The sequence below is a fragment of the Streptomyces roseirectus genome, assembly GCF_014489635.1.
GTDB lineage: Bacteria > Actinomycetota > Actinomycetes > Streptomycetales > Streptomycetaceae > Streptomyces > Streptomyces roseirectus.
In genome coordinates, this window is record NZ_CP060828.1 from 742770 (window position 1) to 799047 (window position 56278).

Here is a 56278-nt window from a genome sequence, read left to right on the forward strand (position 1 = left end):
CGAGCCGGTTGGCCTCGGCGTGCAGACGTCCGGCGGTCCACTCCTCGCCGTCGGGGGCGACGAGGACGGTACGGTCGGGGTGTTCGGTGGCCTGGGCCCAGAATCCGCTGGTCATCGGGGGCCGCTCCTTCCGGCGATCCGGTTCATCCGGTCCACGGCCCTCTCGAAGCCGCGGGTGAGGTCGTCGACGACCGCCTGGACGCTACGGACCTCGTTCATCCGCCCGACGATCTGCCCGACGGGGGTGCCGAGCAGCGGCTCGACCTCGTACTTCTGGATCCGCGACAGCGCCTCGGCGACCAAGAGGCCCTGCAACGGCATGGGCAGGGTGCCGGGACCGGCCGGGTCGTCCCACGCGTCGGTCCACTCGGTGCGCAACTGGCGGGCCGGTTTCCCGGTGAGGGCACGGGAGCGGACGGTGTCCCCGGACCCGGCGGCGAGGAGTTTGCGGGTGACGGCCGCCGAGTGCAGGTCCGCCTCGGCCGTGGTGAGCCACAGCGAGCCGAGCCAGGCGCCCTGCGCGCCGAGCGCGAGCGCGGCGGCGACCTGCGCGCCGCTGCCGATCCCGCCGGCGGCGAGCACCGGCAGCGGATCGACGGCCTCGACGACCTCCGGGGTCAGCACCATCGAGGCGATCTCCCCGGTGTGCCCGCCGGCCTCGTAGCCCTGCGCGACGACGATGTCGATGCCCGCGTCCCGGTGCTTGCGCGCGTGCCGGGCGCTCCCGGCGAGCGCGGCGACCTTGACGCCCTTGCCGTGCGCGCGGTCGACGACGTCGGCGGGGGGCGAGCCCAGCGCGTTGGCGAGGAGCCCGATCGGGTAGTCGAAGGCGACGTCGAGCTGGGTGCGGGCGACCTGTTCCATCCAGCCGGTGATGCGCCAGCCGGACGCCTCACCCTCGGCGAGTTCGGGCACACCGTGTTTGGCGAGGGTGTCCCGCACGAACTGGCGGTGCCCCTCGGGGATCATCGCCTCGACGTCGGCCTCGGTGACGCCTTCCACCTTCTTCGCCGGCATGACGACGTCCAGGCCGTACGGGCGGCCGTCCGCGTGCGCGTCGAGCCAGTCCAGGTCGCGTTTGAGGTCGTCGGGGGCGGTGTAGCGGACCGCGCCGAGCACGCCGAACCCGCCGGCCCGGCTGATCGCCGCGGCGACGGCGGGGAACGGCGTGAAGCCGAAGAGGGCGTGCTCGACTCCCAGTTGGTTGCTCAGCTCCGTCTGCATGTCGCGCAGGATGCCGCAGACGGTCGTCCGAGGGAAGAGGTTTTCTGACTGGGCGTCAGATCTGGTGTTCCAGGGCCGCCATGGCCGCGTTGTGGCCCGGCACGCCGCTCACCCCTCCCCCGCGGATCGCGCCCGCGCCGCACAGGTAGACGTTCGCGTGCGGGGTTTCCACGCCCCAACGGCCGCTGCCTTCCTGGGAGTAGGGCCAGGACAGGGCGCGGTGGAAGATGTTGCCGCCGGGCAGGCGCAGGTCGGACTCCAGGTCGAGGGGGGTCTTCGCCTCGATGCAGGGGCGGCCGTCGGCGTCCTCGGCGAGGCAGTCGGCGAGCGGCTCGGCGAGGTGGGCGTCGAGTTGGGCGAGGGTGCGGGTGACAAGTTCCGCGCGGGTGGCGTCGTTGTCGTCGCGGAACAGGCGGGCCGGGGTGTGGAGGCCGAAGAGGGTGAGGGTGTGATGGCCCGTCAGGTCGGGGCCGAGGATGCTCGGGTCGGTCAGGGAGTGGCAGTAGATCTCCGAGGGCGGGGCGGTGGGGAGGCGTCCGGCCGCCGACTCGGCGTGGGCGGTGGCGAGTTGGGCGTATCCCTCGGCGATGTGGAAGGTACCGGCGAACGCCTCCCTCGGGTCGACCGAGGTGTCCTTCAGCCTCGGGAGCCTCTTCAGGAGCATGTTCACCTTGAGTTGGGCCCCCTCGGCGGGCTCCGGCGGCGTTGCGCCGGTCAGTTGGGCCAGGGCCTGCGGGGAGGCGTTCACGAGGACGTGGCGCGCGGTGACGGTTGCATCGCCGTCGGCCGTGCGGTAACTCACCTCCGCCGTACGGCCGTCGCTGTCGATGCCGGTGACCTCGTGGCCGGTGGCCAGAACGGCGCCGGCCTCGCGGGCCGCCGTCGCGAGGGCGTCGGTCAGGGCGCCCATGCCGCCGACGGGGACGTCCCAGGCGCCGGTGCCGCCGCCGATGACGTGGTACAGGAAGCAGCGGTTCTGGGCGAGGTCCGGGTCATGGGCGCCGGCGAACGTGCCGATCAGCGCGTCTGTCAGGACGACGCCGCGCACGAGGTCGTCGTCGAACCGCTCCTCGATCGCCGCCCCGATCGGCTCCTCGAACAGCGCGCGCCACGCCTCCTCGTCGTCCACCCTGCGCCTCAACTCCTCGCGGGTGGGCAAGGGTTCGGTGAGGGTCGGGAAGACCCGGCGGGCGACGTCGCCCGTCATCCCGTAGAACCTCTCCCACGCCTCGAACTCCCGGTCCGAGCCCGTGAGTCGCGCGAAGGCGTCCCGGGTGCGGTGTGCTCCGCCGCCGACCAGCAGGCCCGTCGGTTTTCCGTGCCGCTCAACCGGGGTGTACGACGAGATGTCCCTCGACCTGACCCGGAAGTTCAGCCCCAGCTCCCGGACGATCTTCCCGGGCAGCAGGCTGACCAGGTACGAGTACCGTGACAACCGCGCGTCCACCCCGGCGAACGGCCGCGTCGACACCGCCGCGCCACCCGTCCGGTCCAGCCGCTCCAGCACGAGCACCGACCGCCCCGCGCGGGCCAGGTAGGCGGCGGCGACCAGTCCGTTGTGACCACCGCCGACGATGACGGCGTCGTACGCGTGGGAAGCTTTGTGTGCAGGCATGGTTCTTGGTAGCACGGGCGGGGGTGCGGTGGCGTGTTCGCACGCGAGAAGCCGACCGCGGAGCGTGACGCGCGGCTCGATCCGTACCGCCGGGCGGCGGCGCGCATGCTGCTCGACGGACGTGAGGCCGGGCTGCTGGTCACACGGGTGGTGACCTGGTGGGAGATCGCCGGGCCGCCGTGGCGCCGTCGCGCGGAGAACGTGCGGGAGGTGGCCGAGTGGATGGTGTGGCGCATCGGCTCCACCGGCATCCCACCCGAGGACGGCCTGGTGGGGCACGAGGACGTGGACGAGGAACTCGCCGACTGGTCCGCCGGCGTCTTCCGGCTGTACGACGACGTGTACGCGCTGGAGTGGCTGCCGCCCGAGGAGGCGGAGGCCGCGCATCGCGAGCACGGGTGGGACGCGGGTGAGGGGTAGGGGGGTGCGGGGGGCTGAGGGCGAGGTCAGGTCAGGTCAGGTCAGGGGGAGGCTCGGCGCGGGGCGGAGCCGGCGGCAGCCGTAGGTGTCCCCGGAGGGCGGGCGCCGGGCGCCTGCCGCCGGCTCCATCCCACCGGTTCCATCCCGCCGGGGCTCCCTCTCCCGGGTGCCCATCGGGGCGGCTGTCTCCTGCTGACGTGTGCTCCGCCGCGCGTCTGCCGGCCGGCGCCCGCCGCCGGCGATCTGCCCCGGTGCTTGCCGTCGGCCTCCGGCCCTGCCGGGTGCCTCCCCCGGCGCACGTCCGCCTGACCGGGCGTCGTCCGCCGCCGGTCTCCGCCCGGCCCGCGACTCCTGCACGGCTCGCCACCCGGCCGAACGCCTCGTCGGATGCCCGCCGCGCCTGCTGCCGAGCCCTGACGCCGCCCCGCTGCAACCGAGGCCCGCTGCCGAACCCTAGCGCCGAAGCCCGCGCCGAGCTCAGCCGCCAGCCCCGCTACCGAACCCTGCCGGCAAACCCCACTGCCGAGCGCCGCCACCGAGGCCCGCGCCGAGACCTCTGCCGTCAAGTCCCGCTACCGAGCCCTGGCGTCGAGGCCCGCGCCAAACCCTGCCGGCAAACCCCACTGCCGAGCGCCGCCGCCGGGGCCTGCGCCGAGCCCTGCCGTCGAGTCCCGTTGTCGAGCGCTGCCGTCGAAAACCGGCGCTCCCCCCTACGCTCCCCTCCGCCCTAACACCGTCGGTTCCGTCGGCCTGCCGCCCAGACGCCGTAGGCACTGGGCCTCGTCCTCGCGGGCGGTGAGGGTGTCGGGGTGGTCGGGGCCGAGGAGGTGGGTGCGGGTCGAGGTGAGGGCGCGGTAGTGGGGCAGTGCTTCGGGCCACCGGTTGAGCCAGCCGAGACAGACGGCGATCTCGCGGCGGCTGGTGAGGGTGTCCTCGTGGTCGTCGCCGAGGACGCGGGCGCGCAGGGTGTGGACGTCGCGGGCCTCGGCCAGGGCTTCGTCCCAACGGCCGAGGCGGCCCAGGTTGACGCCGAGGCCGTGGCGGGCGCGGAGGGTGTCGGGGTGGGTGGGGCCGTGGATACGGGTGCGGTCGTCCACCAGTGCGCGGTAGAGGGCCAGAGCCTCCTCGCCGCGGTCCAGGCGGCCCAGGCTGATGCCGGTCTCGTGGCGGGCGGCGAGGGTGTCGGGGTGGTCGGGGCCCAGCACGCGGGCGCGGGCCTCGGCCACCTCGCGGAACGTCTGGAGCGCTTCCGGCCAGCGGGCCAACTGGCCCAGCACGCACGCCACTTCGTACCGGGTGAGCAGGGTGTCCGGATGCTCGGGGCCAAGCACGCGGGCGCGGGCCGCCGCCACCTCGCGGGCCATCCGGTACGACTCCGTCAGCCGGCCCAGCCTGCCGAGGTTGAAGGCGAGGTTGTGGCGGCAGCGCAGGGTGTCGGGATGGTCGGCGCCCATCGCGCGCTCACGGGCCGCGAGGACGGCCGTGTAGGTGTGGTGCGCGTCCAGGTGACGTCCCAACTGGCCCAGCGCGTACGCGGTTTCCTGTCGTGCGGCGAGCGTGTCCGGGTGGTCGTCGCCGAGGGTGCGCGCGCGAACCGTCGCCACGTCCTGGTACTCACGCAGGGCGTCCTGCGCGCGGCCCGTCCGGCTGAGGGTGAACGCGATCTCGTACCGACTCGCGAGGGTGTCGGCGTGCTCGGGGCCCAGCAGGTGGGCGCGTTCGGCGGCGACCGCGCGGTGAATCTCCCCGGCCTCCGGCCAGCGGCCCAGGCCGCCCAGCTTCAACGCCGCGTTGTGGCGGCGCGCGAGGGAGGCCAACTTCTCGGGCGACGGGGGGCGTTGGGGGCTGGGGCCCGGGACGAGGCCCAGGGCCGGGCGGTTGGTCCAGGTGCCGGAGAGGGGCGTGTCCGGGGGTGGTGTGCGGGGGCCGGTGGCCTTGGGGCCGTGGGTCATGCCACGGGTCCAGAGGGGGAGGCGGGGGTCGGGCGGGGGCGAGGAGGTGTTCGGGGGCCGGTGTGCCGTGTCGGAGACGTCCGGCTCGGGTGGACGGGGTGCCGTATCGGGGACGTCCCGCCCGGGTGGGCGGGGTGCCACCTCGGAGACGTCCCGCTCCGGCGGGCAAGGTGCCGTATCGGCGAAGTACCGTTCCGGGAGCGGGGGTTGGGAGGCTTCCCGCTCCGCGGGCCGACCTGAAGAGACCTCGCTTCCCTCCACCGGCCACCCCGAAGAGACCGCGCCGCCCTCCGCCGACCGCCCCTGGGAAACCACACCCCCCTCCACCGGCCTCGCCGTCACCACCGTCGGCACATACCCCGGCGCCGTGCGCCCCAGTGCGATGCGGCGGACGATCTCCGCGGCGTCGCCCGGCCGCCCTGCCGGCTGCTTCGCGAGGAGGTCGAGGATGACGTGGTCGAGGTAGCGGGGGAGTTCGGGGCGGTGGGAGGCGGGCGGGCGGGGCGGGGTGTCGCGGTGGGCGATGAGGACGGCCCAGGGGTCGTCCATCGCGAACGGCGGTGCGCCGGTGGCGAGTTCGTACAGGACGCAGCCGAGGGAGTAGAGGTCGCTGCGCAGGTCGACCTCGCCGCCGCCGATCTGTTCCGGCGACATGTAGTGCGGGGTGCCCATGGCGACGCCCGTGCCGGTGAGACGGGAGGTGACGCCCGTGCCGTCCCCGAGGCGGGCGATGCCGAAGTCGCAGATCTTCACGGTGCCGTCGGCGAGGCGGAGGACGTTCGCCGGTTTCAGGTCACGGTGGACGATGCCCCGCCGGTGCGTGTACGCGAGGGCCGCGGCGACCTGGTCCGCGATGTCGACGACGTCCTCGACGGGCAGCGGGCGATGGCCGGTCGCCGTCAGGAGCTGGCAGAGGTTGCGGCCGTCCAGGAACTCCATCACCAGGTACAGCACGCCGTCCGACTCGCCGAAGTCGTGGACGACGGTGACGCCCCGGTGCTGCAGGCCCGCTGCCACGCGGGCCTCGCGGCGGAAGCGTTCGCGCAGGACTCGGGTGAAGCCGGGGTCGTGGTGCGGGCCGGGGTGTTTCAGACATTTCACGGCGACCTGGCGGCCGAGGGATTCGTCCGTCGCCCGCCACACCTCGCCCATCCCGCCGCGTCCGATGAGCTCCAGCAGCCGGTAACGGCCCTGGATCAGCCTCGACTCCGCCATCTCGCCCCGCCGCCCCCGTCGTTGCTCTTCCGGCGGATCCAGTATGACGAGTCATCGCCCCGCTTTGTACGGTGCGGGGCGGGCGTCCTCGCCCAGTCTGCCCACCGCCCGCAGGATGTGTTTGGGCGGGAGCTGCCACCGCGCACGTGCGGGAATGCCGCGCAACAGCCGCCCTGCTGCCCGCAGTTCACGGGTCACGGCCGCTCCGCCCGGTGCTCTTCTGCCGTACAGCTCGTGGGCGTACGGGGGCAGAGCGGCGTACGCCAGATGCGCCACGCTCCGCCACAGCACCTCACGCGCCGGTACGAGCAGGGGGTGCGCCGGGGGACGCAGCAGGAACTCGTCGACGTCCCGGGCCTCGTCGGTGAGGGCGAGTTGTGGCCGGATCTCCTTGAAGTAGGCCGCCATCTCGGCCCTGTTGACCGGCACGGTCGCCGGGTCGAGGCCCACGAGCCTCGCGCTTGCCCGGTGTTCGGCTATGTACCGGTCCGCCGCGCTCCGGGTCAGTGGGTATCCGGAGCGCCAGAGCACGTTCAGGTAGGAGTCGATCTCCGCGCAGTGCACCCACAGCAGCAGTTCCGGTTCGTCCACGGGGTACCGCTCGCCGGTCGCCGGGTCCAGCGCTGTCAGCGTCCGGTGGATCTTGCGGACCCGCGCGCCCGCCTTCTCGGCGGCCTCCGTCGTCCCGTACGTCGTCGTCCCCACGAAGTGCGCGGTGCGCCGCAGCCGGCCCCACGCGTCCTGCCGGAAGTCCGAGTTCTGCGTCACTCCGCGCACCGCCCTCGGGTGCAGCGCCTGGAGCCACAGCGCCCTGATGCCAGCGACCCACATCATGGGGTCGCCGTGCATCTGCCACGTCACGGACCTGGGGCCGAACAAGCCTTCGTCTCGCGTCATGGGTTCCAGTGTGACCGCCGCACACTCACGCACGGCCGCCCGGGTCGCCTCGGCCGACGGCCAGAGAGCGGCCAGGTCGGGGCGGAGCCGGACGTCCGCGACGAAGAAGGGGTTCGCCCCCTGACGGTCGAGCGGGCGAACGTGACACCCTGGGACGCCAGTTCGCCCAGGTAGGCGTCCAGGCCGGGCAGCTCCCGTTCCCGCCCACACGTCCGGCACCGAGGGTGCGCACCGCGTGCGCGTACTCCCGTGTGGTGACCGGTTCCGGCCGGGGCCAGGGCGGACCGCTCCAGTCGGTCAGGGCGCGCCTGATCGAGCGCGCCCGCGCCAGCGCGCTCGATGGAGAGCCGAGGACGCGGGGAACTGTGCCGGATCCACGCCCCGCAGGGCAGCGACCGGCTCCTCCTTGCGCAGGACCGCGACACAGCGTTCCCGTGCCCCTCCTCGTCGACGATCCGCAGCGCCATGGCGACGATCCGGTCCGGCGGGACCGGCGGACGGCCGGCGGCGCGGCGTACCGACTGATCCATCTCCTCGCTCAAGAGCACCGTGGTCGTCACACGCGGGGGCTTCCTGCCGACACGACCTCTTGACATGACTTCTTATCGGTAACAGTGTAGCCATTATGAGTACCTGGTCTGAACCCCAGCCCGATTCCCGGTTCGTCGAGGTGGACGGCCTGCGGATCCACTACAAGCGCGCTGGGCACGGTCCGGCACTCGTGCTGCTGCACGGCAGTGCCTCGTCCCTGCAGCACTTCGACCGCGCGGCGGATCTGCTGTCGGATGCGTTCGACGTCATCCGCCCCGACCTTCCGGCGTTCGGACTGACGGGCCCGCGCAAGGACCGCGACTACCGCGTCCCGGCGTACGCCGCGACGGTGGCGGGCTTCGCGGAGGCGCTGGGCGTGCCGCGCTACGCGTTGGCCGGCAACTCCCTGGGCGGCAACATCGCCTGGAACGTCGCACTGGATCATCCGGAGCGGCTGACCGGCCTGGTACTGGTCAACGCCACCGGCTATCCGGAGAAGACGGTGCCCGCGGGGATGCGCCTGACCCGCAACCCGCTGCTGCGGCCTCTGCTGCGGCGGGTGATGCCGCGCGGGGCCATCGAGCGCAGCCTGCGTGAGAACGTCGGGCCGCATTCGCAGATCGTGGACGACGCCATGGTGGACCGCGCCCATCAGCTCATGAGCCGTCCCGGTAACCGCTCGGCCTTCGTCGACTTCTGCAACACCGACCAGCCGGACCGCAGCGCGCAGCTCCCCCGCATCACGGTACCCACGCTGGTGCTGCGCAGCGCGAGCATCGACGGCCAGCACTTCGCCCGCGACATCCCCGGCGCCCAGGAGCTCGTCCACCCCCACGGCGGACATCTGCTACCGGAGGAGGAACCGCAGTGGGTCGCGGACGCGATCGCCAAGTTCCTCGGCTCCTGCGCCGACACCCCCACGTACTGAGGGCAAGGAGGCCCGTTCCATGAAGTACTTCGTCGCCTCGGGCGAGGACCGCAAGCTCACCGCCGATTCGCGGGGGGCGCTGCGCGGCAGTTTCATCGAGCTGTCCGACGGCGTCACCCACTACGAGCTGGCGGGGCCCGAGGACGGGGACGTGGTCCTGATGGCGGGCGGTCTGACCATCCCGCTGTTCTACTGGGACGGCCTCGTCAGCGAGCTGCACGCCCGCGGGCTGCGCACGCTGACCTGCAGCGCCTACGGCCGCGGCTACTCCGACCGGGTCCAGGCGCGATACGACGAGACGCTGTTCACGCGGCAGCTGGCCGAGCTGACGGACCGGCTCGGCCTGACGGCGCGGCCCCTGCACCTGGTCGGCACCTCCATGGGCGCGCTGGTCAGCATGACGTACGCCGCCCAGTACCGATCGTCGGTGTCCACGCTCACCATCGTCGGCCCCGCCGGTCTCGCGAAACCGCAGTTGACCTCCCCCAACCGGCTGCTGCGCAGCGACCTGCTGGCCGGAGTGGTCGCCCGCCGACGCGGCCTTCAGCTGCTCCAGGGCCACCTCGGGCACAACGTCCGCGACCCCGAGCTCGGCGCGAAGCTGACCGAGATGGTCCTCGACGCCTTCCGCTTCGAGGGCTCGCTGTACGCGGTCTTCGACACCTTGCAGCACCTGCCTGTCGCCGGCCGTGACGACCTCTTCCGGCGGACGGGGACCCTCGGCATTCCGACGCTGCTGCTGTGGGGCGACGAGGACGTCGTCACGCCGCTGACGCAGTTCGACACGGCGCGCGTCCTACTGAAGCCTCAGAAACATCATGTAATTAACAAATGCGGACATATGGCCCCCTTCGAACGGCCTCGTGACGTCGCCGATCAGCTCGTCCCGTTCGTGTCCGCACGCACCGAAAGGCTCGACTCATGAACAGCCCGCAGGCCATCGACGTACTGATCATCGGTGCCGGCCCCTCGGGCTCCGCCCTGGCGATCGACCTCGTACGCCGCGGACTCGACGTCCGGATCGTCGACAGGTCCCCCCAGGCTTTCGACGGCTCGCGCGCCAAGGGCATCCAGCCCCGCAGCCTCGAAATCCTCGAAGACCTCGGCGCTCTCGACGACGTGCTGGCCGGCGGCGACCTCTATCCCAAGCTCGGGATCCACGCGGGACCCATCGGTGTGCCGTGGAAGATGTTCCCCCACAAGGAGGCGACCCCGGACGTCCCGTACCCGAACACCTGGCTGATCCCGCAGTTCCGCACGGACCGCGCCCTGCACGCCCGGCTCGGTGAGCTCGGCCGCGAGGTCGAGTTCGGCAAGGAACTGACCGAGCTGACGCAGGACGAGGACACGGTGGTCGCCAAGGTCGTGGGCGCGGACGGGGTCGAGGAGATCGTCGCCCGCTATGCCGTGGGGGCCGACGGCGGCTCCAGCGTGGTGCGCAAGCAGCTCGACATCGGTTTCGCCGGGACGACGGACGACGCCGACCGCGTGCTGATCGTGGACGCCTCCGTGAGTGGCCTGGCCCGCAACCGGTGGCACATGTGGCCCGGCCTCGGCGGCAAGCTGATCGGCGCCTGCCCGCTCCCCGGCAGCGACATGTTCCAGTGGATGATCCGGCTCACGCCCGACGAGGAGCCGCCCCAGGAGATCGGCGCCATCGTCGACCGGATCCACTCCCACACCCGCAACCGGCACATCCAGCTGCACGAGATCCACTGGACGTCCGTGTTCCGGCCCAACATCCGTCTCGCGCAGCACTACGGCCGCGGACGGGTCTTCCTCGTCGGCGACGCCGCGCACGTCCACACCCCGGCCGGCGCCCAGGGCCTGAACACCGGTATGCAGGACGGCTACAACCTCGGCTGGAAGCTCGGCCAGGTCCTCGCCGGAGCCGACCCGGCCCTGCTGGACACCTACGAGGCCGAGCGGCAGCCGATCGCCGCCGGGGTCCTGGGCCTGTCCACGGAGAAATGGGGCGGCCTCGCCAAGCTCGACCCCTCCAGCATGAAGCGCGGCAAGGACGAGCAGCAGCTCGCCCTGACCTACTACGGCGGCCCACTCGCCCCCGCCGGCAGCGGCGGCACCAGCACACTGCACGTGGGCGACCGCGCCCCGGATGCCCGACTGCTCGGCGCCGACGGCGCCGAGACCCGCCTGTTCGATCTCTTGAAGGGACCGCACTTCACCGCCATCGCCTACGGCCCCGGTGCCGCCCGGGACCTCGAACTCCTCGACTGGCCGACGGCGGGCGCCCGGCTGAAGCGACTCACCGGCGGATCGGCCGCGGGCGACGGCCGCACCTTCTCCGACCCGAAGAACACGCTGCGGAGTGCCTACGGCCTGACCGGCGACACGCTGCTGCTGATCCGTCCCGACGGCTACATCGGACACATCGCCACTCGGGATTTCCTCACCACCACACAAACCGCCGTGCGGGCAATGACGCCGCAGGCAAGGAGCCGCACCATGTCCCAGCCGAGCCACACCCACCCCGGTTCGGGGGCCACTGAATGAGCCGCGTACTGCTGCGCGGAGCGCAGGTCATCACGATGACGCCCCACCGGCCGGACGCCGAGCATGTCGACATCCTCGTCGACGGCGAGACCATCGCCGCCGTCGGCGAAACCATCGAGGCGCCCGACGCCGAGGTCGTCGACTTCTCCGGCCGCGTCATCATCCCCGGCCTGGTCAACGCCCATCTGCACACCTGGCAGACCGCGCTGCGCTCCGCGGGCGCCGACTGGACGCTGATGGAGTACCTCACCCACCTGCACGGCGAGTGCGTCGGGCAGTACACCCCGGCCGACATGCACATCAGCAATCTCGCCGGCGCCCTGAACCAGATCAACTGCGGTACCACCACCCTCGGCGACTGGTGTCACAACGCCCTGTCGCCCGAGCACGCCGACGCGGCCGTCGAGGGACTGGTCCAAGCCGGGATCCGCGCCGTCTTCCTGCACGGCACGCCCTACCGCTCGCCGGACACACCCCACCCGCTCGCCGAGATCGACCGGCTGCTCGACGGCCCCGTCCGCGACCACGCCCTCCTCACCCTGGGCATGGCCCTCCAGGGGCCGCAGTACTCCTCCGCCGAGACCGCGCTGGCCGACTTCCGGGCCGGCGCGGAACGCGGCCTCGTCGTCTCGATGCACCAGAGCGGCGGCGAACCCTCACCCGGCTGGGAAGCCGTGCGCGACGCCGGGCTGTTCAGCCCCCTGACCAACGTCGTGCACGGAGCCGACCTGCCCGACGACTGGATCAAGACCCTCGTCGATGCGGGCGTCACCTTCACCACCACCCCGGAGAACGAACTGGGCCAGGGACACGGCACACCCATCACCGGATCCCTGCTGAGCCTGGGCGCGGCACCCTCCCTGGGCACCGACATCGACACCGTCGTACCCGGCAGGATCCTCACCGCCGCCCGGATCGCCCTGGCCCACCAGCGCAGCCTGGACCACGCCCACCACCGGCAGACGACCGGCATGTACGCCGACACACCGTCCGTCACCGGCAAACAGGCGCTTGCCTGGGCCACGGTCGAAGGAGCGAAGGCACTGGGCCTGGCGGACAAGGTGGGCCGGATCGAGGCGGGCATGCAGGCCGACCTGGTCGCCGTCGACGCCCGGGCGCTCAACCTGTGGCCGGCGCACGACCCCATCGCCACGGTCCTGCACGCCGACATCGCCAACATCGAAGCCGTGATGGTCGCCGGCACCTGGCGCAAACGCGATCACGTCCTGCTCGCATCCGGCCTCGACGAGATCAAGGACCAGCTGCGCGACTCCGGAGAGCGGCTGCTGCGCGGCATCAGGCCCGCGGGCTCTCCCGGCTGACGCACCGCGACGGCCCCCACGCGTGAACCGTGCGCCGACGCGCGCGACACCCCGTCCTCGTCGGCGCGATGGCCACGCCCTCAGAGCCGCACACCGCGGCCTCGTTCCCCCAGCGAGAAGGTCCCGTGACCAGCCCCAGGCGGCCCTGGCACATCAAAAAGCCGCTGCGGACCGCACGATGGCGTTCACGGCCACCCCTTCCGCTGTAGACGTCGATGGGCGTCAGGGGGAGATCCGTGCTACTCGGGCCGGCTGGGGCAGACCCGAGCCGAGCAGGTCGCGGTGGACGGCAGTGACGAAGGGATAGGCGTCACGGTAGGCGTACTACGGCGCCAGCCCGTGGTACGCCACCTCGACTCGTACACCGGCATCCGCAAGCTGCGAGATCAACGGCCCGTGCTGGGGCCAGATGTGGCCGAAGCAGGCGCCGCCGTGCAGATCGACAACCGCTCGCTCCGCCCGGCGCCCGCGCGGACTGACGGTGCGGCGTTCGAGACCGTCGATGCCACGCGATCTACGTCGTGCCGCTGTACCGGTTCGGCGGGCGGACGAGGTGGCTCCGTCGATGCGGCCACGGGGTCCGGATCCCTGCGTTTAAGAGTCAACCGCAAGAACGCGGCGAGTACGTGCGTCTGGGGACTGTTCATGTATGGCTCTCCTTCTTGGCGCCGCGATGCCGTCCGCTTCGCAGAGGGGTTGTCACGTCTGCGGAACCGGTCTGACCAGCCTTGCTTCGTAGGCGAAAGCCACCGCCTGGACGCGGGTCCGGGCACCGATCTTGGCGAGGATGCGGCTGACGTGTGACTTGACCGTGGTTTCGGCCAGATGCAGGTCTTCGGCGATCTCTCTGTTGCTCCGACCCGATGCGACGTGGGCGAGAACCTCACGCTCGCGTACGGTGAGGTGGTGGAGTCGGCCGCAGTCGTCGTGGTCCTGCTCCAGGACGGGACTTCGCAGGCGGTGGGCGAAGGTGTCGAGGAGTTTGCGGGTCAGACTCGGCGCGATGACCGCGTCGCCTCTGGCCACCGCGTGGACCGCGGCGACCAGTTCCTCGGGGCGGGCGTCTTTGAGGAGAAAGCCACTGGCTCCGGCGCGCAGCGCCTTGTAGACGCGTTGCTCGAGATCGAAGGTGGTCAGTACCAGGACCCGTGAACGACTGCCGGAATCAACAAGGCGCCGTGTGGCCTCCGTGCCGTCCATGCCGGGCATGTCCACGTCCATCAGAACGATGTCGGGCTGGAGTGCAGAGGCCATACGGACCGCCTCGCGGCCGTTGTCGGCCTCGCCGACGACGGTCAGTCCAGGTTGCCGTTCGAGGATCATGCGCACGGCAAGGCGTTGCGGGGACTCGTCGTCGACGATCAGCAGGGTGGTCATGGTGCCGGTTCTTTCGTGGGGGGGGTGGGGGCCGGCGGTACGGGTGTGTACGGCGCTCCCCGAGTAGGCCCTACTCGTGTGCGATGTGTGCGCGGTGTTCGGCGAGTACGTCCAGTCCGAAGTCGGAGGTCAGGTCACGCCACACCGAGTGGGCGTGGTTGGCGTGCCGCTGGGTGTTGTCGTACTCGATGAGGACGCGAGGGTCCTGAACCCGGTAGTAGTGCGGTTCCCCGGCGTCCGTGCTGCCCGCCCAGCCGAAATGCACCGCGTCGAGGACGGCGTCGGAGGCGTAGTGGGTGTCGTAGGCGTCCGCGAGGAACTCGGGTGCCCGTCCGGTGTAGAGCGTGACGAGCCGGCGCAACAGGTGCCGCTGCTCGTTGTCCAGGTCGCGACCGCTGATGCCTTGGGGGGGAATCGTGATGGCCACGCGCGCGTGATCGTTCTCGGTGTATCCGCTGCCCGCTTCCGCCCGGCGGTCGATGTCGTCGACGAGCCGGTCCAGCTCGGGGTCGGCGAACCGGCCGCGCCACAGGTCCTGCATGTGCATCATCGTGTCGCCGTGTCCGACGCGTGGACGGTTGCCGGAGACGATGTCCGAGACGGCGGACGGGTGGAGCAGAGCGCTTCGGAGTTGGTCCGGGTCCAGACTGCGGACCAGTCGACGGGCCGTCTCCTCGGGGCCTTGCAGGGGCCGCAGGGTGCCTCCGACCAGCTCGGTCGTGGCCGGGTCGGCACCGATGAAGCAGGGGGTCGTGGAGACGAGCCGACCGGCGACGACGAGGTTGTTCAGGGAGATGTGGTGGCCGCCGAACCGCCACGCCCAGACCCGGTCACCGGGGCGGCCGAAGATCCTCAGCCAGTACAGGCCGGGGTCCCGTCCGCGCTGCCGACCCCAGTGGACCCGCCACCCTTCCAGCTGGTCCAGGACGTTCTCCAGTCCCATCACGGTGGTGACCGTGGCGTAGCCCGGGACGGACAGTCCGGTGGCCACCAGCCGCATGGCCAGGCTCTGTTGGCGGGCGTTCTGGTCCCGGACGGCGAGTCCGCCGTGTTCGGTGGGGGTGTAGAACCAGCGCAGCCGCTCGGCCTCCGCGTCCGGGTGGAGCGGGGAGTCGTAGGCGGCGAGCGGGAGTTGGTCCGCGCTCAGGCTGCCCAGCCAGGCGGTGGCGGCCTCGGCCATGGCGTCCGCCGCCTTCTCCCGTCCGGCTGCCAGGGCGTCCTCCCGGTCACCGGTCACGGGTGGGCTCCGGGTCCTCGGAGATGTCGAGCATGACCTTGATGGCGTTGCCCCGGCGCTCGGCGTAGGTGTCGAACGCCTCGGCGACGTCGGGCAGCCCGAAATGGTGGGTGACCAGGTCCGCGGTGCGCAGCCGGCCCCGGGCGGCCAGGCCCACGGCGCGGGCCACCGAACCGGTGCCCTCGCCGCGGACCGTCCGGATCGAGATGCCGTTCATCACGGCGTGGTTGAGATCGGCCCGCACGGGCTCTTCGAAGAAGCCGACGAGGACGACCGTCCCGGACCGTTTGGCCATGCGCAGCGCGTCGTCCACCGCGCTCGGGGCGCCGGAGCACTCCAGGACGATGTCGGCGCCGATCCCGTCGGTCGCCTCCCGGACCGCCGCCACCGCGTCCTCCTCGCGGGAGTTGACGACCAGGTCCGCGCCGAAGGACTTGCCGAGGGCGAGCCTGGCTTCCCGCGTGCCGGCCAGGGCTACGGTCCTGGCCCCGAGTTCACGTGCGACCTGTACCGCGAGCAGACCTATCGGTCCGGGGCCGATCACCGCGACCGTGGATCCGACGAGCAGGGTGTCGAGCACGTCGAAGGCGTGCATCACGGTGCCCACGGTGGTGAGGACGACCGCGGCGTCGAAGTCCACGGTGTCCGGCAACCGGTGGAGGGTCGCCACGTGGTTGAGCGCGTATTCCGCGAAGCCCCCGTCGACGGTCATCCCCTGCACGCGGTGCCCGGTGTGGCGCAGACCGTAGTTGAGGCAGTCCGTGTAGGCCCCGGCCAGGCAGTTGGCGCAGCGCGTGCAGCCGCGGTGGGCTTCCGTCACCACCCGGTCGCCGACCCGGAACTCGTCCACGGCGCTGCCCACCGCGGCGACGACGCCGGCGTACTCGTGGCCGGGTACGAACTCGCCCGCGGCCGGGCCGCCGTCCTTGAAGAAGTGCCGACTGCGGATCTTCAGGTCCGTCCCGCACAGGGACGCCCTGCGGACGTGTACCAGAACGTCTTCCGGTCCCACCCGCGGCACGGGCAGCGTCGTGACGGCGAGGGTGCCGGGCTCACCCAGCACCGCGGCCCGCATGGTTTCCGGCAAGGACATAGGGGCCTCCAGTTACGGCCATGAACATGCGTCGGGAATCGACGGACCGAAACGGCCCTTTTCCCCACCTCATCTTGCACGCCGGAAACGCCTGTTTCCTCTTCGCGGCGCATAGGAATTCCTTATGCGTGTCGCGAGAGATTCCTATTGGAGAGCCATCACGACCTCGTGGCAGTGTCATTCGGAAACAAGGAGTGAAGCTGTGGATCTGGGAATTTCGGGCAAGACCGCGCTCGTGCTGGGCGGAGGTGGGGGTCTCGGCGGCGCGATCGCCCAGGCTCTCGCCGCGGAGGGCGCCGCCGTCGCCGTCGCGGACATCAGCCCACAGGCCGCGGAGAGCACCGCCGAGGCGGTAGCCGATGCGGGCGGGAAAGCCCTCCCCCTGGAATGGGACCTCGCCGATCTGGCCGCGATCGACCAGCACATCGCGGCAGTCGAAGGGGCGCTCGGTTCCGTGGACATCCTGGTCAACAACACGGGAGGGCCGCCGCCCTCGCCGGTCGCGGGGCAGGACCCCGAACTCTGGCTGAAGCACTTCCAGTCCATGGTGCTGTCCGTCATCGCGATCACGGACAGGGTCGTGCCGCTGATGCGCGGCCGCGGCTGGGGCAGGATCATCACCAGCGCCAGCTCGGGGGTGATCGCCCCCATCCCCAACCTGGGGCTGTCGAACGCCTTGCGGGGCAGCCTGCTCGGCTGGTCCAAGACGCTGGCCCGGGAAGTCGCGGCCGAGGGTGTCACCTGCAACGTGGTCGTTCCGGGACGGATCGGCACCCAGCGGACCAAGTTCCTCGACCAGGCCAAGGCCGACCGGGAGGGCAAGTCCGTCGCGGAGACGTCCGCCGAGAGCGTCGCGTCGATCCCTGTGGGCCGCTACGGCGAGCCGCGGGAGTACGCCGCCGCCGTCGCCTTCCTCGCAAGCGTCCATGCCTCTTACATCACAGGCTCGGTCATGCGCGTCGACGGCGGACTCGTCGCCAGCCTCTGAAAAAGACATCGGAATTCTGAGGAGGCAGAACAATGGCACCCCTGGACCGCGACACCCATGGTGTTTTCGCCATCGCACCAACGCCCTTCGACGAGGAAGGCGCCATCGATTTCGACTCGCTCAGCCGACTCGTCGACTTCTACGGAGGCTCCGGCGTCACCGGACTGACCCTCCTGGGTCAGATGGGCGAAGCACCCAAGCTGTCCCACGAGGAGAGCGTGCGCATCGTCCAGCACGTCCTCAAGCGCACCGATCTGCCGATCATCGTGGGCGTCTCCGCACCCGGCTACGCCGCCATGCGGACCCTCACGGTCGACGTCATGTCAGCCGGCGCCCACGGCGTCATGATCGCCCCGCCGAACACGCTGCGTACCGACGACCAGATCGTGAGCTACTACGAGGGAGCGGCGGGCGCCATCGGCGCGGACGTGCCGTTCGTGATCCAGGACTATCCGCTGTCGTTCTCCGTCGTCATGTCCCCCGCCGTCATCGCCCGCATCGCGAACACCGCGCCAGGGTGCGTGATGCTCAAGCACGAGGACTGGCCGGGCCTGGAGAAGATCAGCGCGCTCCGGCGACTCGAAGCCGATGGAGCGATGCCCCGTCTGTCGATCCTGTGCGGAAACGGCGGCCTCTTCCTGGACTTCGAGACCGAACGCGGAGCCGACGGAGCGATGACGGGCTACTGCGTTCCCGAACTCCTCGTCGACGTGGTGCGCCACACCGCCGCCGGCGACCGTGACGCCGCCCATGACGTCTTCGACGCCCACCTGCCCCTGCTGCGCTACGAACAGCAGCCGGGCATCGGCCTGGCCGTGCGCAAGTACGTCATGAAACGCCGCGGAATCCTGACCTCCGACACCCAGCGCGAGCCCGGGGCCGTGCTGTCGGCGCGAGCCCGCAGCGAGGTCGACTACCTGCTGTCCCGGCTCACCCGCAAGGACGACAGGGTCGCGCTCACGGCATGACGCGCAGATGACACCCCTCGGCGCAGCAGTACGGCACCACGTAACTTGATCCCATGCAGCTACGTCAGCTGGAGTACTTCCTCGCGGTCTGGGAGGCGGGCTCCTTCAGCGGAGCGGCTGCGCGGCTCTATGTCACGCAGCCTTCACTGTCCCAGCAGATCGGCGCCCTGGAGAAGGAACTGGGCGCGGTCCTGCTGGAGCGCGGCCGGCAAGGGGTGACGCTGACTCCCGCGGGCCGCGTCTTCCTGCCCCGTGCTCAGGACGTCGTCCGTGCGGTTCAGGACGCGCAGGACTCGGTGCGCGAGGTGGTGGAGGGCCGTCAGGGCGACGTCCACGTCCTGACCGTGCGGTCCGTCGCCTCGGGGATCCTGCCGCCGTCCGCGGCGCGCTGGCACTCGACGTACCCCTCCACCGTGCTGAGACTGCACGACTACTCCCACCGCCGGGACCTCGAAGAGGCCATGCGCGGCGGCCAGGGCGACATCGCGGTCGGTCCACGGCCCGACCCGTGGGAGGGGCCCGTCGTCTCCCTGGGATACGAGGAGATGGTGGTGACCGGCTCGGCCGAACACCCGGCGGGGACAGCGGCTGATCCGGCCGAACTGGCCGCCGCCGACTGGGTGCTCTACGAGCAGGAACAGGGCATGAGCGAGGTGGTGGACCGCCTGGCAGGGCACCTCGGGTTCACGCCGCGCGCCGTCGCGCGCACGGGCCAGGTCTCCGCAGCGCTCCTGTTCGCGGTCGAGGGGATCGGTGTGACGGTGACACCGGAGAACGCGGTGCCGCTGCGCTGGTCGAGGCACGCCCGGCGGATCGGGCCCGGCTGTTTCCGGGAGCTGGTGGTGTTCAGCAGGAAGCTCCCCTCCCAGCTGGCCGAGCGATACCGGGACATGCTCACCACTTTGGAGTTGCCGCTGACCGCGGAGCGGGATCTGCCCGAAGGAGCACTCCGCTTCTGAGCTTGACTCTGACGGGGAGCTTGGGGGGCCAGGTCAACCGCCCAGGGTTCGCCAGGATTTCAGCCGAGGTGAATCGCGCTGGTCAAGGTAGTGCTGAAGGCGGTCGGCCAGCAGGTCGCCCCCACCCCGACATGCGGGTCGCGGCCGCGAGGGCGTAGTCGAACTGGTAGACGTGGGTGGTGTTGCCGCCGGCCGTGTGGTGGTCGGCGTGCTGCTGGTGTGCCTCCTGGGCGGCCTGTCGGCCGACCTGGGCGGTGAGCACGTCCAAAGCGGCGTCGGTGGTGAGGTTCTGGACGCGGGGATCGAGACGAAGAAGGCCGTCGCCGCGTCGCGGACGGTGCCGATCAGCGGCGGCTTGCCCTCCAGGGCGCCGTCGGTGAGGGCCTGTTGCCGGGTACGGGACATGCCGGGGGCGCCGAGGACCGGGTACATCGGCGGAGCCGCGTCGCCCGGGGCCGCGAGCTGGGCAACGAGGCGGCCGTAGGCGTCCAGTAACTGCTCGGCCGGCAGGGCCCGCAAAGCCGTGGCGGCATCGGGGCCGTTCGGGATACCCAGCAGGAGCAGGTGAACATGCCCTGGGTGATGGATCCGTCCGTCGCGGGGTCGAGCGCGAGCGACAGGGCCGAGTACGTTCCGGCGGACTGCCCGCCGACGGTGACCGTGCGCGGGTCGCCGCCGAAGGAAGCGCTGCTGTCCTGCACCCAGGACAGCACGGTGGCCTGGTCCTGGGGGCCGAGGTCGGCCACGCCGATCTCGGGCAGGTAGAGGTCCCAGCCCGGCTCGGCATCCGCACCGAAGCCCTCCTGTGGATCACCGTCACACCCGGCGGGCTGGAGGAGACCGGCCCCCAGCGCTGTATCACTTCCTCAGCGACACCATCGGCGCCCTCGAACACATCACCACCCTTGAAGTCGGCCTCATCCTGACCGGAGTGAAGAGGGCCGGCCTGGCCCGCCCCGGCAGCCTCTGAGCTCGACACCGCGAACTCACCCCGAAGCCGAGCCTCATAACGGTTACTCCGTTTCCGTTATTGCGTGAGGCCGAGCCGCTGCGTCGATCGACCAAATCGCCCGTCTGGGCGCCGAGCGATGCGCCCGGCCGGCAACTCGACCGCGCCCGACACATCCCAAAGCGGTCTCGTGACGACCCGCCCGCCATCAGACCCTCGCCTGCGCCATCGCCCTGATCTTCGGGGGGGGGATCGGAGTGCTCAGTACACTCGCCTTGCCGAAGGCACGCGAGCCGGCAGGAGCCGCCGCTCTCGAGGGGGCCGGGCTTCTCCTGCTGCTCGCCGGAGCTGTGGTCGTACACCTGCGCAAGGGCGACCCTGTTGCCAAATTCACGCCCGCGCGGTGACTCGCCCCGCCTGGTCAGGCGTCGTCGCGCAGGTGGGCGAGCCCGCTGAGCATGAGTTCGAGTCCGAAGGAGAACTCCTCCTCGATCGGAACGGGCAGCGAACCGGCGACGGTGACCGTTGCCGGGAACAAGGCCGGATCGGCGCCCTGGAAGACGGCGGACAGGTGCGCCTCATCGAGTTGACCACCGCTGCCGTGACCGTTGATCTGTATGGCGAATCCGAGGACGTAGCGGGCGAGGGTGGCATAGGCGTGCGCGGCCTGTCGCGGCGGGAAACCGCTGTCGAGCAGCGCCGCGACGCAGTGCTCCCGCAGCGCCATGGCGCTCGGCCCCAGGGGAATCTCCTCGACCATCAGGCGCGCCGCGTTCCGGTGCCGGGCCAGGGCCTCGAACATGCTGTGCGCGACCGTACGCAGCGCCTGCCGCCAGCCCATCGCGAGGAGTTCGTCGCCCTTCAGTTCCACGGCGCCGAACATGCGGTCCACGACATGGGCGACCAGCGCTGCCCGGTTGTCGAAATGCCGGTACAGCGTCGCCGTGCCCGAGCCCAGGCGCTGGGCCAGCGTCCGCATCGAGAGAGCGTCGGCCCCTTCGTCGTCCACGATCTGCAGTGCGGTGGAGACGATGCGCTCCAGCGGCACGGGCGGACGCCCCGGGCGCCGAGCCGATGCCGGGGTCGCTCGCACAGGACCAGTTGCTGCCACTGAACGTCCACCTCCTCGGCCAGCACCATAACAGCAACACCGTATCCAATATGAAAATCGCCGGTTAGGTACGGAGCGAAGGCGCCCCCTTCGATCAGCCCGTCGACGACCGCTCATCGGGGAATCCGGCACCGGCCGATCCCACTGAGCGGTGTGCATCATGAAATCGCAGGTCACGGGTCTGGGGTGAGTGGCTGTTCGGGGCTCGCGCCGGTCGGCGGACGATGTCTGTGCCGTAGATCATCGGGACGGTCCGGTTCCGGCGCACGCAGCGGTGACGACGCCCGGCCACAGCCACTCATACCGCCTACGACGGCGACTGATCTGTACGCGACTGCGGCCAGTGCCGCCATCCCTCTTCTGCGCCGACTGAAAATCCTCGTCACACCTGGTGTGACCACAGCCGCTGCTGAACTTGATTGAGTGATGTCGGGGCCGTTCGTCTGACGGTGGCGGGTCGTCTCCGGTAGCCCTGGACCGTGAGATACGCGCAGGGCGGCGGGTTGACCGACGCTGGGAGGGCCGCCCGGGAGCGGGTGCGGTTGCAGGCCGTGGAGCGTTTCGAGGGCGGGCACGTCGGCAGTGGCGCGAGCGCGGTGACACCGGGGTCCTGTCGAAGGGATCGCCCGGGCGGCCGAGGCTCGGCGAGAAGCAGATCGCCCGGCTGGAACGGGAGTTGGAACGCGGGCCGCTGGTCCACGGCTGGGAGGATCAGCGGTGGACGCCGGCCCGGGTGAAGACGCTGATCGGACGTCTGTTCCATGTCTCCCGCACGGTCGAGGGCACCTGGCGGCTGCTGAAGAGGCATGGCTGGTCGTGGCAGCAGCCGACCCGGCGGGCGATCGAGCGCGACGACGCGGCGGTAGAACTGTGGAAGAAGGTGGGGGTGCCCCCGCTTGCGGGGGAGTCTGGCCGCGGGTAAAGGCACCGCGGCGGGTCGCGGCGCCTGGATCGTCTTCGAGGACGAGGCCGGGCAGTCGATGACGCCGCCGCGCGCCAGGACGTGGGGCCGTATCGGACAGACACCTGTCGTCCGTGGCCGTGGCTCCGGCCGGGTCTCCATGGCGGGCATGGCCTGCTACAGGACGGGTGAACGGTCCCGGCTGATCTACGCGATCCGCGAATACCGGGGCCGCAAGGGCGAGCCGAAGGGCTTCACCTGGCGCGACTTCCGGGACCTGATCGTCCGCGCCCGCATCCAGCTCGGCGGACCGATCGTTCTGGTCTGGGACAACGCCCGCATTCACCTCGTGCCGCCGCTCAAGGCGTTCTTCGAGGCCAACGCGCACTGGCTGACCGTCTTCCAGCTGCCCGTTCACGCGCCGCACCTCAACCCGCAGGAGAGCATCTGGTCGCTGGTCAAGTCGTCGACGGCTGCCTCGCCGGCACCACTCTTACCTTGGACGGCTGACCGACATCACTCAATCAAGTTCAGTAGCGTCGGTGGTCACACCTGGCTACCTCCGCACGCGAGGCATCCCCAGACCGATCCAGGTGATGATCTCGCGTTGGATCTCGTTGTTGCCGCCGCCGAAGGTGAAGATGACGGCGGAGCGGTAGCCGCGTTCGAGTTCGCCGTGGAGGACCGCTCCGGCCGAGCCCTCCTGGAGGGCGCCGGGGGCGGCGACGATCTCCAGGAGCCAGGCGTAGGCGTCGCGGCGGGCCTCGGAGCCGTAGACCTTGACGGCGGAGGCGTCCTGGGGGGTGAGGGTGTTGTTCTGGACGGCTTGGACCATCTGCCAGTTGAGGAGCCTGAGGGCTTCCAGTCTGACGTGGGTCTGGGCGAGGCGGCGGCGGACCCAGGGGAGGTCGAGGACCCGGCGTCCGTCGGTCAGCTTGGTCTCCCCGGCCCAGCGCCGGACGTCCTGGAGGGCGCGGATCGCCATCGTGCCGTGGGCGGCGAGGGTGACGCGTTCGTGGTTGAGCTGGTTGGTGATCAGCCGCCAGCCCTCGTTCTCGGCGCCGACGCGGTGGGTGACGGGGACGCGGACGTTCTCGTAGTAGCTCGCGGTCGTGTCGTGGGAGGCGAGGGTGCGGATGACCGTGCAGGAGTAGCCGGGGTCCGCCGTCGGGACCAGCAGCATGGTGATGCCCTTGTGCGGCGGGGCGTCCGGGTCGGTGCGGGTGGCGAGCCAGATCCAGTCGGCGGTGTCGCCGTTCGTCGTCCAGATCTTCTGCCCGTTGACGACGTACTCGTCGCCGTCCCGCACGGCCCGCGTCGTCAGCGCGGCGAGGTCGGTGCCCGCGCCCGGCTCGCTGTAGCCGATCGCGAAGTCGATCTCGCCGGACAGGACGCGCGGCAGGAAGTACGCCTTCTGCTCGTCGGTGCCGTAGCGCATGAGGGTCGGGCCGACGGTGTTCAGCGCCATCAGCGGGAGGGGGACGCCGGCCTGCGCGGCCTCGTCGAAGAACACGAACTGCTCGACGGGGGTCAGGCCCCGTCCGCCGTACTCCTTCGGCCAGCCGACGCCGAGCCAGCCGTCCGCGCCCAGTCGCCTGATCGTCTCCCGGTAGAACCGTTTCGCGCCGACCGGGTCGGCGTGCCGCGCGTACGCGTGGTCCGGCACCAACTCCGCGAAGTACTCCCGTAGTTCCGCCCGCAGCCGCAACTGCTCCGGAGTCTGGTCGAGGTGCACGGCGCCTCCCGATGGCCGGTGTCCTGACGGCGCACACGGTAGAACCTGTTGCAGAAATTGGGAATGGCAGGCCGCGTTGTCAGTGCCGGTCGGCACACTGGGAGGCATGACGGGGTGGCTGGAGAGAACGCGGGGGTCGGTGAGAGGCATGGGGCGAGAGGGCGCGCGGGAGGTGTTGCGGGTGTGGGCCGGTGCTGTGTATGACTCGCCGGTCCGCCCCGTCCACGAAAGGCATGCCGTATGACTCACCGGGTTCTGCTGCTCGCGCCCGCTCTCAGCGCCTCGCATCGGGAGGCCCGGTTCGACGACGGGTCCGGGCTGGATCCGGCCGGGGTGCGGGCGGCCCGGGAGGCGGCGAGCGGGGTGCCGGGGGCCGAGCAGGTGTGGTGTTCGCCGAGTGCTCGATGCCGGGAGACGGCTCGGGTGCTCGGGCTCGACGCGGTGGAGGTGGCCGCGTGGGGCGGGCTCGATGTGGGGCGGTGGCGGGGGGAGACCCTGGCGGACGTGGGGGCCCGCGAGCCGGAGGCGGTGGCGGCGTGGCTGGCGGATCCCGGCGCCGCTCCGCACGGCGGGGAGTCCGTGCGGGCACTGTGCGACCGGGTCGAGAGGTGGCTGCGGGAGTGCGCGGACCTGTCCGGGCGCACCGTCGCGGTGGTCGAGCCCGAGGTGGTGCGGGCGGTGGTGGTGCGGGTGCTCGGGGCGCCGGAGGGGGCGTTCTGGCGGGTGGATGTGGCGCCGTTGGCGGGGGTGGAGATCAGCGGGAGGGGTGGGCGGTGGAATCTGCGGGTGGGGTGAGGGCGGCGGGGGCGAGGGGGCGTGACGCGGGGTGACGAGAGGGCGGCGGACTGGTGACGGGAGGTGGCGAGGGGCAGGTGGCGTGCTGGTGAAGGCGCTGGGTGACGAGGAAGTCGGTGACGGGCTGGTGAGGGGGTCGGTGCGGAGTAGTGGGCGGGTCGGTGGCGGGGCGATGAGGAGCCCCGCGAGAACACTCCCTCCGGACATCTCACCGCTCCGGGCCACCCCTCCGGCCTGCCCCCTCCCGGCCACCCGCTCCAGCTGACCACTCTCCGCCTTCCTCTCCAGCCGGCCGATCTCCACCGCCCGCTCCAGTAGGCCGTTCTCCGCTCCCCCACTCCAGCCGTCCACCCCCCGCCCCCGGAGGGTTCGGCTCCCCTTGTGGGGGTATTCGCCTGATATGAGTACCGCATCCGTCATGCTGGCCGCGCCGAGCGGCCTGCTCAGCCTGGCGTTGTTCGCGGTCGGCGTGGCACTCGTGGCCATGCTGTGCGGCGCGTTCTGGCTGGGCGCCCGGATCAAGATGCGCGAGCCCCCGTGCCCGCGCCCCGACGAACAGCCGCACCTTCCGCCGGAGGGCGCGGTGCACGAGATCCTGGAGAACAGGGAACCGGAGGAGGTGCCGAAGGTGGGGAAGAAGGGCCACGCCCTCACCCCCTACGAACTCACGAACATGCAGACCCGGCACAGCGACTCCAAGAAACGCCGCAGGTGGAGCCCGGGGTCCAGCGGGTCCTTCGGTGGCGGCGGCCTGGGCGCGCACTGAGCCGCACCACCCGCGTACGCAACGCGACACCGCCCCCTCACCCCACCCCCCGAGCCACCCCCACCACCTGCTCCACATACCTCCCGCCGAACAGCACCACATGCACCATCAGCGGAAACAACTGGTGCGCCCCCACCCGCTCCCGCCACCCCTCCGCAAGTGGCGCGACCGACTCGTACCCGGCGAGAACCCGCTCCAGATGAGGGCACCCGAAGAGCTGGAGCATCGCGAGGTCGGTCTCGCGGTGGCCCCCGTGCGCGGCGGGGTCGATCAGCCAGGCGTGCCCGTCGGCGCCCCACAGCACGTTCCCGTTCCAGAGGTCACCGTGCAGCCGGGCCGGAGGCTCGACGGGCCCGGCGAGCGTGGCCAGCCGCCCGCAGGCGCGCTCGACGACGGCGGCCTGACCGGCGTCCATGCTCCCCTGGTCGACGGCGGCCCGCAGGTACGGCAGGACCCGGCGTTCGATGTACCAGGCAGCCCAGTCGTCGCCGGGTACGTTCCGCATGGCCGCGAGCCCGATGTACGCCTCGCGGGGCCCGCCGGGCGGCGCCGCGCCGTACGCGGGGGCGCCGCACGCGTGCAGCCCGGCGAGCGCGCGGCCGAGCCCGTACGCGGCCTCGGCGGTCGCCCGCCCCGGCGGAACCCGGTCGGTGACGAGCCACTGCTCGTCGTACCCGTGCACCACCGGCACCCGCATCCCCTCCCCCAGCCACCGCAGCCCGGCGGCCTCGGCACGGGCCGCGCCGGGCGCGTCGGCGTGTTTGACGATCACGGTCCGCCCGTCGGCGAGCCCGACCTCGGCGACCACGCCGGAGAGGGGGCGGACGGTGCGCGCGGGGGTACCGGTGAAACGGGCGGCGACGGCGAGACGGGCGTCCATACGGCCGTCAGCGTACGCCGCGCACACCCCCCGCTCCTTAGACTTCGGGGCGTTCACCTGTGGGGCGACGGAAAGAGGCGGTATGGCCGGCGAGAAGGCGGCGGGGGCGCTCAAGCGGAAGGTGTACGAGAGTGAACTGCTGCGCCTGCAGACGGAGTTGGTGAAGCTTCAGGAGTGGGTGCGGGCGACGGGCGCGCGGCTGGTCGTCGTCTTCGAGGGGCGGGACGCGGCGGGGAAGGGCGGGACGATCAAGCGGGTCACGGAGCATCTGAACCCCCGTGTCGCACGGGTCGTGGCGCTGCCGAAGCCGACCGAGCGGGAACGTACGCAGTGGTATTTCCAGCGGTACGTGGAGCACCTTCCGGCGGCCGGGGAGATCGTCCTGCTGGACCGTTCCTGGTACAACCGGGCCGGCGTCGAGCACGTGATGGGGTTCTGCACGAAGGAGGAGTACCAGCGTTTCCTGCGGCAGTGCCCGATCTTCGAGCGGATGCTCGTGGAGGACGGGATCCTGCTGCGCAAGTACTGGTTCTCGGTGAGCGACGGCGAGCAGCAGGACCGGTTCCGCAAGCGTCTCGACGACCCGGTGCGCCGCTGGAAGCTCTCGCCGATGGACCTGGAGTCGATCACCCGCTGGGAGGCGTACTCGCGGGCGAAGGACGAGATGCTGGTGCACACGGACATCCCGGACGCGCCGTGGCTGGTCGTGGAGAGCGACGACAAGAAGCGGGCGCGGCTGAACATGATCGCGCATCTGCTGGGCTCGGTGCCGTACCACGAAGTGCCGCTGCCGGTCCTGGAGTTGCCGGAGCGTCCGCCGTCGACGGGGTACGTGCGTCCGCCGCGTGATCTCCAGAACTATGTGCCGGACCACGCGGCAAGCCTCTGACCTGCACCCTTACTTGACCCAAGATCCTTGCGGCGAGGCGGCGCACTCAACTAGCGTCCCCCGAAAGAAGGTTTCTGCGACGAGGGAGGCCGTATGCCGTGCCAGTGGACGGCGGCCGGATCATGACCGCGTACAACCTCGCCGGGTTCCTGGAGGACTCGGCCGCCCGCCACCCGGAGCGCACCGCGATCGTCTTCGGCGAGCTGCGGCTGTCGTACGCGCAGACCGACGCGGCGGCGAACCAGGTCGCGAACCTGCTGACCGGGGCCGGGGTGCGGCCGGGCGACAAGGTCGCGCTGTCGATGCCGAACCTGCCGTACTTCACGTTCGCCTACTACGGCATCCTCAAGGCGGGCGCGACGGTCGTCCCGCTGAACGTGCTGCTGAAGCCGCGCGAGCTGGCGTACCACTTGGCGGACTCGGGCGCCTCGGCGTACATCGCGTTCGAGGGGACGCCGGAGCTGCCGATCGGGGCGTACGCGCGCGAGGCCGCGGGCGAGGTGGACGGCGTCGAGCTGTTCGTCGTCGACCCCGCGCGGGAGCTGCCGTGGGCGGGGCGTACGCCGGTGTTCGAGACGGTGGTGACGGACGAGGACGACACGGCCGTCATCCTCTACACCTCGGGTACTACGGGTCGCCCCAAGGGTGCCGAGCTGCGGCACCGGAACATGCGGGACAACGTCCTGATCGACGAGGCGCTGTTCGGGGCGTCGGTGGAGCGGCCGGACACGTTCCTGTGCGTGCTGCCGCTGTTCCACTCCTTCGGGCAGACGGTCGTCCAGAACGGGGCGCTCGCGTACGGCGGGACGATCGTGATGCTGCCCCGGTTCGAGCCGGCGGCGGCGCTGAAGGCGATGCTGGCCGAGGAGGTGACGTTCTTCGGCGGGGTTCCGACGATGTACTGGGCGCTGCTCGGCGCGCTGGACGGCTCCGTGGACGTCGAGGCCCTGGCCCGCAATCTGCGGGTGGCGGTCTCGGGCGGGTCGGCGTTGCCGCGTGAGGTGCACCGGGCGTTCCGGGAGCGGTTCGGGGTGACCATCCTTGAGGGGTACGGGTTGTCGGAGACGTCTCCGGTGGCCGCGTTCTCCGTGCTCGGCCAGGAGCCCCGCCCCGGGTCCATCGGCGTGCCCGTGCCGGGCGTCGAGATGCGGCTCCTCGACGGGGACGGCTCCGAGGTGACGGGTGGCACCGACGCGATCGGGGAGATCGCCGTCAAGGGGCACAACGTCATGAAGGGGTACTACCGGCGCCCCGAGGCGACGGCCGAAGTGCTGTCCGAGGACGGCTGGTTCCGGACCGGGGACCTCGGGCGGCGGGACGCGGACGGCTACTACTACATCGTCGACCGCGCCAAGGACATGATCATCCGGGGTGGGTTCAACGTGTACCCCCGGGAGATCGAGGAGCTGCTGATGGAGCATCCGGCGGTGTCCCTGGTCGCGGTGATCGGGGTGCCGCATCCCTCGCACGGGGAGGAGATCAAGGCGGTCGTCGTGCGCCGGGCGGGCGTCGAGGTCACCGGGGACGAGCTGGTCGAGTGGGCGAAGGAGCGGCTGGCGGCGTACAAGTACCCGCGGGTGGTGGAGTTCGCGGACGCGCTGCCGATGACGTCGACGGGGAAGATCCTGAAGCGGGAGATCGGCTGAGCGGGGCGGCGGGGGCGCTCACCGGGTGCCCCCGCCGCCGTGAAGTACGGTCTGACGGTGACCACACCACGTAAGCCGAGGGGCCCGTACCGCAAGGGACTTGAGCGGCGAGAACAGATCCTGCGGGCGGCTCTGGAGGTGTTCAGCGAGCACGGTGAGCGGGGTGCGTCGCTGAAGGAGGTCGCGGACCGGGTGGGGATGTCGCAGGCGGGGGTGCTGCACTACTTCGGCTCGCGCGAGGAGCTGTTCGTGGCGGTGCTCGCGGAGCGCGACGCGCGGGACGGGCGGGCGACGGCCGACGCGGGTTCCCCGGGCGAGGCGCTGGCGCGGACGGTCGTGCGGAACGCGGGGCAGCGGGGTCTGGTCGATCTGTTCGTGACGCTGTCCGCCGCCGCGTCCGATCCCCAGCACCCGGCGCACGGGTTCTTCACGCGCCGCTACGACGAGCTGACGCGCTCCCTCGCCGAGGGGATGCGGGAGGGCCAGGAGCGCGGGGAGACCCGGACGGACGTCACGCCCGAGCAGTTGGCGCGGATGCTGATCGCGCTGTCGGACGGGCTCCAGTTGCAGTGGCTGCTGGATCCGGGGGTGGAGATGGCGGAGACGATCGAGGCGTTCAACCGGATGTGCGGGTCGGGGACCGGGACCCGCACCAAAACCTAGCGTCGTTCGCTTTCCACGCCTAGAGTCGGCCTCACCCGTGCCCCCTCTCGTGAGGACCCCGCGTCATGGCCGACCCGACCCCGCTGGACCTCGACACCAAGACCGCGCTCCTGTCCGGCAGGGACATGTGGACGACCGAGTCCACCGAGGCCGCTGGTGTCCCCTCGCTCCTGATGTGCGACGGCCCGCACGGCGTCCGCAAGCAGTCCGGCGGGGCCACCGAGGTCCACGACAGCGAACCGGCGACCTGTTTCCCCCCGGCGGTGGCGCTCGCGTCGAGCTGGGACCCGGAGCTACTGCGCGGCGTCGGCGAGGCCCTGGGCCGGGAGGCCCGCGCGCAGGGCGTGGACGTCCTGCTCGGCCCCGGCGTGAACATCAAGCGCTCCCCGCTGTGCGGCCGCAACTTCGAGTACTTCTCGGAGGATCCGCTGCTCAGCGGCGTCCTCGGGGCCGCGCATGTGAGCGGCGTGCAGAGCCAGGGCGTCGGCGCGTCGGTGAAGCACTTCGCGGCCAACAACCAGGAGACGGACCGCATGCGGGTGAGCGCGGACGTCGACGAGCGCGCGCTGCGGGAGATCTACCTCCCGGCGTTCGAGCGGATCGTGAAGGAGGCCCGCCCGGCGACGGTGATGGCGGCCTACAACCGGGTCAACGGCGTGCACGCGACGCAGCACCGCGCGCTGCTGGCCGGGATCCTGCGCGAGGAGTGGGGCTTCGACGGTCTGGTCGTCTCCGACTGGGGCGCGGTCGCCGACCGGGTCGCGGCGCTCGTCGCGGGCACCGACCTGGAGATGCCGGGCACGGGCGGACGCACGGACGCGGAGGTCGCGGCGGCGGTCCGCGAGGGCCGGCTCGACGAGGCGGTCGTCGACACCGCCGTGGGCCGCCTGCGGGAACTGGCACGCCGGGTGCGCGCCGAGTCCGGGGCCGACGGGTCGGGGGCCGCCGGGTCCGACACCAAGGGGTCCGGCGCCGACGGGTCCGGCGCCCCGGGGTTCGACGTCGACGCCCACCACCGCCTCGCCCGCGAGGCCGCCGCCGACTGCCTGGTCCTGCTGAAGAACGACGACGGCACGCTCCCCCTCGCCCCGGCCACCCGGATCGCCGTCCTGGGCGAGTTCGCCCGGCGTCCGCGCTACCAGGGCGGCGGCAGCTCGCACGTCAACGCGACCCGCGTGGACAGCCCGTTGGACGAGCTGCGCTTGCGACTCCCGGACGCCCGGGTCGACTTCACGGACGATCCGGCGCAGGCCGCCGATGCCGACGTCGCGGTGGTGTTCGCCGGGCTGCGGGAGGAGGACGAGTCGGAGGGCTTCGACCGCGAACACCTCCGACTCCCCGCCGACCAGGTCGAGTTGATCCGCGCGGCGGCGACGGCGGCCCCGCGCACGGTGGTCGTCCTGCTGAACGGCGGCGTGGTGAGCCTGGAGGAGTGGTACGCGGACGTGGACGCGGTGGTCGAGGCGTGGCTGCCGGGCCAGGCGGGCGGCGGCGCGATCGCGGACGTGCTGAGCGGGCGCGTGAACCCGTCGGGGCGGCTCGCGGAGACGGTCCCGCTCCGCCTCCAGGACACCCCGGCGTACCTCAACTTCCCCGGCGGGCAAGGACATGTGCGCTACGGGGAGGGCGTGATGGTCGGCTACCGGTACTACGAGAGCGCCGAGGTCGCCGTCCGGCACCCCTTCGGACACGGCCTGAGCTACACGTCGTTCGAGGAGACCGGGTTCCGGGTGGAGCGGACGGGCGCGGACACGGCGACGGTGTCCGTGACGGTCACGAACACGGGCGGGCGCTTCGGGAAGCACGTCGTGCAGGTGTACGTCGCTCCGGCGGGGCGTCCGGTGGTCAGTCCCGTGCGTGAGCTGCGCGCGTTCACGAAGGTGGCGCTGGCGCCGGGTGAGAGTACTGTCGTCGAACTCCCGCTGGAGCGGCGGGCGTTCGCGTTCTGGGACATCGAGCGCGGGGACTGGACGGTGTCGGCGGGCCGGTACGAGGTGCAGCTCGGGCGGGACGCGCACACCGTACTCGCGTCGGTGGGCGTGGAGTTGGCGGGGGACCGGTACCGGCGGCCGCTGACGGTGGAGTCGCCGGTGTCGGAGTGGTTCGCGCACGACGCGGCGGGTCCGGCGCTGCGCAAGGCGTTGGCGGGCGGGCGGATGGTCGGGGACGACGTGCTGCGGATGATCGCGTCGATGCCGATGCGGCAGTTCCTGGCGTTTCTGCCGGAGCCGTTGCCGCAGGGGCTGCTGGAGGAGCTGTCGGAGGCGTAGGCCGGGAGATGGATGGTGCCGACCTAGCGTTTGCTTGGTTCCGGTGGCTACTGTGGGCGCATGGCCCTCCAGTTGGACATGTCGGGCAAGGTCGTCCTGGTCACCGGCGGCACGCGCGGGGTCGGGGCGGGGATCGCGCAGACGTTCCTGGAGGCGGGCGCCCACGTCGAGGTGTGCGCCCGCGGCGAGCCGCCCGAACTCCCGGCGCGCTTCACCCGGTTGGACGTCCGTGACCCGGAGCAGGTGGAGGCGTGGGTCGCGGACGTGGCGCGGCGGTGCGGGCGGGTCGACGTCGCCGTCAACAACGCGGGCGGCGCGCCGTACGCCGATTTCGCGGGCGCCTCGCCGGGGTTCCACCGCAAGGTCACCGAGCTGAACTTCCTCGCGCCGGTCTACGTGTGCCGGGCGGTGTTCCCGGTCATGGCGGACGGCGGGGTCGTCCTGAACGTCACCTCGATCAGCGCCCGCCGGGTGAGTCCGGGGACGGCGGTGTACGGGGCGGCGAAGGCGGCGCTGGAGAGCCTGACGGCGTCGCTGGCGGTGGAGTGGGCGCCCCGGGTGCGGGTGAACGCGGTGAGCTGCGGGCTGGTGGCGACGCCGGGTTCGATGGCCCACTACGGGGACGCGGCGCAGGTCGCGCGGGTCGCGGCGACGATCCCGCGCGGGGTGTTCGCCCGCCCCGAGGACATCGGCGGCGCCTGCGTCCTGCTGGCGTCACCGCTCGCGGCGCATGTGACGGGGGCGGTGCTGAACGTGGACGGGGGCGGCGAGTGGCCGGCGTTCCTGCGGCACACGCCGAACGCGTGACCAAACGCTTGGTCGTTATGCTGAGCGCCGCACCAGGCACGGCGGGAAGGAAGCAGCGACATGGCGGTACGACGCCCCGTCCGTACGGCGGCCGACAACGGCGGCGCCCCGAAGGGGGGTTCGGACCGGCGGGCCGAACTCCTGCGGATCGCGGCCCGGTTGTTCGCGTCCCGGGGCTACACGCAGACCACGGTGCGAGACATCGCCGACGAGGCGGGGATCCTCTCGGGCAGCCTGTACCACCACTTCGCGTCGAAGGAGGAGATGCTCGACGAGATCCTGCGCGACTTCCTCGGCCGTCTCCTGGAGCGGTTCGCCGCGATCGAGCAGGCGGAGCAGGACCCCCGGAAGGTGCTCGACCTGCTCGTTCAGCACTCCTTCGCCGTGATACACGAGACGCCGGACGCGGTCGCCCTCTACCAGAACGAGTCGGCGTCCCTGAGCGGCCAGCCCCGGTTCGCGTACGTCGACCAGTGGGGCCGCAGGATCGAGAGGATCTGGCTGCGCGCGCTGACGGCGGGCCAGGAGTCCGGGGTGTTCCGCGCGGATGTCGACGCCCGGCTCACCTACCGGTTCATCCGGGACACGGTGTGGTGCTCGGTGCGCTGGTACCGCCCGCGCGGCCGGTTCCGCCACGAGGCGGTCTCCGAGCAGTACCTGCGCATCCTGTACGGCGGTCTGGTCACGGAGTGACGGGAACCTCCCGGTTCCGTAGCCCCCGGGGGTCGATCTCCTCGCGGATCAGGCGCAGTTCGGTCGGATCGGGCTCGCGGGTCGCGGTGACGCCGGTCGCGTCGAGCGGGAAGCCGGTCGCGGCGCGGACGTCGTCGACGGTGACGCCGGGGTGCACGGAGCGGATGCGCAGGCGGCCGTCGTCGCCGTAGTCCAGGACCGCCAAGTCGGTGACGACGACGCCGAGGTGATGGAACGTCAGTTTGCTCGCGCGGTCGTTGCCGACGCCGCAGACCACGTCGACCCGCTCCACGAACACCTTCGGCGAGTGGCGGGGCACCCAGTAGTCGGTGCGGTGGTTGGCGGTGTTGCCGGGTGCGCCGCGTACGCCGATCAACTGGCGTGTGGGTTTGCGCCAGTTGCCGACGGCGGAGATGTTCTGGTTGCCGTAGCGGTCGAGTTGGCTCGCGCCCATCATGCTCTGCCGGCGTCCGCTCTCCACGAGGTCGAAGATCCGCCGGAACGGCACCCAGCCCTCGGCCACTCCCCCGTCGGCGGCCGTGCCGCCGAGCGGCGGCGGCTCGCTCATGAGGTACGCCTCGCCGTCGGAGAGGACGAGTTCGGGGCTGGTGGTCAGCCGGGCCAGCCGGACGCCGATCGTGGGGACGACGCCGACGGCGTGCGCCAGGATCTCGCCCGCGCCCTGCCAGGCGTCGGCGCAGGCGGTGGCGCACACCTCCGCGCGGGTGATCATCGGGCCTCCTCGGTGGCGCGTTCGGCGTGGAAGTCGGTGACGGCCCGCTGGTAGGCGCGTTCGTCGCCGTCCAGGAACCGCTTGCGGAACAGCTCCCACGCGCCGGGGTCCTTGGCGCTCGCCGCGTAGTGGGCCTGGAACGCCTCGTCGCGCGGGTGGTCGGGCGCGCAGGAGGTGAAGTGGGCGCCGTTCGGCGTCTCGATCACGCCGGTCACGAAGATGCGGCTGACCAGCAGCGTCTGGGCGGGGCCTTCGGCGAGGAGGTCGGGGACGACGCGTTCGGCGCTGACGTAGGTGCGGTCGGCGGCGCGGGCGAAGAGGTCGTCGAAGTACGGGTCGGGGCCCAGGTACTGGGCGTTCCCGGCGGGGTCGGCGCGGTTCAGGTGGATCAGGGCGACGTCCAGCGGGAGGGCCTTCATCGCGACGTACTCCTCGCCTGTGTAGGGGGAGTTGACGGTTCTCAGGTCGGGGTTCATGGTCAGGACGTCGGAGCCGAGTCCGGCGCGGGTGGGCAGGAACGACAGGCGGCTCGCCGCCGCGCGCAGCCCGGTGACGACCATGCCCTCGTCGTACTCGGCGGTCTCGATCTCGCCGCGTTCGCGGGCGGCGCGGAAGTGCGGGTCGAGGGGGATGGAGTCGAGCGAGACGAATCCGTAGACGAGTCTGCGCACCTTTCCCGCCGCGCACAGCAGTCCGGCGTCGGGGCCGCCGAAGGTGACGACGGTCAGGTCCCGCACGTCGCTGCGCAGGATCTCCCTGACCAGTGCCATGGGTTTGCGGCGGGATCCCCAGCCGCCGATCCCGATGGTCATGCCGGACTCGACGACTCCGGCGAACTCCTCCAACCGCACTGTCTTGTCGCCCATGGTGGCCCTCTCGGGTGTTCGGCACCTTGACCAAACAAACGCTTGGTGGGTTACCGTAGAACGCCGTTCCGGCTCCGGACAAGCAGGAGGGCTCATGGACCTTCCCGAAGCGGACCTTCCCGAGACGGGCCTTCCCGAGTACGTGCCCGGTCATGGGCTGCTCGCGGGGAAGACGGTGGTCGTCACGGCTGCCGCCGGTGCGGGGATCGGCTCGGCGGTCGTGCGGCGGTGTCTCGAAGAGGGCGCGCTCGCCGTGGTGTTCGGGGACGTCCACGAGCGGCGGCTCGCCGAGGCGGGCGAGGCGCTGGGCAAGGAGTTCGGGTCGGACCGGGTCGCGACGGTCGTCTGCGATGTGACGGTCGAGGAGCAGGTCGGGCAACTCCTGGACGCGGCCGAGGAGTTCGGCGGCGTCGACGTGATGGTGAACAACGCGGGCCTCGGGGGAACGAGTTCGCTGCTGGAGATGACCGACGCCGAGTGGGCGCGGGTGCTGGACGTGACGCTGACGGGGACGTTCCGGTGCGTGCGGGCGGCCGGGCGGCGGATGGTGCGGGCCGGCCGGCGCGGGGTGATCGTCAACAACGCGTCGGTGGTGGGGTGGCGGGCGCAGGAGGGGCAGGCGCACTACGCCGCCGCGAAGGCCGGGGTGATGGCGCTGACGCGGTGCGCGGCGCTGGACCTGGCCGGGCACGGGATCCGGGTGAACGCCGTGTCGCCGAGCCTCGCGCTGCACCCGTTCCTGGAGAAGGTCACCAGCGCCGAGCTGCTGGAGCGGCTGACGGAGCGGGAGGCGTTCGGGCGGGCGGCCGAGCCGTGGGAGGTGGCCAACGTGGTGGTGTTCCTGGCGAGCGGCTACGCCTCGTACCTGACCGGTGAAGTCGTCTCCGTGAGCAGTCAACACCCCTGAGAGGAGGGCCTGTTGTGATGCTGCGTACGGCGTTGTGCGAGCTGGCCGGGGTCCGGTTCCCGATCGTGCAGACCGGGATGGGGTACGTCAGCGGGCCCGGGTTGACGGCGGCCACGGCGGCGGCCGGGGGGCTCGGGATCCTCGCGGGGGCGACGCTCACGCTCGACGAGACGCGGGAGGCGATCCGGGCGGTGCGGGAGCGGACCGACGCGCCGTTCGGGGTGAACCTGCGCGGTGACGCGCCGGACGTGCTGGAGCGCGGGGAGCTGCTGGTGCGGGAGGGCGTGCGGGTCGCGTCGTTCGCGCTGGCGCCGCCGGAGCGGGTGATCCGGCGGCTCAAGGAGGCCGGGCTCGTCGTCGTCCCGTCGGTGGGGGCGCGGCGGCACGCGGAGAAGGTCGCGGCGTGGGGGGTGGACGCGGTGATCGCGCAGGGCGGCGAGGGCGGCGGGCACACCGGGGCCGTGCCGACGTCGATCCTGGTGCCGCAGGTCGTGGACGCCGTGGACGTGCCCGTGATCGCGGCGGGCGGGTTCCGGGACGGGCGGGGTCTGGTGGCCGCGCTCGCGCAGGGCGCGGTGGGCGTCGCGATGGGCACCCGGTTCCTGCTGACCAGTGACTGCGCGGTGCCGGACGCGGTGAAGGCGGAGTATCTGCGGCGGGGGGTGGACGGGACGGTCGTGACGAGCGTCCTGGACGGGGTGCCGCAGCGGGTGCTGCGCACGGAGCTGGTCGAACGGCTGCTGCGGGAACGGGCGCCCCGGCGCGCGGTGCGGTCGGTGCGCAGCGCCCGGGGGTTCCATCGCGCGTCCGGGATCTCCTGGTCCGCGATGGTCCGTGAAGGGCTCGCGATGCGGCGTGGGCACGGGCTCGGCTGGTCGCAGGTGCTGATGGCCGCCAACACGCCGATGATGCTGCGCGCGTCGATGGTGGAGGGGCGGGTCGACGCCGGGACGCTGGCGTCCGGGCAGGTCGCCGGGGTGATCGAAGATCTGCCGTCGTGCGAGGAGTTGATCGAGGGGATCGTCGCCGAGGCTGAGGCCGTTCTCACGCGGCTTGCCGGGTACGGCGGTTCGGCCGGGAACGAGTGAAGGGGCCTTCATGGGTGCCGAGTTCATCTCGACGGACGTCGACGAGCGGGGTGTCGCGGAGGTCGTCGTCGACCGGCCGCCGGTCAACGCCCTTCCGGTGGCGGGCTGGTACGCGCTCGCGGAGGCGGTGACCGGACTCGGGCGGGATCCGGCCGTGCGGGTGGTGGTGCTGCGGGCGCGGGGGCGGGGGTTCAACGCCGGGGTGGACGTCAAGGAGGTGCGGGGCGAGGGGGCGATCGTCGAGGTGAACCGGGCCTGTTTCGCCGCGTTCGCCGCCGTGTACGACTGCGCGGTGCCGGTCGTCGCGGCCGTCCACGGGTTCTGTCTGGGCGGGGGGATCGGGCTGGTGGGCAACGCGGACATCGTGGTCGCCGCCGACGACGCGTACTTCGGGCTGCCGGAGGTGGACCGGGGTGCGCTGGGCGCGGGCACGCACCTGTCGCGGCTGGTGCCCGCGCACCGGGCGCGGGCGATGATGTACACGTGCGCGACGGCGACGGCCGCCGAACTCCACGCGTTCGGCTCGGTGTTGGACGTCGTTCCCGAACCGGCCTTGCATGCGCGGGCGTTGGCGGTGGCCGCCGAGATCGCGGGGAAGCATCCGGCGGTGATCCGGGCCGCCAAGGAGGCGTTCAACGGGATCGATCTGTGGGACGTGAAACGGAGTTACCGCTTCGAGCAGGGGTTCACGTTCGAGGTGAACCTGTCGGGCGTGGCCCGGCAGGAGCGGTTCGGGCTGGACGGCTGATGGACCTGACCTGGAGCCCCGAGGAGGAGGCGTTCCGGCGTGCGGCGCGGGAGTGGCTGGCCGCGCACGTGCCGTCGCCGCCGCTGCCGTCCGGGGACACGCGGGCGGGGTTCGCGGCTCATCTCGCCTGGGAGCGGGAGCTGTTCGCGGCGCGCTGGTCGGTCGTGTCGTGGCCCGAGGAGTACGGCGGGCGCGGGGCGTCGCTGTGGGAGTGGCTGATCTTCGAGGAGGAGTACCACCGGGCGGGCGCCCCGGCGCGGGTCACCCAGAACGGTGTCTTCCTGCTGGCGCCCACCCTCTTCCGGTTCGGCACCGCCGAGCAGCGGGCCCGGCTCCTGCCCCGGATCGCGGCGGCCGAGGACCTGTGGGCGCAGGGCTGGTCGGAGCCGGAGGCGGGCAGCGACCTCGCCGCGCTGCGCAGCCGCGCGGTCCGCGCCGACGGCGGCTGGCGGCTCACCGGGCACAAGACGTGGACGACGCGCGGCGCGTTCTGCACCCACCTGTTCGGGTTGTTCCGCACCGGCCCGCAGGACGCCCGGCATCGCGCTCTCACCTACTTCCTCGTCCCGCTCGACGCGCCCGGCGTGACCGTGCGGGGCTTCCAACGGCTCGACGGGGACGAGGGGTTCGCGGAGGTGTTCCTCGACGACGTCTTCGTGCCGGACGCCGACGTGCTCGGCGAGGTCGGTCAGGGCTGGACGGTCGCGATGGCGACGACCGGCTCCGAGCGCGGGCTCACCCTGCGCTCCCCCGGGCGTTTCCTGCACACCGCCGAGCGGCTGCTGGAGCTGGCCCGCGAGGTGGGGTCCGGCGCGCACCGGGACCGGGTCGCGCAGGCGTGGATCGACGCGCAGGCGTACCAGTGGTTCACGCTGGAGCAGGTCACCGCGATCGCCGGCGGGCACGAGGTCGGCGCCGAGGCGAGTCTCGCCAAGCTGTTCTGGTCCGAGCTGGATGTCCGGCTGCACGAGACGGCCGCCGAACTGCTCGGGCCCGAGGCGGAGTTGGCGGGGCCCTGGAGCAAGGGGTTCCTGTTCTCCCTCGCCGGGCCGATCTACGCGGGCACCAACGAGATCCAGCGCAACATCGTCGCCGAGCGGCTGCTCGGGCTGCCGAGGAGGTGAGCGGGGTGCGGTTCCGGGTGGCCGAGGTGGACGCGGCGCTCGCCGAGGCGGCGGGCGGGGTGCTGGCGAAGCTGACCGAGCCGGCCGACGCCGTGTGGCGGGGGCTCGCGGGGGCGGGGGTGCTGGGGGCGCTGGTGCCGGGTGAGGCGGGGCTCGACGAGAACTGTCTGCCGCCGTTGATGGAGACGCTGGGGCACGCGGGGGTGGCGGTGCCCGCCGCCGAGACGATCGCGGTGGGGGCGCCACTGCTGGCTGAACTGCCGGTGCTGGGTGGGGTGTTGGACGGGTCGGTGCTGCTGACGGTGTCCCTGGATACTGAGGCGCCGGTGCCCTTCGCGGCTGACGCGGACCTCTTCGTCGTGGGGGCGGGGGATCGGCTGCGGCTCTTCCGGCGCGAGGAGTTGGGGATCACGCCGCTCGCATCGGTCGACGCGTCACGGAAGTTGGCGCGGCTGTCGGTGCCGTCGCGGGGTGGGGTGGTGGTGGGCGAGGGGGCGTCGGTGGTCGAAACGGCTTGGCTGCGGGGGGTGTTGGCGACGGCCGGGCTGCTGGTGGGGCTCGGGGGGCGGATGGTGGAGCTGACGGTCGCGTACGTGCGGCAGCGGGAGCAGTTCGGGGTGCCGGTGGGGTCGTTCCAGGCCGTCAAGCACGCGCTGGCCGACGTGGTGGTGGAGCTGCGGTTCGCTCGCGCGTCGGTGCTGGCCGCCGGGTGGGCGCAGGCCGCCGGGGAGGCCGACACGGGCGTCCGGACGTCCGCCGCGAAGGTGCTCGCCTCGGAGGCGGCCCGCAGCACCGCTCGGGCGGCGATCCAGTGTCACGGGGCGATGGGCTACACGACGGAGTACGAGCTGCACCGGTACGCGAAACGGGCGTGGGCGCTCGCGGCGGACTGGGGTGGTCCGGCCGAGCATCGGGCTTTGGTGGCACGGGCGTTGGGGCTCCCCTGAACCCTTGGAGGCATCGGATGATCTGTCGGGACCGGGTGGTCGTCGTCACCGGGGCGGGGCAGGGGCTCGGCCGTGCGCACGCCCTCGCCCTCGCCGACGAGGGCGCCGCCGTCGTCGTCAACGATCTCGGGGCGGCGGCCGAGAAGGTCGTCGAGGAGATCACCGCGCGCGGGGGGACGGCGGTGGCGGATCTGGGGGACGTCAGTGACTGGGGGTATGCCGAGGCGCTGGTGCGGCGGGCCGTCGTCGAGTTCGGGGCGCTGCACGCCCTCGTCAACAACGCGGGCGTCAACCGGGACCGGATGCTGGTGTCGATGACCGAGGCCGACTGGGACCTCGTCCTCAGGGTCGACCTCAAGGGCCACGCCGCTCCCCTGCGGCACGCCGCCGCGTACTGGCGCGAGTGCGCCAAGGAGGGCCGGCCGGTCGCCGCCCGCGTCGTCAACACCAGTTCCGGCGCCGGGCTGATGGGCAGTGTCGGCCAGGCCAACTACGGCGCCGCCAAGGCGGGCATCGCCGCGCTGACGGTCATCGCCGCCGCCGAGCTGTCCCGCTACGGCGTCACCGTCAACGCGATCGCCCCGTCCGCCCGCACACCGATGACGTCCGCCGTCCCCGCGTTCGCCGACCGCATGCGGCCCCCCGCGACCGGCTTCGACGCCATGCACCCCGCCAACGTCTCCCCCCTCGTCACCTGGCTCGCCTCCACCGACTCCGGCGACGTGACCGGGCGTGTCTTCGAGGTCGAGGGCGGCCTGATCAGCATCGCCGACGGCTGGCAGCACGGGCCCCGGGTGGAGCGGGGGCGGCGCTGGAAGGCGAGTGAAGTGGGGGCGGCCGTGCGGGAGTTGATGGAACGGGCGGTGGATCCGGCGGCGGTGTACGGGGGTTGAGCCCCGCTTCGTGACGGGACAGTCAACGGCCCAGGGGAGAACAACGGCCATGACGACCGCTCGTATCCGCTCGACCGTGACGGCTCGGACGCGGCCGGTGGTCAGGCCGCCGTCGGGATCGATCTGCCGCGCTCCGACTCCGACTTCTGGAACTCGTACGCGCAGTACCCGAGGAAGGACGTCAAGGCCGACGGCGTCAAGGCGCTGCCGCTGAGCAATTCGCAGAACGACGTGACGAAACTCGTCGCCAACGTGCAGGTGTTCCGCACGACCGGGGGTCGCGGGCAACGGAGTTCGCGGGGCGGATGATCCAGGGGCTGGACATCAGGACGCCGAGCGCGACGACACCGGTCGCCGCGCTGTCGGGCGGCAGCCAGCAGAAGGTCGTCGTCGCGCGGGCGCTCGCCACCGATCCCGAGGTGCTGGTGGCGATCCGGCCCACGAACGGGGTCGACGTGCGTTCCAAGGAGTTCCTGCTCGGGACGGTCCGGGGGATCGCCGACGGCGGGAAGGCCGCGCTGATCGTCTCCGACGAGGCGGGTGGTCGCCGAGTTCGTGCCGGGGTGGCGGGACGACCGGCTCGATCTGGGCCGGTTCCGCGATCTGTCCCTCGTGCCGGTCATCCTCGTGCTGATGCTGATCGGGTTCATCGTCTCGCCCGCGTTCCTGACCTCCGGCAACCTGATCGGGGTGCTCCAACAGTCCACGGAACTCGGCCTGTTGGTGTTGGCGACGACGTTCATCCTGATCAGCGGGCGGATGGATCTGTCGCTGGAGTCCACGATCGGGGTTGCTCCGGTGCTCGCGGTGTGGCTGGTCCTGCCGGCCGACGGGGGCCGCTTCCACGGGGTCGGTCTGCTGCCGGGCTGGACGGCGATCCCGCTCTGTCTGCTGGTGGGCGCGGTGATCGGGGCGGTGAACGGGTTCCTGATCCTCAAGCTGCGGCTCAACGGGTTCATCGTCACGCTCGGCGCGCTCACCATGCTGCGCGGGCTCCAAGTCGCCCTGTCCGAGGGGCAGTCGATCGTCGACCTGCCGCCGTCGTTCACCTACCTCGGCCGTACCTCGTGGCTCGGGCCGCCCGCCGCCGTCTGGGTGTGCGGGGCGCTGTTCGCGCTCGGGGGCTGCGCGCTCGCGTGGCTGCGGCACGGGCGGGCCCTGTACGCGATCGGCGGGAACCAGGAGGCGGCGCGGACGGCGGGCATCCGGGTCGACCGCATCGTCTGGACGGTGCTGATCGCCGGCACCGTGCTCGCCGCGTTCGCCGGGATCCTCTGCACCGGGCACTACGGGTCCATCTCGGCGACGCAGGGCAGCGGCTGGATCTTCCAGGTGTTCGCGGCGACCGTCATCGGCGGGGTGAGCCTCAACGGCGGCAAGGGCTCCGTCCTCGGCGTCGTCATCATCGTCGCGCCGGTCGTGTCGCGGTTCGCGTCGGGTGAGAGGCGGGAGCGAGGCCCCCGGCAGCTCGCCGCCGCCCCACCCCGGCTCAGCGGCGCTGGGCCGCCAGCCGGATCGGGGCGTTCGCCGCGCCGTACCCGCTGTAGCCGCCCTTCCGCTGGACGAACTCGAAGAACACCTGGCCGACGGTCCCGGTGTAGCAGTGCAGGAACTCGCCGCCCTGTTCGTCGCGGTCGTAGAGGATGCCGAGTTCGCGGTAGGTCGCCAACTCGCCTTCCGTGAGGTCGAATCGGGCGGCGAGGTCGTCGTAGTAGTTGCCGGGGACGGGGAGCAGGGGGGCGCCGGCCGCGTGGCAGGCGCGGGCCGTCGTCACCAGGTCGTCGACGGCGACGGCGATGTGGCGGGCGCGGTCGTCGGCCCCGGGGGTGGGGGCGAGGTTGAGGACGAGGCGGGGGCCCGAGGGGGACGCGGAAAGGGCGCGGCTGCGGAACAGGCCGTAGGGGTCGGCGAGTTCGACGGTGTCGTGGGGGCGCAGGCCGAGGATGGCGCGGTGGAAGAGGACCGCCTCGTCGAAGTGGTGCCAGGGCTGGGTGAGGGCGAGGTGGTCGAGCCGGCCGTCGGCGTGGCTCTCGCCGGTGAAGGTGAAGTCGTCGGTCCAACTCGCGGTTCCCGCGCGGCGGGTGGCGCAGAACAGGACCTCGGTGCCGTCGGGGGCGGCGATGGAGTCGAGCGGGACGTCGTCGGCCGTGCGGTGTTTGGGGAGGGTGGGGGCGAGGAGGGCTTCGGCGCGGCGGGCCGCGGCGGCGGGCGCGGGGGACTCCAGGCCGAGGGCGGCGAGTGCCGTACTCGTGCGCCGGGTCGCGGTGGTGAGGACGACGCGGGCCTCGCCGCGCTCCCAGAGGTCGACCGGTTTGGTGCGGTGGCGGGCGGTGCGGGTGAAGCCGACGGCCGTGAGGAGGGCTTCGGCGGGCTCGGGGTCGCTCGTGGCGAGTTCCGCGAACGCCACGCCCGTGGGGACGACGGGGGCGGGGAGGGCGGAGATGCCCGCGCTCTCCTCCAGGGCGAGGAGGGAGCGCATGCCGTCGAGGGCGGTGCGGCCCGCGTCCGCCTGGCGGAACACGTCGTTGAAGACTTCGAGGGAGAGCGGGCCGGTGTAGCCGGTGGCGAGGACGTGGTGCAGCAGGCCGGTGACGTCGAAGCCGCCCTGGCCGGGGAAGCAGCGGTAGTGGCGGCTCCACTGGAGGACGTCCATCGCCATCAGGGGCGCGTCGGCGAGCTGGAGGAAGAAGATCTTCTCGCCGGGGATCTCCTCGATGCCTTTCGGGTCGGAGCCCCGGGAGAGGATGTGGAAGCTGTCGAGGCAGGTGCCGAGGGCGGGGTGGCCGGCGGTGCGGACGATCCGCCAGGCGTGGTCGTAGGTGCTGACGTGCCGCCCCCAGGCAAGCGCCTCGTACGCGACCCGGATGCCGGACTCTTCCGCGAGTTCGGCGAGGCGGAAGAGTTGGTCGGCGGCCAGGTCGTCGTCGTCCAGGGCGGGCGCGGAGACGTTGGAGCAGACCAGGACCGTGCCGACGCCGAGGCGCCGCATGAGGCCGAACTTGTGGCGGGCGCGGCGCAGGGTGCGGGCGAACAGGTCCTCGGGGACGGCCTCGACGTCGCGCATCGGCTGGTACAGGTCGATCGTGAGGCCGAGGTCGGCCGCGCGGGCGGCGATCTCCTCGGGGGCGAGGGGGCTCGCGAGGAGGTCGTTCTCGAAGATCTCGACGCCGTCGAAGCCCGCGCGGGCGGCGGCCGTCAGCTTCTCGGTGAGGGTGCCGCTGAGGCAGACGGTGGCGATGGACTTACGCATGGTCGCTCCCGATACCTATCCAGGTCTTGCCGGCCCGTGCGGCGGCGCCGCTGAACGCCTCCTGGGCCTCGGTCAGGGGAAAGCCCGCCTCGATCACCCGTCCCGGCCGGGCGGCCGGCAGTTCCGTGACGGTCCCGGCGAAGTCGCCGGGGTGGTCGTAGATCATCGAGCCGCGCACCGTGAGCTGGCGGCGCACGACGTCGTCCGTGGTCAGCGGCAGCGGCTCGGCGTTGAGCCCGACCAGCACGACCGTCGCCCCCGGCGCCGCCCGGTCGACCGCCGGGCGCAGCGCGGGCCCGTGCCCGGACGTCTCGAACACGTACGTGAACCCGGTCCGCCCGTCGTCGGCGACCGCGCCGAGCCCCACGGCCCGCTCCAGCCGCCGGGGATGCGGCTCGGTGACGACGGGGACGGCGCCGAGGCGCGCCAGGATCAGGCACAGCAACAGCCCCTGCGCACCCGCGCCGACGACGAGACACCGGTCGCCCGGGGTGACCCCGCTGCGGCGCACGGCGGCCCGCGCGACGGTGTAGGGCTCGACGCAGGCGAGGTCGGCGGGGGTGAGGTCGCCGGGGGCGGGCCGACCGGCGATGCCCTCGCCCTCGACGCCGAGACCGCCGGGCACGGGGTGGGCGAAAGCCGCCGGTACCGCGACGCGTTCCGCGAGGACACCGGGGCTGTTCAGGCCGACGATCGCCCGGTGCGGGCACGCGGAGGTGCGCCCGGTGAGGCAGTCGGCGCACGTCAGGCAGGCGTAATTGGGTTCGATGACGACCCTCTGGCCCACCTGGCGGTCCGTCACGTCCGTTCCCACGGCGGCGACCCGCCCGAACCCCTCGTGCCCCATCACCCACGGATACGCCGGGACCTCCCGTCGCCCGTGGAACACCGCGAGGTCGGTCCCGCACAGCCCCACGCCTTCGACGGCCACGACCACGTCACCGGGTCCGGCAGACGGTTCGGGCCGGTCGTCGACCGTCTCGATCCGCCCCGGTGCCACCAGAACCGCTGCCCTCACAGAAACTCCCGCTTGACCACTAGACGGTTCACTTGTTCCGCTCTGCGGTCAACTCTACCGCTGACCCGCCGGACGCCGGATCGACCCCCGCGTCAGCCACCCCGGCCGCTTCAGTCACCTCGGCCGCCACTTCAGCCACCCCACCCGCCGGCTCCACCCCCCGCATCCGCCAAGCCACCCCCGCCGACACCAGACACCCCACCGCCACATACCCCGCGACCAGCGACCACCCGCCCCCGGCCCAGATCACCAGCACCCCCGCGATCAGCGGCGTGAACCCACCCCCGACAGCGCTCGCGAGCTGGTACCCGACCCCCGCCCCGCTGTACCGGTACTCCGCCCCGAACATGTCGGTGAACAGCGACTGCTGAACGGAGACGGCCATGTCGTGCGCGACGTTCACCAGCAGCACCGCGCACACGACGATCAGCGCCATCGACCCCGACTCCATCGCCCAGAAGTACGGCACCGCGCTCACCGCCCCGATCAGCCCGCCGGCGCGGTAGATCCGCCGTCGCCCGTACCGGTCGGCGAGGTAGGCGAACGCCGGGATGGTGAGCACGGCGAGCCCGCCGACCGCGAGGTTCACGTCGAGGAGGCGGTCCCGGTCGAGGCCCAACTCGTCGGTGCCGTAGGAGAGTCCGAAGGTCGTCACGCCGTAGAAGGTGAACAGTTCGACGAACCGCAGCCCGATGATCGCGAAGAACCCGCCGGGGTGGGAGCGTACGGCCGCGATCAGCGGGACGCGCGGCCGGGCCGTCTCCGAGAGCCCGGCGACCTTCTCGGTGAACACCGGCGACTCCTCCACCTTGGCCCGGATCACCAGCCCGACCAGCACCAGCAGGGCGCTGAGCAGGAACGGGATCCGCCAGCCCCACGCGCGGAACGCGGCCTCCGAGGTGGCCGACGACATCAGCTTGGTGACGAGCGTCGCGAGCAGCAGGCCGAAGGAGGCGCCGACCTGCACGCCGCTGCTGTAGAGCGAGCGCCACTTGCGCGGCGCGTTCTCGACGGCCATCAGCGCGGCCCCGCCCCACTCGCCGCCGACGGCGAACCCCTGTGTGGCCCGCAGCACGACCAGCAGGACCGGCGCCCAGACGCCGGCCTGCGCATAGGTGGGCAGGACGCCGATCAGGGTGCTGGCGACGCCCATGATCAGCATCGTCAGGACCAGCATGCGTTTGCGGCCGAGGCGGTCGCCGAAGTGGCCGAAGACGATGCCGCCGAGGGGGCGGAAGAGGAAGCCGACGCCGAAGGTGGCCCAGGCGGCGAGGGTGCCGACGGCCGGGGAGGCGTCGGGGAAGAAGAGGTCGCCGAAGAGGAGGCCGGCGACGATGCCGTACAGGAAGAAGTCGTACCAGTCGACCACGGCGCCCATGAAGCTCGCCAGGGCCGCGCGCTTGGCGAGGGCGTGGTGCGGGGTGCTGCTCATTCACACTCCGTCGAGACAGGTCCACTGTGCGGACCTATTGATCCGATGAGCGGAACGATAGAGCGGGCGGTTTGCGGCCATCAAGAGTTACGGCAAGATTTCCCCGACAGCGCCGGACCGGCCGGGAGACACGGGGAGACCGCGACATGGGGACCGAAGAAGGGCACGCCTCCGGCGTCCGCAGCGTGCGCCGCGCCGTGGAGATCCTGAGCCTCCTCAGCGAGGACCGCCCCGTGGTCACCCTGCGCGAGATCACCGAGGCGACGGGGCTGGCCAAGACGACCGCGCTGCGCCTGGTCCAGACCCTGGAGGAGAGCGGCCTGCTCGGCTCGCACCCCGGCGGGTACACGGCGGGCCCGGCGCTGTGGCGGTGGGCGTACCTCGCGCGGAGCCAGTGGGAGGTACCCCAGGAGACCCGCAAGGTCATGCGGGACCTCGCCGACCGCCTCGGCGAGACCGTCAACCTCTTCGTCGCCCGGGGCGTGCACCGCATCTGCGTCGCCCACGAGGAGAGCCCGCACCCCCTGCGCCACGTGGTGGACGTCGGCGACGAGCAGCCCCTGTGGGCCGGCGCCTCCTCCAAGGTCCTCCTGCGCGACGCCCCGGACGCCTTCCTCCGCCGGGTCGCGCTGACCTCCCCGCAGGGCGAACTCCTCACCGACCGCCTCAAGTCCTGGGCCGCGGAGGCCGCCGAGCGCGGCTACGCCGTCAGCTCCAGCGAGTTCGACGAGGGCCTGACCGCCGTCGCCGTCCCCATCACCGGCCGCACCGGCCACGTCGCCGCGTCCCTCTCCCTCAGCGGCCCCACCCACCGCTTCCCCTACGAGGCCATCGAACGCTTCGCCACCGACCTCACCCAGGGCGCCCGCCTCATCTCCGCCCAGGGCTTCAACCACCCGCTGGGAAGCGCGGGTTGATCGGGTAGGACCTCCCGCCCCCGCCGCCTGCCACCGACGCAAAAACCCACCCCTCGCGCACCGTCCGAAAGTATTCGGCGGTGCGCGAGGTATTGACGCTGCTCCTGAGGCACCTACATTCGAAGCGTCCGACACCCTGTTCAGTGTTCGTATATGCGAACACGCAGCCAGAAACTCCGTCCGAGAATGGGAGCGCTCCCAACCCCGCTGGAGGATCCGATGGACGTCACAGGAGAGCCGCCGACCGGTATGTCATGGCCGGGACAACACCTCAGCAGGCGCAGAGCGCTGGCGGGCGGTGCCGGGCTGATCGTGGGGGCGGCGCTGCCGTTCACCGCGGAGGCGGCCACCACGTACACCAACCCCGTGCTGTGGCAGGACTTCGCCGACATCGACGTCATCCGGGTCGGCGACACGTTCTACTACTCCGCCTCGACGATGCACTACTCCCCCGGCGCCCCGATCCTGCGCTCGTACGACCTGGTCAACTGGGAGTTCGCGGGCCACTCGCTGCCGACGCTGGACTTCGGCGCGAAGTACGACCTGAACGGCGGCCGGGGCTACGTGCGCGGCGTGTGGGCGTCGTCGCTGGCGTACCGCCCGGCCAACCGGACGTTCTACTGGCTCGGCCAGATCGACTTCGCGCGGACGTACCTCTACACCGCGCCGGCCGTCGAGGGTCCGTGGACCCGGCTGGCGTCGCTGGGGAACGTGTACTACGACGCGGGCCTGCTGGTCGACACGGACGACACGATGTACGTCGCGTACGGCAACACCACCATCAGCGTCGCCCAGTTGGCGCCGGACGGCCGCAGCCAGGTGCGCGCGCAGCAGGTGTTCTCCACCCCGTCGAGCATCGGGACGCTGGAGGGCGCCCGCTTCTACAAGATCAACGGCAGCTACTACATCTTCCTGACCCGCCCGGCGAACGGCCAGTACATCCTGAAGTCGTCCGGCGGTCCCTTCGGCCCGTACACGCTGCGGCAGTTGCTGCTGAACCTGCCGGGCCCGGTCCCCGGCGGCGGCGTCCCGCACCAGGGCGGCCTGGTCCAGACGCAGGCCGGCGCCTGGTACTACCTCGCCTTCGTGGACGCCTACCCCGGCGGCCGGATCCCCGTCCTCGCGCCGGTCACCTGGACGTCCGACGGCTGGCCGGTGCTCCAGCTCGTCAACGGCGCCTGGGGGACCTCGTACCCGAGCCCGGCGCTGCCGACGCCGCCGCGCCAGGTCGCGCCGATGATCGGCGTCGACACCTTCGACGGGACGACGCTGAAGCCGAAGTGGGAGTGGAACCACAACCCGGACACCACCAAGTGGTCGGTGAACAACGGCCTGACGCTGTCCACGGCGACGGTCACCGACGACCTGTACTGGGCCCGCAACACCCTCACCCACCGCATCCAGGGCCCCTCCTCGACGGCGACCGTGACCCTGGACATCGCCGCGATGCGCGACGGCGACCGCGCCGGACTCGCGCTGCTGCGGGACTCCTCCGCGTGGATCGGCGTCAAGCGTGAGGGCACGGCGACGCGCCTCGTGATGGTGAACGGGCTGACGATGGACGGGAGTTGGAACACGACGGGGAAGGGCACGGAGGCCGCGAGCGTGCCCGTGACCGCCACCCGCGTCTGGCTGCGCGTGAAGGCGGACATCCGCCCCGGTTCAGGGCGCCAGGGCGCCTTCTCCTACAGCCTCGACGGCGTCACGTTCACCCGGCTCGGCCCGGCGTTCTCGATGGTCAACTCCTGGCAGTTCTTCATGGGTTACCGCTTCGCCCTCTTCAACCACGCCACCCGGGCGCTCGGCGGTTCGATCCGCGTCCCGCGGTTCGAGGTGTCGGTGCCCTGACCCACGGCACGTCCCGCACGGAACCCGCATCCCCCCACCCGTACGAGGAGACCTCATGCATCCCCACACCCGCCAACCGGCCCTGCTGGGCGCCCTGGTCGTCGCCACGCTGCTCGCGGGCGGCACCGCGGCGACCGCCGTCCCGCAGGAGGCGCCCGCCGTCAAGGCGTCGACGCTCGGGGCCCAAGCCGCCCAGTCGGGGCGGTACTTCGGCACGGCGGTCGCCGCGAACAAGCTGGGCGACTCGACGTACTCGTCCCTCCTGAACCGGGAGTTCAACCAGGTCACCGCCGAGAACGAGATGAAGTGGCAGACGGTCGAACCGTCGCGCGGCTCGTTCAACTTCGGCCCCGGGGACCGGATCGCGAACCAGGCGACGTCGCACGGCCAGCGGCTGCGCGGGCACACGATGGTCTGGCACTCCCAACTCCCGGGCTGGGTCGGCTCGATCGGCGACGCGAACACGCTGCGCAGCGTGATGAACAACCACATCGCGCAGCTCGCGAACCGCTACAAGGGCCGGATCCACTCGTGGGACGTCGTCAACGAGGCGTTCGCGGACGGCGGCAGCGGCGGACGCCGGGCGACCGTCTTCCAGAACGTGCTGGGCGACGGGTACATCGAGACCGCGTTCCGCACCGCGCGCACCGCCGACCCGGCGGCCAAGCTCTGTTACAACGACTACAGCATCGAGGACTGGAACGCGGCGAAGACGCAGGGCGTCTACCGGATGGTCCGCGACTTCAAGTCCCGTGGCGTGCCGATCGACTGCGTCGGTTTCCAGGCGCACTTCGGCGCGGGCGGCCCGCCGTCGACGTTCCGGACGACGCTGTCGAACTTCGCGGCGCTCGGTGTCGACGTCCAGATCACCGAGCTGGACATCGCTCAGGCCGGGACGGGCGCGTACGCGAACGCCGTGCGGGCGTGTCTCGACGTGGCGCGCTGCAACGGGATCACCGTGTGGGGCATCCGGGACAGCGACTCGTGGCGCAGCGGCGAGAACCCGCTGCTGTTCGACCGTAACGGCGCGAAGAAGCCTGCGTACAACTCCGTCCTGACGACCATGGGCGGCACGCCGGCACTCGGCGTGCGGTGAACGCCCGTTCATGACGCCTGCGGCTCCCGGACCCGTTCGGGAGCCGCCCGGCGTTCCGTGCTCCACCGCCACAGCGCGAGCCCGAACCCGACGCCCGCCAGCAGTGCCGGGACGGCCAGTTCCACCGCGAGGGACGCCATCCACTCGGGGTTCAGCCGGCGCGTCAGGCCGCTGGTGTACTGGCAGGTGGCCTGCGGCGGGAAGAGGCTGGGGTCCAGGGTCCGGGGCTGCTGGCTCCCCCAGTCCGCGCCCCGGCCGCACGCCGACGAGGGCCCGGCGAGCAACTGCCAGCCGGTCAGCGCGTACCAGCCCGCGAACAGTGACCCCAGCACGGTGAACGCCGCTCCCGTCCGCCGGAGTTTCGCGCCCCTGGTCATCGGCACGGCCAGCCGGCTCCCGAGGGGCGGTTGCAGGCACTCGGCGACCAGCGCCACCAGCAGACAGCCCACCAGCACCGCCATCCCGGCCCACATCAGCCAGTTGAACGGCCCGTGCCCGCCGATGGTCGACACCTCGCCGCCCTCGAACTCGCAGACGGTGGCCGGCGGGAACGCCTGGTCCCGGGTGGCCAGCAGCTTGCCCGGCCCCTCGACCAGCCCGTGCATGCACCGCTCGTCGTACTCCAGCATGGCGAAGACCGCGACCATGACGCCGAGGGAGAGGGCGGCGAAGGAGAACCCGACCGCGGCCCACAGTCCGTTTGTTCGATAACTGCCGTGCATCCGCGCACAGTAGCCGCTAGGGGACTTGTTTGATGTTCTTCATCGTGAAGTGGGAGACGATGTTCCTGATGCCGGGGATGGTCATGACCCGGGTGCTCAGGAAGGTCTCGTACGCGGCGAGGTCGGCGACGTCGGCTTCGAGGCGCTGGACCCGGCGCAGACAGGGCCCGGTGATGAGGCCGACGCGTCCGGTGAGTTCGACGTTGGTGAGGCGCCGGTTTCGCGGGACCGTGGAGACGCGCCCCCTCCGCTCATACGGTCGTCGTACCGCGTCGACAACCGCCGCCGCGCCGTCGCCAGATCGCCGACGGCGTCCGTGACCCCTTCTCCGCCGGGCTCGGCATCTTCCCGCTGGGCATCGCACTGGGCCCGCTGATCCTCCAGGCGGACCCGCCCTGGTGGCTGGCCCCCGCGCTCTCCCTGGCCGCGTTTCGCCGGGGCGCTCGAACTGCTGCTGGTCCTCGCGGTGGGCGTCACGATCGGCGTCCACCTCGTGTCCGGGCGCCGGACGATCCTCAGCGTTGGGCTCGGAACAGCCGTCTACGTAACCTTGTCGAACACGTTGTAACGACCACCGAGGAAAGGTCCGCCTTGACCGCCGGCAGCTATTACGAGCGCATCGACGACCACCGCTTCAAGCCGACGCACCTCGCGCAGGGTGCCTGGGCTCCGGACGAGCAGCACTTCAGTCCGCTGGGCGGTCTGATCGTCCACGCCATGGACCGCCACCTCGCCGACCGGCCGGGGCTGCTGCTCTCCCGCCTCAGCTACGACATCCTGGGCCGGCTGGCGCTGGACGAGTGCGAGGTCACGGTCGAGACCGTCCGGCCGGGCCGCACGATCGAGCTGATCGAGGCCGTCGTCCACATCTCCGGCCGCCCCGTGGTCCGCGCGCGCGGCTGGCTGCTGACGGCCGTCGACACCACGTCGGTCGCGGGCGGTACGGGGCTGTCGCTGCCGGCGCCGGAGACGTCGCCGGCCTGGGCGATGAGCGAGACGTGGCCCGGCGGGTACGTGGCCTCCCTCGACGTCCGCACCCCGGTGGCGCCCGAGCCGGGGCGGGGCACCGCGTGGCTCTCCACGCCGCACACCCTCGTCGCCGGGGAGCCCGTGAGCAACCTCGCCTCGTTCCTGACGCTCGTCGACACGGCCAACGGCATCGCCGTGCGGCAGCAGCCGACGGAGTGGATGTTCCCCAACGTGGACCTCACGATCCACCTGCACCGCCAGCCCGAGGGCTCCTGGACGGGGCTCGACACGACCGTATCGTTCGGGCCGACGGGGCAGGGGCTGACCAGCACGGTGCTGTACGACGTCGCCGGGCCGGTGGGGACGGCGCAGCAGATCCTCACGGTGCGGCCGGCGCCGGGGAAGTAGAGCGGGTTCGGGCCCGTCGTCGAACCGCCTGGCGGACCAGGTGGTTCGACGACCGGTCCCGGGTCTACGCGTCGGTCTCGGGCCGGTCCGCGTCCGCCCAGTGCGTGTGGAACATGCCGGGCTTGTCGACGCGGCCGTAGGTGTGCGCGCCGAAGAAGTCCCGCTGGCCCTGGAGCAGGGCGGCCGGGAGGCGTTCGGCGCGCAGGGTGTCGTAGTAGGACAGGGCGGCCGAGAACGCGGGGACCGGGATGCCCCGGCGGGCGGCCATCGCGACGATCTCGCGCCACGGGACCTGCGCGTCCGTGATCTCCTGAGCGAAGTCCTTCTCGGTCAACAGGCTGACCAGCGCCGGGTCCTGTGCATAGGCGGCCCGGATGCGGTCGAGGAACGACGCCCGGATGATGCAGCCGCCGCGCCAGATGCGGGCGACGGCGGCGAGGTCGATGTCCCAGCCGTACTCCTTCGCCGCGTCCTGGATCATCGACCACCCCTGGTCGTACGCGATCACCTTCGACGCGTACAGCGCGTTCTCCACCTGCGAGGCGAACCGCGCCGCCTCGGTCCGGCTCAACACCGGCGTCGTCCCGCCCGGCAACCCCCGATACGCCGCCCGCAAAGCGGTCTGCCCCGACGCGGCACGCGCGAACGTGGCCTGCGAGATCGCCGTCACCGGCGCGGCGAGGTCCAGCGCCGTCTGCACCGTCCACCGCCCGGTGCCCTTCTGCCCGGCACGGTCCACGACGACGTCCACGAACGGCCCACCCGTCACCGCGTCCGTGTGCCCCAGCACCTCGGCCGTGATCTCGATCAGGTACGACCCCAGCCGCCCCTGGTTCCACTCCCGGAAGATGTCCGCGATCTCCGCCGGCCCGTACCCCCCGACCTGCCGCAGCAAGTCATAGGCCTCCGCGATGAGTTGCATGTCGGCGTACTCGATGCCGTTGTGCACCATCTTCACGAAGTGCCCGGCACCGTCAGCCCCGATGTGCGTGGCACACGGCTCCCCGTCCACCTTCGCGCTGATCGCCTCGAACATCGGCCCCAGCACGGCATACGACTCCACCGACCCGCCCGGCATGACCGACGGCCCGTGCAGCGCCCCCTCCTCACCCCCGGAGACACCAACACCCACGAAATGGATGCCCTGTTCACGCAGCGCGGCCTCCCGCCGACGCGTGTCGGCGAAGTGCGCGTTGCCCCCGTCGATGATCATGTCGCCCGGCTCAAGGAGCGGCGCGAACTCCTCGATCACCGCGTCCGTCGCCTCCCCCGCCTGCACCATCAGCATCAGCCGACGCGGCCGCTCCAACGCCGCGACGAACTCCGCAGCCGTCTCCGCCGCGACGAACTCCCCCTCGTGGCCGAACTCTTGAACGAGCGCGCGCGTACGCCCCGCGCTCCGGTTGTGGACGGCGACCGTGTACCCGTGGCGCGCGAAGTTGCGGGCCAGGTTGCGGCCCATGACCCCGAGTCCGGTGACGCCGATCGATGCGGAAGCGCTCATCTGCTGTACCTGTCCTATCGGATACGACTCCTGCGGCACGTTCGTGCCGCCCGTGAGGTGCTCGCACGCCCGGTGAGCGTCCTCAAGAAGCGTAAACAGCGCCGGTGATCAGATCTATGCCCCGCGTGCGGAGTTCCGCATCGCGGTCAGCGTCTGCGCCAGGGCAGGGTCCGGTCGTGGTCGCTGTCCGCGTCGATGCGGTGGAGGGCGGTGTTGACGGCTTCGCCGATCTCGGCGAGCTGGGTCACCTGGTCCGGGGTGAGGGCGTCGAAGACCGCCTGGCGGACCGCTTCGACGTGGCCGGGGGCGACCTGTTCCAGCAGGCGCATGCCGTCGGGGGTGAGGACGGCGAGCTGGGTGCGGCGGTTGTGAGGGCAGTCCTCGCGGTCGACGTAGCCGGACTCCTGGAGCCGGGTGACCGCGTGGGTGAGGCGGCTGCGGGTGATGCGCAGGCGTTCGGCCAGCTCCGACATGGTCAGCTTGCGGTCGGGGGACTCCGAGAGGATCGCCAGCAGGACGTAGTCCGTGTGGGTCATGCCGGCGTCGCGGCGCAACTGGCGGTTGAGGTGGTCGGCGAGGTGGGTGGAGAACTCGACGTAGGCGAGCCATGCCCTGCGTTCCTCGGGGGTGAGCCAGCGCGGCGTCGGTTCCATGGGCGTGATGGTAATCGGAGGCCCGCGTGGCACCGGCGACGACCGGGGCCGCTCACCCCACGACTCACCCCACGACGAACGGCAACAGGTCGGCCGTCGCGCCGAGTTCGGCCCGCTGTGCCGGCGTCGGTGCGCGTCGGCCGGTGGCGACGAGGAGGGCGTCCGGGTCGGAGAAGGACGCCGGGAGGGCCGTCCCGGTGACGCGTTCCAGGAGGTTCCGGGTGGCGGCGAGTCCTTCGGCGGGCGGGCCGGGGGCGTCGGGGAGGTGGGCGACGAGGTCGAGGTGGTGCAGCGTCCACTCCAGGACGTACGCGGTGAGGTAGTCGCCTGCGGTGAGGACCATGTCCTGGGTGGTGACGCGCCGCGCCGGGTCGGCGAGTTGTGCGGCGCGTCCGGCGGCCGATCCGACGTCGTCCAGGTGGAAGGCGAGCAGCGCCGGGTCCTCGTAGGCGGCGGCGAGGCGGACGGTCAGGGCGTCGAGGGGGTCGTCGCCGGTGGGCGGGGTGTGGGTGAGGGTCCAGTAGGTCGCGGCGTCGTGGGTGGGTGAGGCGTCGGTGGGGGTGGCGAGGGTGATCAGGACGTCCTGGGCGTCGATCACGAGGTGGCACACCAGGTCCCGCACCAGCCATCCCGTACAGCCGGAGGGGCGGGCGAAGTCCTCGTCCGCAAGCCCGGCGACGGCCGCGCGCAGCGCCGTCCACGTCTGGGTGAAGAGGTCCACGCGAGCACGGTACCCGCAGGGCGGCATCACATCGGCAGCAGCACCCGCACCCGCCACCGCCGGCGTCACACCGGCAGCAGTGCCCGCACCCGCCACCCCTTCTCCCCCGGCCCCGCCTCCAGTTCCCCGCCCAGTGCCGTGACCCGCTCCCGCAGTCCGACCAGGCCGAAGCCGCCGCCGCGCGCCTCGTCCGGGAGCGGTGCCCCGCCGCGCCCGTCGTCGCTGACGGTCACCTCAAGACACGGCCCGGCCAGGCGCAGGGTGACGGTGATCTCGGTGGCGTCGCCCGCGTGCCGGCGCGCGTTGGTGAGGGCTTCCTGGACGACGCGGTAGGCGGCGGCCTGGACCTCGTGCGGCAGTTCGTCGTGGACGCCGTCGTCGCGCCGCAGGGTCACGGGTGTGCCGGCGAAGCCCCGTGCCAGTTCCCCGATCCCGGCGAGGTCGCCCACCGGCCGGTGCGCGGCCGGCTCGGACTCGCGCAGGACCCCGAGGGTGCGCCGCATCGACGCGAGCGCTTCGGTGGCCGCGTCCTGGATGCCCCCGAGGACCGGGTCGAGTCCTTCGCGGGACCCGGCGGTCATCATGCGGGCCATCTGCGTCTGCACGAGGATCCCGGTGACGTGGTGGGCGACGAAGTCGTGCAGGTCCGCCGCGATCGCCACCCGCTCCTGACGGCGCGTCTCCGCGACGGCGACGGCCCGCCGGAAGTCCAGCGACCGCAGATACCCGGCGAACCCGGCGACGGAGACGGCCAGCAGCAGCCCGACGGCGACGTACACCGTCCCCTCGTCCCCCGCGGGCGTGGACACGTACCGGGCCGGTGTCGCGAGCAGCGCGCCCGCGTCAAGGACCGCGCACACCGCCGCCCAGCGCGCCGGCACGTGCCGCACCGCGTTGAACAGCAGGCACAGCAGCAGCGCCACCTCCCCGGGCCCGAAGGGGACGTCCCGGTGCCGTGCCACCGCCGTCGCCGTGCAGAGCAGGGACAGCAGGGCGGGGACGGCGGTGCGCGCCTGCGGGGTGAGCCAGGGCGGGCGGCGCCCGGCGGGCCACAGGACGGCGGCGAGGCCGGTGCCGACGGCCAGGGCG

At 71.9% G+C, this 56278-nt stretch carries 50 protein-coding genes and 3 pseudogenes (2 of these 53 only partly in view); 29 read left to right on the plus strand and 24 right to left on the minus strand.

Going from position 1 to position 56278, the window contains the following annotated elements:
* The 3 genes in view from IAG44_RS02895 to IAG44_RS02905 are tightly spaced (at most 55 nt apart) and all read right to left on the minus strand, a layout consistent with a single transcriptional unit that may run on beyond the window.
* A protein-coding gene (locus IAG44_RS02895; RefSeq protein ID WP_187745563.1) for an acyl-CoA synthetase crosses the window boundary here: on the minus strand, window positions 1–115 show its start. 1445 nt of this gene lie to the left of the window's left edge; only the first 115 of its 1560 coding nucleotides appear in the window; its start codon is at window positions 113–115; its stop codon lies off the left edge, out of view.
* Window positions 112–1224 (minus strand): NAD(P)H-dependent flavin oxidoreductase, encoded by a 1113-nt coding sequence (locus tag IAG44_RS02900; RefSeq protein ID WP_187745564.1) that lies wholly within the window; start codon window positions 1222–1224, stop codon window positions 112–114. Before IAG44_RS02900 ends, IAG44_RS02895 begins: the two co-directional genes overlap by 4 nt.
* A gap of 55 nt (window positions 1225–1279) precedes the next feature.
* A complete protein-coding gene (locus IAG44_RS02905; protein ID WP_187745565.1) occupies window positions 1280–2839 on the minus strand; it encodes a phytoene desaturase family protein in 1560 nt (519 codons plus the stop codon).
* 33 nt (window positions 2840–2872) lie between these two features.
* Between IAG44_RS02905 and IAG44_RS02910 the strand changes: the two genes are divergently transcribed.
* A complete protein-coding gene (locus IAG44_RS02910; RefSeq protein WP_187745566.1) occupies window positions 2873–3259 on the plus strand; it encodes a hypothetical protein in 387 nt (128 codons plus the stop codon).
* Window positions 3260–3969: 710 nt separating this feature from the next.
* On the opposite strand, the gene IAG44_RS02915 is transcribed toward IAG44_RS02910, so the two are convergent.
* Both IAG44_RS02915 and IAG44_RS02920 read right to left on the minus strand, forming a co-directional pair.
* Window positions 3970–6426 carry a serine/threonine-protein kinase gene (locus IAG44_RS02915; protein ID WP_187745567.1) on the minus strand — a complete coding sequence of 819 codons (2457 nt, stop codon included), beginning with the start codon at window positions 6424–6426 and terminating at the stop codon, window positions 3970–3972.
* Window positions 6427–6477: 51 nt separating this feature from the next.
* Window positions 6478–7323 (minus strand): oxygenase MpaB family protein, encoded by an 846-nt coding sequence (locus IAG44_RS02920; RefSeq protein WP_187745568.1) that lies wholly within the window; start codon window positions 7321–7323, stop codon window positions 6478–6480.
* Window positions 7324–7948: 625 nt separating this feature from the next.
* Here IAG44_RS02920 and IAG44_RS02925 point away from each other — a divergent pair.
* From IAG44_RS02925 to IAG44_RS02940, 4 genes are read left to right on the plus strand one after another with little or no spacing between them, the layout of a single operon-like run.
* Window positions 7949–8782 (plus strand): alpha/beta fold hydrolase, encoded by an 834-nt coding sequence (locus IAG44_RS02925; protein WP_187745569.1) that lies wholly within the window; start codon window positions 7949–7951, stop codon window positions 8780–8782.
* A gap of 19 nt (window positions 8783–8801) precedes the next feature.
* A complete protein-coding gene (locus IAG44_RS02930) occupies window positions 8802–9707 on the plus strand; it encodes an alpha/beta fold hydrolase (RefSeq protein WP_187745570.1) in 906 nt (301 codons plus the stop codon).
* Window positions 9704–11296 (plus strand): FAD-dependent oxidoreductase, encoded by a 1593-nt coding sequence (locus IAG44_RS02935; protein WP_187745571.1) that lies wholly within the window; start codon window positions 9704–9706, stop codon window positions 11294–11296. The genes IAG44_RS02930 and IAG44_RS02935 overlap by 4 nt, the downstream gene beginning before the upstream one ends.
* Window positions 11293–12618 (plus strand): amidohydrolase family protein, encoded by a 1326-nt coding sequence (locus IAG44_RS02940; RefSeq protein ID WP_187745572.1) that lies wholly within the window; start codon window positions 11293–11295, stop codon window positions 12616–12618. The genes IAG44_RS02935 and IAG44_RS02940 overlap by 4 nt, the downstream gene beginning before the upstream one ends.
* A gap of 699 nt (window positions 12619–13317) precedes the next feature.
* Here the strand turns inward: IAG44_RS02940 and IAG44_RS02945 are convergent.
* The 3 genes from IAG44_RS02945 to IAG44_RS02955 form a co-directional block, all read right to left on the minus strand.
* Entirely contained in the window at window positions 13318–13995 is a 678-nt protein-coding gene (locus IAG44_RS02945) for a response regulator (protein ID WP_187745573.1), read from the minus strand.
* Between the two features lie 70 nt (window positions 13996–14065).
* On the minus strand, window positions 14066–15232 hold the full coding sequence (locus tag IAG44_RS02950) for a DUF3500 domain-containing protein (RefSeq protein ID WP_281404267.1): 1167 nt from the start codon (window positions 15230–15232) through the stop codon (window positions 14066–14068).
* Window positions 15222–16325 carry a zinc-dependent alcohol dehydrogenase gene (locus IAG44_RS02955; protein ID WP_187745574.1) on the minus strand — a complete coding sequence of 368 codons (1104 nt, stop codon included), beginning with the start codon at window positions 16323–16325 and terminating at the stop codon, window positions 15222–15224. Before IAG44_RS02955 ends, IAG44_RS02950 begins: the two co-directional genes overlap by 11 nt.
* Window positions 16326–16527: 202 nt before the next feature.
* Between IAG44_RS02955 and IAG44_RS02960 the strand changes: the two genes are divergently transcribed.
* Genes IAG44_RS02960 through IAG44_RS02970 form a run of 3 tightly spaced genes read left to right on the plus strand, consistent with a single transcriptional unit; the run spans window position 16528 to window position 19240 of the window.
* Window positions 16528–17313: an SDR family oxidoreductase gene (locus IAG44_RS02960; RefSeq protein WP_187745575.1), complete on the plus strand. Its 786-nt coding sequence runs from the start codon at window positions 16528–16530 to the stop codon at window positions 17311–17313.
* A 32-nt stretch (window positions 17314–17345) separates the two neighbouring features.
* Complete coding sequence (locus IAG44_RS02965) at window positions 17346–18281, plus strand: dihydrodipicolinate synthase family protein (RefSeq protein WP_187745576.1); 936 nt, start codon at window positions 17346–17348, stop codon at window positions 18279–18281.
* Between the two features lie 53 nt (window positions 18282–18334).
* Window positions 18335–19240, plus strand: coding sequence for a LysR family transcriptional regulator (locus IAG44_RS02970; protein WP_187745577.1), 906 nt, complete (start codon window positions 18335–18337; stop codon window positions 19238–19240).
* Window positions 19241–19322: 82 nt separating this feature from the next.
* Here the strand turns inward: IAG44_RS02970 and IAG44_RS43155 are convergent, their stop codons facing one another.
* The 3 genes from IAG44_RS43155 to IAG44_RS02980 all read right to left on the minus strand — a co-directional run bounded on the left by IAG44_RS43155 (window position 19323) and on the right by IAG44_RS02980 (window position 21237).
* Complete coding sequence (locus IAG44_RS43155) at window positions 19323–19508, minus strand: hypothetical protein (protein ID WP_246561396.1); 186 nt, start codon at window positions 19506–19508, stop codon at window positions 19323–19325.
* 76 nt (window positions 19509–19584) lie between these two features.
* On the minus strand, window positions 19585–19986 hold the full coding sequence (locus IAG44_RS43160; protein ID WP_343075713.1) for a carboxylesterase family protein: 402 nt from the start codon (window positions 19984–19986) through the stop codon (window positions 19585–19587).
* Between the two features lie 624 nt (window positions 19987–20610).
* Window positions 20611–21237 carry a TetR/AcrR family transcriptional regulator gene (locus IAG44_RS02980; RefSeq protein WP_187745578.1) on the minus strand — a complete coding sequence of 209 codons (627 nt, stop codon included), beginning with the start codon at window positions 21235–21237 and terminating at the stop codon, window positions 20611–20613.
* Between the two features lie 542 nt (window positions 21238–21779).
* Here IAG44_RS02980 and IAG44_RS44675 point away from each other — a divergent pair.
* Window positions 21780–22664: pseudogene (locus IAG44_RS44675) on the plus strand (IS630 family transposase); the annotation flags it as partial.
* A 93-nt stretch (window positions 22665–22757) separates the two neighbouring features.
* On the opposite strand, the gene IAG44_RS02995 reads toward IAG44_RS44675, so the two are convergent.
* Window positions 22758–23936 carry an acyl-CoA dehydrogenase family protein gene (locus IAG44_RS02995; RefSeq protein WP_187745579.1) on the minus strand — a complete coding sequence of 393 codons (1179 nt, stop codon included), beginning with the start codon at window positions 23934–23936 and terminating at the stop codon, window positions 22758–22760.
* A 240-nt stretch (window positions 23937–24176) separates the two neighbouring features.
* Here IAG44_RS02995 and IAG44_RS03000 point away from each other — a divergent pair, with 240 nt between their 5' ends.
* Together IAG44_RS03000 and IAG44_RS03005 are read left to right on the plus strand one after the other, a co-directional pair.
* Window positions 24177–24731, plus strand: coding sequence for a histidine phosphatase family protein (locus IAG44_RS03000; RefSeq protein ID WP_187745580.1), 555 nt, complete (start codon window positions 24177–24179; stop codon window positions 24729–24731).
* Between the two features lie 400 nt (window positions 24732–25131).
* Window positions 25132–25497 (plus strand): DUF6479 family protein, encoded by a 366-nt coding sequence (locus IAG44_RS03005; RefSeq protein WP_187745581.1) that lies wholly within the window; start codon window positions 25132–25134, stop codon window positions 25495–25497.
* A gap of 37 nt (window positions 25498–25534) precedes the next feature.
* Here the strand turns inward: IAG44_RS03005 and IAG44_RS03010 are convergent, their stop codons facing one another.
* Complete coding sequence (locus IAG44_RS03010) at window positions 25535–26377, minus strand: fructosamine kinase family protein (protein ID WP_187745582.1); 843 nt, start codon at window positions 26375–26377, stop codon at window positions 25535–25537.
* An 82-nt stretch (window positions 26378–26459) separates the two neighbouring features.
* On the opposite strand from IAG44_RS03010, the gene ppk2 reads away from it, so the two are divergent.
* The 6 genes from ppk2 (at window position 26460) to IAG44_RS03040 (ending at window position 33345) form a co-directional block, all read left to right on the plus strand.
* On the plus strand, window positions 26460–27266 hold the full coding sequence (gene ppk2 / locus IAG44_RS03015) for a polyphosphate kinase 2 (RefSeq protein WP_187745583.1): 807 nt from the start codon (window positions 26460–26462) through the stop codon (window positions 27264–27266).
* Window positions 27267–27388: 122 nt separating this feature from the next.
* Window positions 27389–28912: a long-chain-fatty-acid--CoA ligase gene (locus IAG44_RS03020; RefSeq protein ID WP_187752468.1), complete on the plus strand. Its 1524-nt coding sequence runs from the start codon at window positions 27389–27391 to the stop codon at window positions 28910–28912.
* A 57-nt stretch (window positions 28913–28969) separates the two neighbouring features.
* Window positions 28970–29575 carry a TetR/AcrR family transcriptional regulator gene (locus tag IAG44_RS03025; protein WP_187745584.1) on the plus strand — a complete coding sequence of 202 codons (606 nt, stop codon included), beginning with the start codon at window positions 28970–28972 and terminating at the stop codon, window positions 29573–29575.
* 65 nt (window positions 29576–29640) lie between these two features.
* Window positions 29641–31845, plus strand: a complete 2205-nt coding sequence (locus IAG44_RS03030; protein WP_187745585.1) for a glycoside hydrolase family 3 C-terminal domain-containing protein — start codon at window positions 29641–29643, stop codon at window positions 31843–31845.
* A 60-nt stretch (window positions 31846–31905) separates the two neighbouring features.
* Window positions 31906–32652: an SDR family oxidoreductase gene (locus IAG44_RS03035; RefSeq protein ID WP_187745586.1), complete on the plus strand. Its 747-nt coding sequence runs from the start codon at window positions 31906–31908 to the stop codon at window positions 32650–32652.
* Window positions 32653–32712: 60 nt separating this feature from the next.
* Window positions 32713–33345 (plus strand): TetR/AcrR family transcriptional regulator, encoded by a 633-nt coding sequence (locus IAG44_RS03040; protein WP_187745587.1) that lies wholly within the window; start codon window positions 32713–32715, stop codon window positions 33343–33345.
* Here IAG44_RS03040 and IAG44_RS03045 read toward each other — a convergent pair.
* Window positions 33335–34078: a CoA-transferase subunit beta gene (locus tag IAG44_RS03045; RefSeq protein ID WP_187745588.1), complete on the minus strand. Its 744-nt coding sequence runs from the start codon at window positions 34076–34078 to the stop codon at window positions 33335–33337. The two genes, IAG44_RS03040 and IAG44_RS03045, sit on opposite strands and share 11 nt — an antisense overlap.
* Window positions 34075–34944: a CoA transferase subunit A gene (locus tag IAG44_RS03050; RefSeq protein WP_187745589.1), complete on the minus strand. Its 870-nt coding sequence runs from the start codon at window positions 34942–34944 to the stop codon at window positions 34075–34077. The genes IAG44_RS03045 and IAG44_RS03050 overlap by 4 nt, the downstream gene beginning before the upstream one ends.
* A 94-nt stretch (window positions 34945–35038) precedes the next feature.
* Here IAG44_RS03050 and IAG44_RS03055 point away from each other — a divergent pair, with 94 nt between their 5' ends.
* From IAG44_RS03055 to IAG44_RS03090, 8 genes and pseudogenes are all read left to right on the plus strand, one after another.
* Window positions 35039–35851, plus strand: a complete 813-nt coding sequence (locus IAG44_RS03055) for an SDR family oxidoreductase (protein WP_187745590.1) — start codon at window positions 35039–35041, stop codon at window positions 35849–35851.
* Between the two features lie 20 nt (window positions 35852–35871).
* Window positions 35872–36939, plus strand: coding sequence for an NAD(P)H-dependent flavin oxidoreductase (locus IAG44_RS03060; RefSeq protein ID WP_223006859.1), 1068 nt, complete (start codon window positions 35872–35874; stop codon window positions 36937–36939).
* Window positions 36940–36949: 10 nt separating this feature from the next.
* Complete coding sequence (locus IAG44_RS03065; RefSeq protein ID WP_187745592.1) at window positions 36950–37687, plus strand: enoyl-CoA hydratase family protein; 738 nt, start codon at window positions 36950–36952, stop codon at window positions 37685–37687.
* Window positions 37687–38811: an acyl-CoA dehydrogenase family protein gene (locus IAG44_RS03070; RefSeq protein ID WP_187745593.1), complete on the plus strand. Its 1125-nt coding sequence runs from the start codon at window positions 37687–37689 to the stop codon at window positions 38809–38811. The genes IAG44_RS03065 and IAG44_RS03070 overlap by 1 nt, the downstream gene beginning before the upstream one ends.
* A 5-nt stretch (window positions 38812–38816) precedes the next feature.
* On the plus strand, window positions 38817–39758 hold the full coding sequence (locus IAG44_RS03075; RefSeq protein WP_187752469.1) for an acyl-CoA dehydrogenase family protein: 942 nt from the start codon (window positions 38817–38819) through the stop codon (window positions 39756–39758).
* A gap of 17 nt (window positions 39759–39775) precedes the next feature.
* A complete protein-coding gene (locus tag IAG44_RS03080; RefSeq protein WP_187745594.1) occupies window positions 39776–40651 on the plus strand; it encodes an SDR family oxidoreductase in 876 nt (291 codons plus the stop codon).
* Window positions 40652–40723: 72 nt separating this feature from the next.
* Window positions 40724–40933 (plus strand): annotated as a pseudogene (locus IAG44_RS44680) (sugar ABC transporter substrate-binding protein); the annotation flags it as partial.
* A 258-nt stretch (window positions 40934–41191) separates the two neighbouring features.
* Window positions 41192–42103, plus strand: a pseudogene (locus tag IAG44_RS03090) (ABC transporter permease); the annotation flags it as partial.
* 37 nt (window positions 42104–42140) lie between these two features.
* Here IAG44_RS03090 and IAG44_RS03095 read toward each other — a convergent pair.
* From IAG44_RS03095 to shiA, 3 genes are read right to left on the minus strand one after another with little or no spacing between them, the layout of a single operon-like run.
* Window positions 42141–43901, minus strand: a complete 1761-nt coding sequence (locus IAG44_RS03095) for a sugar phosphate isomerase/epimerase and 4-hydroxyphenylpyruvate domain-containing protein (protein ID WP_187745596.1) — start codon at window positions 43899–43901, stop codon at window positions 42141–42143.
* Window positions 43894–44919, minus strand: coding sequence for a zinc-dependent alcohol dehydrogenase (locus tag IAG44_RS03100; protein WP_187745597.1), 1026 nt, complete (start codon window positions 44917–44919; stop codon window positions 43894–43896). The genes IAG44_RS03095 and IAG44_RS03100 overlap by 8 nt, the downstream gene beginning before the upstream one ends.
* A 28-nt stretch (window positions 44920–44947) precedes the next feature.
* On the minus strand, window positions 44948–46351 hold the full coding sequence (gene shiA, locus IAG44_RS03105; protein WP_246561398.1) for a shikimate transporter: 1404 nt from the start codon (window positions 46349–46351) through the stop codon (window positions 44948–44950).
* Between the two features lie 146 nt (window positions 46352–46497).
* Between shiA and IAG44_RS03110 the strand changes: the two genes are divergently transcribed.
* The 3 genes from IAG44_RS03110 (at window position 46498) to IAG44_RS03120 (ending at window position 50212) form a co-directional block, all read left to right on the plus strand.
* Complete coding sequence (locus tag IAG44_RS03110) at window positions 46498–47268, plus strand: IclR family transcriptional regulator (RefSeq protein WP_187745598.1); 771 nt, start codon at window positions 46498–46500, stop codon at window positions 47266–47268.
* A 249-nt stretch (window positions 47269–47517) separates the two neighbouring features.
* Window positions 47518–49116 (plus strand): glycoside hydrolase family 43 protein, encoded by a 1599-nt coding sequence (locus tag IAG44_RS03115; protein ID WP_187752470.1) that lies wholly within the window; start codon window positions 47518–47520, stop codon window positions 49114–49116.
* A 55-nt stretch (window positions 49117–49171) separates the two neighbouring features.
* The gene (locus IAG44_RS03120; RefSeq protein WP_187745599.1) at window positions 49172–50212 is read left to right on the plus strand and encodes a glycoside hydrolase family 10 protein; all 1041 of its coding nucleotides are present in this window, start codon (window positions 49172–49174) and stop codon (window positions 50210–50212) included.
* A gap of 8 nt (window positions 50213–50220) precedes the next feature.
* On the opposite strand, the gene IAG44_RS03125 is transcribed toward IAG44_RS03120, so the two are convergent.
* Entirely contained in the window at window positions 50221–50934 is a 714-nt protein-coding gene (locus tag IAG44_RS03125) for a hypothetical protein (protein WP_187745600.1), read from the minus strand.
* 16 nt (window positions 50935–50950) lie between these two features.
* On the minus strand, window positions 50951–51424 hold the full coding sequence (locus IAG44_RS44480; RefSeq protein ID WP_343075715.1) for an Lrp/AsnC ligand binding domain-containing protein: 474 nt from the start codon (window positions 51422–51424) through the stop codon (window positions 50951–50953).
* A 101-nt stretch (window positions 51425–51525) separates the two neighbouring features.
* Between IAG44_RS44480 and IAG44_RS03135 the strand changes: the two genes are divergently transcribed.
* On the plus strand, window positions 51526–52311 hold the full coding sequence (locus IAG44_RS03135) for a thioesterase family protein (RefSeq protein WP_187745602.1): 786 nt from the start codon (window positions 51526–51528) through the stop codon (window positions 52309–52311).
* 64 nt (window positions 52312–52375) lie between these two features.
* Here the strand turns inward: IAG44_RS03135 and gndA are convergent, their stop codons facing one another.
* The 4 genes from gndA to IAG44_RS03155 form a co-directional block, all read right to left on the minus strand.
* The gene (gene gndA / locus IAG44_RS03140; RefSeq protein WP_187745603.1) at window positions 52376–53815 is read right to left on the minus strand and encodes an NADP-dependent phosphogluconate dehydrogenase; all 1440 of its coding nucleotides are present in this window, start codon (window positions 53813–53815) and stop codon (window positions 52376–52378) included.
* 146 nt (window positions 53816–53961) lie between these two features.
* The gene (locus IAG44_RS03145; RefSeq protein WP_187745604.1) at window positions 53962–54468 is read right to left on the minus strand and encodes a MarR family winged helix-turn-helix transcriptional regulator; all 507 of its coding nucleotides are present in this window, start codon (window positions 54466–54468) and stop codon (window positions 53962–53964) included.
* Between the two features lie 64 nt (window positions 54469–54532).
* A complete protein-coding gene (locus tag IAG44_RS03150) occupies window positions 54533–55189 on the minus strand; it encodes a maleylpyruvate isomerase N-terminal domain-containing protein (protein WP_187745605.1) in 657 nt (218 codons plus the stop codon).
* A 65-nt stretch (window positions 55190–55254) separates the two neighbouring features.
* Window positions 55255–56278, minus strand: partial view of a sensor histidine kinase gene (locus IAG44_RS03155; protein WP_187745606.1) — the 3' portion only. 101 nt of this gene lie beyond the right edge of the window; the window shows 1024 of its 1125 coding nt (coding positions 102–1125); its start codon lies beyond the right edge, outside the window — the gene reads right to left on this strand; it ends in the stop codon at window positions 55255–55257.

Coding starts and splice junctions, on each gene's coding strand:
- IAG44_RS02900 (WP_187745564.1), bottom strand. CDS start 1,224: ATGCAGACGGAGCTGAGCAACCAACTGGGAGTCGAGCACGCCCTCTTC.
- IAG44_RS02905 (WP_187745565.1), bottom strand. CDS start 2,839: ATGCCTGCACACAAAGCTTCCCACGCGTACGACGCCGTCATCGTCGGC.
- IAG44_RS02915 (WP_187745567.1), bottom strand. CDS start 6,426: ATGGCGGAGTCGAGGCTGATCCAGGGCCGTTACCGGCTGCTGGAGCTC.
- IAG44_RS02920 (WP_187745568.1), bottom strand. CDS start 7,323: ATGACGCGAGACGAAGGCTTGTTCGGCCCCAGGTCCGTGACGTGGCAG.
- IAG44_RS02925 (WP_187745569.1), top strand. CDS start 7,949: ATGAGTACCTGGTCTGAACCCCAGCCCGATTCCCGGTTCGTCGAGGTG.
- IAG44_RS02930 (WP_187745570.1), top strand. CDS start 8,802: ATGAAGTACTTCGTCGCCTCGGGCGAGGACCGCAAGCTCACCGCCGAT.
- IAG44_RS02935 (WP_187745571.1), top strand. CDS start 9,704: ATGAACAGCCCGCAGGCCATCGACGTACTGATCATCGGTGCCGGCCCC.
- IAG44_RS02940 (WP_187745572.1), top strand. CDS start 11,293: ATGAGCCGCGTACTGCTGCGCGGAGCGCAGGTCATCACGATGACGCCC.
- IAG44_RS02945 (WP_187745573.1), bottom strand. CDS start 13,995: ATGACCACCCTGCTGATCGTCGACGACGAGTCCCCGCAACGCCTTGCC.
- IAG44_RS02955 (WP_187745574.1), bottom strand. CDS start 16,325: ATGTCCTTGCCGGAAACCATGCGGGCCGCGGTGCTGGGTGAGCCCGGC.
- IAG44_RS02965 (WP_187745576.1), top strand. CDS start 17,346: ATGGCACCCCTGGACCGCGACACCCATGGTGTTTTCGCCATCGCACCA.
- IAG44_RS02970 (WP_187745577.1), top strand. CDS start 18,335: ATGCAGCTACGTCAGCTGGAGTACTTCCTCGCGGTCTGGGAGGCGGGC.
- IAG44_RS03000 (WP_187745580.1), top strand. CDS start 24,177: ATGACTCACCGGGTTCTGCTGCTCGCGCCCGCTCTCAGCGCCTCGCAT.
- IAG44_RS03005 (WP_187745581.1), top strand. CDS start 25,132: ATGAGTACCGCATCCGTCATGCTGGCCGCGCCGAGCGGCCTGCTCAGC.
- IAG44_RS03010 (WP_187745582.1), bottom strand. CDS start 26,377: ATGGACGCCCGTCTCGCCGTCGCCGCCCGTTTCACCGGTACCCCCGCG.
- ppk2 (WP_187745583.1), top strand. CDS start 26,460: ATGGCCGGCGAGAAGGCGGCGGGGGCGCTCAAGCGGAAGGTGTACGAG.
- IAG44_RS03020 (WP_187752468.1), top strand. CDS start 27,389: ATGACCGCGTACAACCTCGCCGGGTTCCTGGAGGACTCGGCCGCCCGC.
- IAG44_RS03030 (WP_187745585.1), top strand. CDS start 29,641: ATGGCCGACCCGACCCCGCTGGACCTCGACACCAAGACCGCGCTCCTG.
- IAG44_RS03035 (WP_187745586.1), top strand. CDS start 31,906: ATGGCCCTCCAGTTGGACATGTCGGGCAAGGTCGTCCTGGTCACCGGC.
- IAG44_RS03040 (WP_187745587.1), top strand. CDS start 32,713: ATGGCGGTACGACGCCCCGTCCGTACGGCGGCCGACAACGGCGGCGCC.
- IAG44_RS03045 (WP_187745588.1), bottom strand. CDS start 34,078: ATGATCACCCGCGCGGAGGTGTGCGCCACCGCCTGCGCCGACGCCTGG.
- IAG44_RS03050 (WP_187745589.1), bottom strand. CDS start 34,944: ATGGGCGACAAGACAGTGCGGTTGGAGGAGTTCGCCGGAGTCGTCGAG.
- IAG44_RS03055 (WP_187745590.1), top strand. CDS start 35,039: ATGGACCTTCCCGAAGCGGACCTTCCCGAGACGGGCCTTCCCGAGTAC.
- IAG44_RS03065 (WP_187745592.1), top strand. CDS start 36,950: ATGGGTGCCGAGTTCATCTCGACGGACGTCGACGAGCGGGGTGTCGCG.
- IAG44_RS03070 (WP_187745593.1), top strand. CDS start 37,687: ATGGACCTGACCTGGAGCCCCGAGGAGGAGGCGTTCCGGCGTGCGGCG.
- IAG44_RS03080 (WP_187745594.1), top strand. CDS start 39,776: ATGATCTGTCGGGACCGGGTGGTCGTCGTCACCGGGGCGGGGCAGGGG.
- IAG44_RS03095 (WP_187745596.1), bottom strand. CDS start 43,901: ATGCGTAAGTCCATCGCCACCGTCTGCCTCAGCGGCACCCTCACCGAG.
- shiA (WP_246561398.1), bottom strand. CDS start 46,351: ATGAGCAGCACCCCGCACCACGCCCTCGCCAAGCGCGCGGCCCTGGCG.
- IAG44_RS03110 (WP_187745598.1), top strand. CDS start 46,498: ATGGGGACCGAAGAAGGGCACGCCTCCGGCGTCCGCAGCGTGCGCCGC.
- IAG44_RS03115 (WP_187752470.1), top strand. CDS start 47,518: ATGTCATGGCCGGGACAACACCTCAGCAGGCGCAGAGCGCTGGCGGGC.
- IAG44_RS03120 (WP_187745599.1), top strand. CDS start 49,172: ATGCATCCCCACACCCGCCAACCGGCCCTGCTGGGCGCCCTGGTCGTC.
- IAG44_RS03125 (WP_187745600.1), bottom strand. CDS start 50,934: ATGCACGGCAGTTATCGAACAAACGGACTGTGGGCCGCGGTCGGGTTC.
- gndA (WP_187745603.1), bottom strand. CDS start 53,815: ATGAGCGCTTCCGCATCGATCGGCGTCACCGGACTCGGGGTCATGGGC.
- IAG44_RS03145 (WP_187745604.1), bottom strand. CDS start 54,468: ATGGAACCGACGCCGCGCTGGCTCACCCCCGAGGAACGCAGGGCATGG.